The 57,671-nt window shown below is 57.3% G+C and carries 46 protein-coding genes (1 of these 46 cut by a window edge); 41 read left to right on the forward strand and 5 right to left on the reverse strand.

Going from position 1 to position 57,671, the window contains the following annotated elements; translation table 11 throughout:
• Positions 1–403: 403 nt before the first annotated feature.
• The 9 genes from G477_RS0116300 (at position 404) to G477_RS0116340 (ending at position 12,322) form a co-directional block, all read left to right on the forward strand.
• Complete coding sequence (locus G477_RS0116300; protein WP_026698823.1) at positions 404–1,585, forward strand: acetyl-CoA C-acetyltransferase; 1,182 nt, start codon at positions 404–406, stop codon at positions 1,583–1,585.
• 63 nt (positions 1,586–1,648) lie between these two features.
• Positions 1,649–2,500 (forward strand): 3-hydroxybutyryl-CoA dehydrogenase, encoded by an 852-nt coding sequence (locus G477_RS0116305; RefSeq protein WP_026698824.1) that lies wholly within the window; start codon positions 1,649–1,651, stop codon positions 2,498–2,500.
• A gap of 11 nt (positions 2,501–2,511) precedes the next feature.
• Complete coding sequence (locus G477_RS0116310; protein WP_026698825.1) at positions 2,512–3,654, forward strand: acyl-CoA dehydrogenase; 1,143 nt, start codon at positions 2,512–2,514, stop codon at positions 3,652–3,654.
• A gap of 80 nt (positions 3,655–3,734) precedes the next feature.
• Positions 3,735–4,877: an acyl-CoA dehydrogenase gene (locus G477_RS0116315; protein ID WP_026698826.1), complete on the forward strand. Its 1,143-nt coding sequence runs from the start codon at positions 3,735–3,737 to the stop codon at positions 4,875–4,877.
• A 12-nt stretch (positions 4,878–4,889) separates the two neighbouring features.
• Positions 4,890–5,825, forward strand: coding sequence for a methylmalonyl Co-A mutase-associated GTPase MeaB (meaB, locus tag G477_RS20010; RefSeq protein ID WP_035212225.1), 936 nt, complete (start codon positions 4,890–4,892; stop codon positions 5,823–5,825).
• Positions 5,826–5,870: 45 nt separating this feature from the next.
• On the forward strand, positions 5,871–6,518 hold the full coding sequence (locus tag G477_RS20015; protein ID WP_051288168.1) for a TetR/AcrR family transcriptional regulator: 648 nt from the start codon (positions 5,871–5,873) through the stop codon (positions 6,516–6,518).
• Entirely contained in the window at positions 6,515–9,781 is a 3,267-nt protein-coding gene (gene icmF / locus G477_RS0116330; RefSeq protein WP_051288140.1) for a fused isobutyryl-CoA mutase/GTPase IcmF, read from the forward strand. The genes G477_RS20015 and icmF overlap by 4 nt, the downstream gene beginning before the upstream one ends.
• Positions 9,782–9,918: 137 nt before the next feature.
• Positions 9,919–10,437: a DNA-directed RNA polymerase subunit delta gene (gene rpoE, locus G477_RS0116335; RefSeq protein ID WP_026698828.1), complete on the forward strand. Its 519-nt coding sequence runs from the start codon at positions 9,919–9,921 to the stop codon at positions 10,435–10,437.
• 277 nt (positions 10,438–10,714) lie between these two features.
• Positions 10,715–12,322, forward strand: coding sequence for a CTP synthase (locus G477_RS0116340; protein WP_026698829.1), 1,608 nt, complete (start codon positions 10,715–10,717; stop codon positions 12,320–12,322).
• A 429-nt stretch (positions 12,323–12,751) separates the two neighbouring features.
• Here G477_RS0116340 and G477_RS0116350 read toward each other — a convergent pair whose 3' ends face one another.
• Entirely contained in the window at positions 12,752–13,264 is a 513-nt protein-coding gene (locus G477_RS0116350; RefSeq protein WP_026698830.1) for a DUF2529 family protein, read from the reverse strand.
• 189 nt (positions 13,265–13,453) lie between these two features.
• Between G477_RS0116350 and G477_RS0116355 the strand changes: the two genes are divergently transcribed.
• The 8 genes from G477_RS0116355 (at position 13,454) to G477_RS20025 (ending at position 21,281) form a co-directional block, all read left to right on the forward strand.
• Positions 13,454–13,828, forward strand: coding sequence for a response regulator (locus G477_RS0116355; RefSeq protein ID WP_026698831.1), 375 nt, complete (start codon positions 13,454–13,456; stop codon positions 13,826–13,828).
• Between the two features lie 220 nt (positions 13,829–14,048).
• The gene (gene fba / locus G477_RS0116360; protein WP_026698832.1) at positions 14,049–14,915 is read left to right on the forward strand and encodes a class II fructose-1,6-bisphosphate aldolase; all 867 of its coding nucleotides are present in this window, start codon (positions 14,049–14,051) and stop codon (positions 14,913–14,915) included.
• Positions 14,916–15,024: 109 nt separating this feature from the next.
• Positions 15,025–15,672 carry a fructose-6-phosphate aldolase gene (gene fsa / locus G477_RS0116365; protein WP_026698833.1) on the forward strand — a complete coding sequence of 216 codons (648 nt, stop codon included), beginning with the start codon at positions 15,025–15,027 and terminating at the stop codon, positions 15,670–15,672.
• A gap of 160 nt (positions 15,673–15,832) precedes the next feature.
• Complete coding sequence (locus G477_RS0116370; RefSeq protein WP_026698834.1) at positions 15,833–17,119, forward strand: UDP-N-acetylglucosamine 1-carboxyvinyltransferase; 1,287 nt, start codon at positions 15,833–15,835, stop codon at positions 17,117–17,119.
• A 465-nt stretch (positions 17,120–17,584) separates the two neighbouring features.
• Positions 17,585–18,868 carry a transcription termination factor Rho gene (gene rho / locus G477_RS0116380; protein ID WP_026698836.1) on the forward strand — a complete coding sequence of 428 codons (1,284 nt, stop codon included), beginning with the start codon at positions 17,585–17,587 and terminating at the stop codon, positions 18,866–18,868.
• A gap of 107 nt (positions 18,869–18,975) precedes the next feature.
• A complete protein-coding gene (locus G477_RS0116385) occupies positions 18,976–19,218 on the forward strand; it encodes a type B 50S ribosomal protein L31 (protein WP_026698837.1) in 243 nt (80 codons plus the stop codon).
• Positions 19,219–19,376: 158 nt separating this feature from the next.
• Entirely contained in the window at positions 19,377–20,006 is a 630-nt protein-coding gene (locus tag G477_RS20020; RefSeq protein ID WP_051288142.1) for a thymidine kinase, read from the forward strand.
• Between the two features lie 159 nt (positions 20,007–20,165).
• Positions 20,166–21,281: an MFS transporter gene (locus G477_RS20025; protein ID WP_035212226.1), complete on the forward strand. Its 1,116-nt coding sequence runs from the start codon at positions 20,166–20,168 to the stop codon at positions 21,279–21,281.
• A 461-nt stretch (positions 21,282–21,742) separates the two neighbouring features.
• Here the strand turns inward: G477_RS20025 and G477_RS0116405 are convergent, their stop codons facing one another.
• Positions 21,743–23,071 carry an FAD-dependent oxidoreductase gene (locus G477_RS0116405; RefSeq protein ID WP_026698838.1) on the reverse strand — a complete coding sequence of 443 codons (1,329 nt, stop codon included), beginning with the start codon at positions 23,069–23,071 and terminating at the stop codon, positions 21,743–21,745.
• 206 nt (positions 23,072–23,277) lie between these two features.
• Between G477_RS0116405 and G477_RS0116410 the strand changes: the two genes are divergently transcribed.
• Genes G477_RS0116410 through G477_RS0116420 form a run of 3 tightly spaced genes read left to right on the forward strand, consistent with a single transcriptional unit; the run spans position 23,278 to position 26,248 of the window.
• Positions 23,278–24,045 (forward strand): hypothetical protein, encoded by a 768-nt coding sequence (locus G477_RS0116410; protein ID WP_026698839.1) that lies wholly within the window; start codon positions 23,278–23,280, stop codon positions 24,043–24,045.
• The gene (locus G477_RS0116415; protein WP_026698840.1) at positions 24,042–25,286 is read left to right on the forward strand and encodes a glycosyltransferase family 2 protein; all 1,245 of its coding nucleotides are present in this window, start codon (positions 24,042–24,044) and stop codon (positions 25,284–25,286) included. Before G477_RS0116410 ends, G477_RS0116415 begins: the two co-directional genes overlap by 4 nt.
• Positions 25,283–26,248 (forward strand): hypothetical protein, encoded by a 966-nt coding sequence (locus G477_RS0116420; protein ID WP_026698841.1) that lies wholly within the window; start codon positions 25,283–25,285, stop codon positions 26,246–26,248. The genes G477_RS0116415 and G477_RS0116420 overlap by 4 nt, the downstream gene beginning before the upstream one ends.
• A gap of 391 nt (positions 26,249–26,639) precedes the next feature.
• Here G477_RS0116420 and G477_RS0116425 read toward each other — a convergent pair whose 3' ends face one another.
• Positions 26,640–27,065, reverse strand: coding sequence for a VanZ family protein (locus G477_RS0116425; RefSeq protein WP_026698842.1), 426 nt, complete (start codon positions 27,063–27,065; stop codon positions 26,640–26,642).
• Between the two features lie 225 nt (positions 27,066–27,290).
• Here G477_RS0116425 and prfA point away from each other — a divergent pair, with 225 nt between their 5' ends.
• The 11 genes from prfA to G477_RS0116480 all read left to right on the forward strand — a co-directional run bounded on the left by prfA (position 27,291) and on the right by G477_RS0116480 (position 39,431).
• Positions 27,291–28,361 (forward strand): peptide chain release factor 1, encoded by a 1,071-nt coding sequence (prfA, locus tag G477_RS0116430; RefSeq protein WP_026698843.1) that lies wholly within the window; start codon positions 27,291–27,293, stop codon positions 28,359–28,361.
• Positions 28,358–29,206: a peptide chain release factor N(5)-glutamine methyltransferase gene (gene prmC, locus G477_RS0116435; RefSeq protein ID WP_026698844.1), complete on the forward strand. Its 849-nt coding sequence runs from the start codon at positions 28,358–28,360 to the stop codon at positions 29,204–29,206. The genes prfA and prmC overlap by 4 nt, the downstream gene beginning before the upstream one ends.
• Before the next feature lie 143 nt (positions 29,207–29,349).
• The gene (locus tag G477_RS0116440) at positions 29,350–30,411 is read left to right on the forward strand and encodes an L-threonylcarbamoyladenylate synthase (RefSeq protein WP_026698845.1); all 1,062 of its coding nucleotides are present in this window, start codon (positions 29,350–29,352) and stop codon (positions 30,409–30,411) included.
• Positions 30,412–31,506: 1,095 nt separating this feature from the next.
• The gene (locus tag G477_RS0116445; RefSeq protein WP_026698846.1) at positions 31,507–32,541 is read left to right on the forward strand and encodes an ABC transporter ATP-binding protein; all 1,035 of its coding nucleotides are present in this window, start codon (positions 31,507–31,509) and stop codon (positions 32,539–32,541) included.
• Entirely contained in the window at positions 32,510–33,535 is a 1,026-nt protein-coding gene (locus G477_RS20030; protein WP_051288144.1) for an ABC transporter ATP-binding protein, read from the forward strand. Before G477_RS0116445 ends, G477_RS20030 begins: the two co-directional genes overlap by 32 nt.
• Complete coding sequence (locus G477_RS0116455) at positions 33,532–35,241, forward strand: ABC transporter substrate-binding protein (protein WP_026698847.1); 1,710 nt, start codon at positions 33,532–33,534, stop codon at positions 35,239–35,241. The genes G477_RS20030 and G477_RS0116455 overlap by 4 nt, the downstream gene beginning before the upstream one ends.
• 92 nt (positions 35,242–35,333) lie before the next feature.
• Positions 35,334–36,335, forward strand: coding sequence for an ABC transporter permease (locus G477_RS0116460; RefSeq protein WP_026698848.1), 1,002 nt, complete (start codon positions 35,334–35,336; stop codon positions 36,333–36,335).
• A 12-nt stretch (positions 36,336–36,347) separates the two neighbouring features.
• Positions 36,348–37,262: a nickel transporter permease gene (gene nikC / locus G477_RS0116465; RefSeq protein WP_026698849.1), complete on the forward strand. Its 915-nt coding sequence runs from the start codon at positions 36,348–36,350 to the stop codon at positions 37,260–37,262.
• 486 nt (positions 37,263–37,748) lie between these two features.
• A complete protein-coding gene (locus G477_RS0116470; protein ID WP_026698850.1) occupies positions 37,749–38,414 on the forward strand; it encodes a low molecular weight protein arginine phosphatase in 666 nt (221 codons plus the stop codon).
• 6 nt (positions 38,415–38,420) lie between these two features.
• Entirely contained in the window at positions 38,421–38,873 is a 453-nt protein-coding gene (gene rpiB / locus G477_RS0116475; protein WP_026698851.1) for a ribose 5-phosphate isomerase B, read from the forward strand.
• A gap of 21 nt (positions 38,874–38,894) precedes the next feature.
• A complete protein-coding gene (locus G477_RS0116480; protein ID WP_026698852.1) occupies positions 38,895–39,431 on the forward strand; it encodes a TIGR01440 family protein in 537 nt (178 codons plus the stop codon).
• 861 nt (positions 39,432–40,292) lie between these two features.
• Here G477_RS0116480 and G477_RS0116485 read toward each other — a convergent pair.
• Positions 40,293–41,735 (reverse strand): NADP-dependent isocitrate dehydrogenase, encoded by a 1,443-nt coding sequence (locus G477_RS0116485; RefSeq protein ID WP_026698853.1) that lies wholly within the window; start codon positions 41,733–41,735, stop codon positions 40,293–40,295.
• Between the two features lie 303 nt (positions 41,736–42,038).
• Between G477_RS0116485 and G477_RS0116490 the strand changes: the two genes are divergently transcribed.
• Both G477_RS0116490 and G477_RS0116495 read left to right on the forward strand, forming a co-directional pair.
• A complete protein-coding gene (locus tag G477_RS0116490; protein WP_026698854.1) occupies positions 42,039–43,223 on the forward strand; it encodes an acetyl-CoA C-acetyltransferase in 1,185 nt (394 codons plus the stop codon).
• A gap of 19 nt (positions 43,224–43,242) precedes the next feature.
• Positions 43,243–45,243, forward strand: coding sequence for a sigma-54-dependent Fis family transcriptional regulator (locus G477_RS0116495; RefSeq protein WP_084406306.1), 2,001 nt, complete (start codon positions 43,243–43,245; stop codon positions 45,241–45,243).
• A 157-nt stretch (positions 45,244–45,400) separates the two neighbouring features.
• Here the strand turns inward: G477_RS0116495 and G477_RS0116500 are convergent, their stop codons facing one another.
• Positions 45,401–45,940: a hypothetical protein gene (locus tag G477_RS0116500; protein WP_026698856.1), complete on the reverse strand. Its 540-nt coding sequence runs from the start codon at positions 45,938–45,940 to the stop codon at positions 45,401–45,403.
• Between the two features lie 194 nt (positions 45,941–46,134).
• Here G477_RS0116500 and G477_RS0116505 point away from each other — a divergent pair, with 194 nt between their 5' ends.
• From G477_RS0116505 to wecB, 8 genes are all read left to right on the forward strand, one after another.
• Complete coding sequence (locus tag G477_RS0116505; protein ID WP_026698857.1) at positions 46,135–47,694, forward strand: acyl CoA:acetate/3-ketoacid CoA transferase; 1,560 nt, start codon at positions 46,135–46,137, stop codon at positions 47,692–47,694.
• A 69-nt stretch (positions 47,695–47,763) separates the two neighbouring features.
• Positions 47,764–49,062, forward strand: a complete 1,299-nt coding sequence (locus tag G477_RS0116510) for a GntP family permease (protein ID WP_026698858.1) — start codon at positions 47,764–47,766, stop codon at positions 49,060–49,062.
• Positions 49,063–49,193: 131 nt separating this feature from the next.
• Positions 49,194–49,934: a 3-oxoacyl-ACP reductase FabG gene (gene fabG / locus G477_RS0116515; RefSeq protein WP_026698859.1), complete on the forward strand. Its 741-nt coding sequence runs from the start codon at positions 49,194–49,196 to the stop codon at positions 49,932–49,934.
• 1,441 nt (positions 49,935–51,375) lie between these two features.
• On the forward strand, positions 51,376–52,641 hold the full coding sequence (glyA, locus tag G477_RS0116520) for a serine hydroxymethyltransferase (RefSeq protein ID WP_026698860.1): 1,266 nt from the start codon (positions 51,376–51,378) through the stop codon (positions 52,639–52,641).
• A gap of 124 nt (positions 52,642–52,765) precedes the next feature.
• Positions 52,766–53,395, forward strand: a complete 630-nt coding sequence (gene upp, locus G477_RS0116525; protein ID WP_026698861.1) for a uracil phosphoribosyltransferase — start codon at positions 52,766–52,768, stop codon at positions 53,393–53,395.
• A 684-nt stretch (positions 53,396–54,079) separates the two neighbouring features.
• Positions 54,080–55,129, forward strand: a complete 1,050-nt coding sequence (locus G477_RS21055; RefSeq protein ID WP_170203899.1) for an IS3 family transposase — start codon at positions 54,080–54,082, stop codon at positions 55,127–55,129.
• Positions 55,130–55,458: 329 nt separating this feature from the next.
• The gene (locus G477_RS0116535; protein ID WP_026698863.1) at positions 55,459–57,027 is read left to right on the forward strand and encodes a BCCT family transporter; all 1,569 of its coding nucleotides are present in this window, start codon (positions 55,459–55,461) and stop codon (positions 57,025–57,027) included.
• A 90-nt stretch (positions 57,028–57,117) separates the two neighbouring features.
• Positions 57,118–57,671: the start of a non-hydrolyzing UDP-N-acetylglucosamine 2-epimerase gene (wecB, locus tag G477_RS0116540; RefSeq protein WP_035212298.1), read on the forward strand. 583 nt of this gene lie beyond the right edge of the window; 554 of the gene's 1,137 nt are visible here — the first part of the coding sequence; it begins with the start codon at positions 57,118–57,120; the stop codon falls past the right edge of the window.

The following is a 57,671-nucleotide window of genomic DNA, read 5'->3' on the forward strand; positions in this document are numbered from 1 at the left end:
AAAAACAGCCACGTGGCTCAAAAAAATCGGCAGGCGACCCGCCGGCGCTTCCGGGCCGCCCGCTCTGCCAGCAGGACCGTCCCAAATTTGCGGCGGAGCGACCCGCTTCAACCGCTGCAGGCAGTCGGCCGGCAGAAAGAGAGAGGCGGCTGCTCGTACTGGGCCGCGGCGCGTCCGTCTGGAGCCGTTCCGACGTTTTTTTTCAAAAACCGGCAGACAAACGGCGCAGATTGTTTTAAAATAGAGAGTATGAAAGCGCTTCAATTGTCTGCGGCCGGGAGGGCCGGTTTCTTTTACCCTGCTGCTGAACGAACGTTCAGTCGCCGTCCGCCGCTGCACGGCTGCGGGCCCCGGAAGCCATCTGCAGACCCAGCGCTCGAACTACTTCAGAGGAGGAATACATATGGAACGGACCGCGATTATCGGAGGTGCACGAACGCCATTCGGAAAACTCGGAGGCGCGCTCGCCGGTTTCAGTGCTGCACAGCTCGGCGGCAGCGCACTGACTGCTGCGATGGAACGAAGCGGCGTACAGCCGGAAGAGATCCAGCACGTCCTGATGGGGAACGTGCTGCAGGGAGGACAGGGGCAGCTGCCTTCCCGCCAGGCGATGGCAGCTGCAGGCATTCCTTGGGAGACAGAGACAGAGACCATCAACAAAGTGTGTGCGTCCGGCATGCGGAGCGTCACGCTGGCTGATATCCTCATCCGCGCGGGCGAGCAGCAGGTCATCGCTGCCGGCGGCATGGAGAGCATGAGCCAGGCTCCCTTTTTCGTCAAAGGGGCACGCTTCGGGCTGAAAATGGGGGAGCAGACGTTCCACGACATGATGGTCCACGACGGGCTGACGTGTTCGTTCACCGGCAGTCACATGGGCGGCTACGGCAACAAGACCGCTGCAGAGCTGAACCTGTCCCGCGAAGCGCAGGACCAGTGGTCGGTGCGGAGCCATCAGAAGGCAGTGGCGGCAAGGGAAGCCGGCCGCACAGAGGAAATTACGGCCGTTAACGTTCCACAGCGAAAAGGAGATCCGCTGCGCGTCGAACAGGATGAGGCGCCGCGCGGGGACACGTCCCTGGAGAAGCTCGCCGGGTTGAAGCCGGTGTTCGGCAAGGATGGAACCATCACGGCGGGCAATGCGCCCGGCGTCAATGACGGTGCAGCGGCGATGGTGCTGATGCCCGAATCGAAAGCAGAAGCAGAAGGCAAAGACGTGCTTGCCGTCATCACGGCGCACACGCAGCTGGCAGTGGAGCCGGAAAACTTCCCGAAAACGCCGGGACTGGTCATCAACAAGCTTCTCGAGAAAACGGGGAAGCAGGCGGCAGATATCGATCTCGTTGAAATCAACGAAGCGTTCGCCGCCGTCTCCCTTGCCGGAGAGCAGCTTGCTGGTCTCGATCCGGACAAAATCAACGTGAACGGCGGGGCCGTCGCCATCGGCCATCCGATCGGGGCAAGCGGAGCACGTATCATTCTTGCGCTCGCCTATGAATTGAAGCGCCGCGGTGGCGGAACCGGCATTGCAGCTATCTGTTCGGGCGGCGGACAGGGCGATGCGGTGATGATCGAGGTTACACCGTAAAAGAACGAGAGTCGTACGGCGCGGCACCAGCTCCGCCGTAGGAATATAGAGGAGGAAACAGCAATGGATATCCAGCAGATAATGGTGATCGGCGCGGGGCAGATGGGCGCGGGCATTGCCCAGGTCTGTGCCTCGCACGGCCTCGACGTGTATCTGCACGACGTGTCGGAAGAGCAGGCGGAAAACGGGCGGGCAGGTATTGGAAAACGGCTCGACCGCGAGGTACAGAAGGAGCGGATCAATGATGCAGATAAAGAGCGCATCCTGCGAAAAATCCACCCGTCGAGCGACCTGAAAAACGCAGAAGAAGTCGACATGGTAATAGAAGCGGCCGTCGAAAACATGGAAGTGAAGAAAAACATCTTCCAGCAGCTTGATGACCGGACGCCGGCGCACGCGATTCTGGCGACCAATACATCGTCGCTTCCGATTACGGAAATCGCCGCAGTCACCCGGCGGCCCGAGCAGGTGATCGGCATGCACTTCATGAATCCGGTGCCTGTGATGAAACTCGTCGAAGTGATCCGCGGACTGCAGACGTCCGACGCAACGCACGAGGCGACAGCGGCGCTCGCATCCCGGCTGAACAAAACCGCCGTCGAGGTTCGCGACTTCCCTGGCTTCGTCTCGAACCGGATCCTTATGCCGATGATCAACGAAGCCATCTTCACCGTCTACGAAGGCGTCTCCTCACCGGAAGACGTCGACGAAGTCATGAAGCTCGGCATGAACCACCCGATGGGACCGATCACGCTCGCCGACTTCATCGGCCTCGACACGTGCCTCTACATCATGGAGACACTCCACGACGGCTTCGGCGACGATAAATACCGTCCCTGCCCTTTGCTGCGCCAGTACGTCAAAGCCGGCTGGCTCGGGAAGAAAAGCGGACGCGGATTCTACCTCTACAACTAAGGAGCACACCTATGAATTTCACCTTTACAGAAGAACAGCAGATGATGCAGCGTATGGTACGCCAGTTTGCCCAGGAGAGGGCGGCTCCGGCCGTGGCCTCTATGGAAGAAGAAGACCGTTTTCCAGAGGAGGTGCTCCGGCAGATGGGAGAACTCGGCCTCATGGGCATCCCGATTCCGGAAGCTTACGGCGGTGCCGGGATGGACGTGACTTCCTACATTTCCGCCATCCATGAACTGTCGAAAGTCAGTGCGGCGCTCGGCGTGATCCTCTCCGTCCACACGTCCGTCGGCACGTACCCGATTCTCTATTTCGGGACGGAGGAACAGAAGCAGCGCTGGGTGCCGAAGCTGGCTTCCGGCGAGTACCTCGGGGCCTTCGCATTGTCGGAGTCCGGCTCCGGAAGCGATGCGGCTGCGATGAAGACGACGGCCGTCCGGGACGGGGACGACTACATCCTTAATGGCAGCAAAATGTGGATCACCAACGGCGGCTATGCCGACACGTATATCGTGTTTGCAAAAACCGACCAGGAGAAAGGCAGCCGCGGCATCAGCGCCTTTGTTGTCGAAAAAGACACCCCGGGATTCCACGTGCTGGCGCGGGAGAAGAAGATGGGCCTGCACGGCTCGGTGACGACGCCGCTGTCGTTTGAAGACTGCCGTGTGCCCGCGGCCAACCGCCTCGGCGAAGAAGGACAGGGCTTCAAAATTGCGATGGCCAATCTCGACGCCGGCAGGATCGGTATCGCCGCCCAGGCGCTCGGCATTGCCGAAGGCGCGCTGGAAGCGGCGACAGCGTATGCGAAAGAGCGGAAGCAGTTCGGAAAGCCGATCGGAGAAATGCAGGGGATCGCGTTCAAACTCGCAGATATGGCTTCGCAGGTCGAGGCGGCAAAGCTGCTTACGTATTCGGCAGCCGACATGCACGAGCGCGGCACGGGCAGTGGACAGCAGACGTCCATGGCGAAGCTGCACGCTTCCGAAACGGCGATGAAGACAGCGATCGAAGCCGTGCAGATTTTCGGCGGCTACGGCTATACGAAGGACTATCCGGTCGAGCGCTTCATGCGCGATGCGAAAGTGACGCAGATTTACGAAGGGACGAGCGAGATCCAGCGCATCGTCATCAGCAAAAAGCTCCTGTCCCGATAGCGTTCACGGGCGCAGCGGAGAACGGATGCATGACAGGATAAAGGCGACTATTTTTTCAGCATAGAAGGGATGAGTGAAGCATGTATTTTCAATTGACGGATGAGCAGGACATGATTCGAAAGACGGTGCGGGATTTTGCGCAGAAGGACGTGGAGCCGACTGCGGCGGAGCGGGATGAAGAGGAGCGGTTCGACCGCGGCATTTTTGATCAGATGGCAGAGCTCGGGCTGACGGGGATTCCGTGGCCGGAGGAGTACGGCGGGATCGGGGCGGACTATTTGAGCTACGTGATTGCGGTGGAGGAGCTGTCCCGCGTCTGTGCATCGACCGGGGTGACGCTGTCTGCACATATTTCGCTTGCGGGCTGGCCGATCTATTCGTTCGGCACCGAAGACCAGAAGCAGCATTTCCTCCGGAATCTCGCGGAAGGGAAGAAGCTCGGTGCCTATGCGCTGTCAGAACCCGGATCCGGGAGTGATGCGGCGGGCATGAAGACGACGGCCGTCCGGGACGGGGACGACTACATCCTGAACGGGTCGAAAGTGTGGATCACGAACGGCGGCGAAGCGGACTACTACATCGTGTTTGCGCTGACGGAGCCGGAGAAGCGGCATAAAGGAATTACGGCGTTCATTGTCGAAAAGGGGATGGAAGGCTTTTCGATGGGGAAAAAGGAGAAGAAACTCGGGATCCGCTCCTCTCCGACGCTCGAGATCATCATGGAGGATGTGCGCGTGCCTGCATTCAATCGTCTCGGCGACGAAGGGCAGGGCTTCAAAATTGCCATGATGACGCTCGACGGCGGACGGAACGGCATTGCCGCCCAGGCGGTAGGCATCGCCCAGGGAGCGCTCGATGCAGCGACGGCGTACGCGAAGGAGCGGAAGCAGTTCGGCAAGCCGATCGGCGAAATGCAGGGGATTGCGTTTAAGCTGGCGGACATGGCGACGAAGATCGAGGCTTCCCGGCTGCTCACGTATCAGGCGGCCTGGAGAGAATCGGAAGGGGTGCCGTACGGGAAGGCGTCCGCGATGTCGAAGCTCTTCGCCGGGGATTCGGCGATGGAAGTGACGACGGAAGCGGTCCAGGTGTTCGGCGGCTACGGTTACACGAAGGATTATCCCGTGGAGCGGTACATGCGCGATGCGAAAATTACGCAGATTTATGAAGGCACGAATGAAATTCAGCGTGTCGTGATTTCGAAGATGCTGATGAACGAATAGGAGGGACGCTTCATGGAAGAAGAGCAGCTGGAGCGGCTGCTGCGCGGACAGGAACGGGCGCTCGGCCGCGCGATTTCGCTGGTCGAGGACCGGGCGGACGGCCAGCGCGAGCTGATGCAGCAGGTGCATCCCTACACGGGCCGGGCGCAGGTGATCGGGATCACCGGCTCCCCCGGGGCAGGGAAAAGCTCGCTCGTCAACCGGCTCGTGCGCGTCTGGCGCGGAGCTGGAGAAAAAGTCGCCGTCGTCGCGGTCGATCCGACGAGCCCGTTTTCCGGCGGTGCGCTCCTCGGTGATCGGATCCGGATGCACGATCATGATGCCGATCAAGGCGTATTTATCCGCAGCATGGGGACGCGCGGCAGTCTCGGCGGACTCTCCGAAGCCTGCCAGGATACCGTCCGCCTGCTCGACGCGGGCGGCTTTGACCGGATCATCATTGAAACGGTCGGGGTCGGTCAGTCCGAGCTAGATATCATGAAGGCGGCAGATACCGTCGCCCTCGTGCTGTATCCATCCGGCGGCGACATCATCCAGGCGTTTAAAGCCGGCATCATGGAGATTGCCGATGTGTTCATCATCAATAAAGCGGATCTCCCCGGCGTTCCGCAGCTGCGGCGCGAACTGGAGGATCTGCTTCATTTAACCAACGCCCCCGTGACAAGGCGGATCGTCGAAACGATTTCCACCGATGGGACCGGTGCCGGGGAAGCCGTCGAAGCACTGGAGGCCCATCATGCAGCCATCCGTGACAGCGGGGAAAAAGAAGCACGGCGCCTGCGCCGGCTCGATGCCGACGTCCGCCGCCGCGTCATGGAACAAGTGGAAGCAGATATTGAGCCGCTGCTGCAGGAACAGCTGCAGCAGAAGCAGAGCGGCGATCCGTACGACATCAGTGAGGCGGTGTACCGTGCCTATCAGGCGCGCACGTCGGGCAGAAGCACGTAAGGAGAGGGGGGAAGGCAGGCGGTTGTAAAAATGCCTGCCGACGGGATGAAGAAAAAAGAAGTCCAGACGATTGTCAAAGACCAGCGGCTCGTCGATCAGCGCCGCGCGGAAATTGTGAAAGCGGCGGTGCGGGCGTTTCATGAAAAAGGGTACCATAAAGCGACAACGCGGGAGGTGGCTGCCTATGCTGGATTCAGCATCGGCACGCTGTACGAATACATCGGTTCCAAAGAAGATATCCTCTACCTCGTCTGTGATGCGGTGTATGACGAAGTGACGGCCCGCTGGAATGAGCTGCTCGACAGCAGCCTGACAGGAAAGGAGCGTCTCGATCAAGTGATTCGTGCCTATTTCCGCGTCGTCGACGATCTGCAGGACGAAGTACTCGTCATGTATCAGGAGACGAAATCCCTCTCCGGTGATGCGCTGCATTACGTGCTGGAAAAGGAAATCCGCATGCAGGAAGTGTTTGAACAGGAGCTGATCCGGGCAGCCGCAGAACGGTGGATTGCGCTGACGCCGGAAGAAATGCCGCTTGCCGCGCATAACATTCTTGTTGCCGGACAGATGTGGACGTTCAGGCGCTGGGCTGTCCAAAAGCATTACACGATTGACGACTACACGACCTTCCAGCTCCGCCAGCTGCTCTACGGCTTCGGTGCTGACAGAAGGCAGGAGGAGGAAACACGATGAAAACTGCATCTGAAGTGACCCGCACCGGCAGCGAACGCTACGAACCGGTGCATGCGGTCCGATTCGTCACGGCGTCCAGCCTGTTCGACGGCCACGACGCCTCCATCAACATCATGCGCCGGATGCTCCAGTCCAGCGGTGCCGAAGTGATTCACCTCGGGCATAACCGTTCTGTTGGAGAGATCGTCCAGGCGGCGATTCAGGAGGATGTCCAGGGGATTGCCATTTCATCCTATCAGGGAGGTCACGTCGACTATTTCCAGTACCTGTATGACGAGCTGCAGCGGCTGGGGGCGGGACACATCCAGCTCTTCGGCGGCGGTGGCGGCGTCATCATTCCGGCGGAGATCCGCCAGCTGCACGACTACGGCATCCGTCGTATTTTCTCGCCTGACGACGGACGGGAGCTCGGCCTGCAGGGGATGATCGATTTCATGGTGGAGTCGTGTGATTTTGAGACCCCGCTCGAGGCAGTAGACCCCGGCCGGCTGCAGGAGAAGGACGACCGGACACTCGCGAAGCTGATTTCCACAGCGGAGAAAAAAGCGTTCGGCCTGCCGCTCCCGGATGCGGAGGCATCGCTGCTCGGACAGCTGCCACCAGCCGGAGAAGCACCGGTGCTCGGCATTACCGGTACCGGCGGCGCCGGGAAAAGCTCGTTGACCGATGAGCTCATCCGCCGCTGGCTGCGGGCGTTTCCCGAGAAAACGGCGGCGATTCTCTCCGTCGATCCGACGAAGAAAAAGACCGGCGGGGCGCTGCTCGGCGACCGCATCCGGATGAATGCGATTCACGACAGCCGCATCTACATGCGCTCGCTTGCGACGCGCGACAGCCGGCTGGAGCTTTCCAAAGCCGTGGAAGAAGCGATTCCTGTTCTCCGCTCGGCCGGCTTCGACTTGATTATCGTCGAGACGAGCGGCATCGGTCAGGGAGATGCGGCCGTCACCGAGGTGGCGGACGTGTCGATGTACGTCATGACGAGTGAATTCGGAGCGCCGTCCCAGCTGGAAAAGATCGACATGATTGATTTCGCCGATATCATCGCCATCAACAAGTTCGACCGCAAAGGATCCGAAGATGCCCGGCGCGAAGTGCGCAAACAGTTCCAGCGCAGCCGCGAACGGTTCCACGACGATCCAGCGGTGATGCCGGTATACGGGACGGTTGCGAGCCAGTTCAACGACCCGGGGATGAACCGGCTGTTTTATGAACTGATCGGCACCGTCAACCGCATCTGCGGCACGGAGTGGGACACGACGCTTGGGCAGGGCGAGGAAATTCAGCTGCGCAACGCCGTCATCCCTTCGGAGCGGATCCACTATCTCCGCGACATCGCGTCGACAATCCGCCGCTACCATGAAGAGACAGAGACACAGTCCGAGCAGGCCCGGCGCCTGTTCCAGGTGGAAGGAACGATGGAGCTGCTGGAGAAGGACGGCACGCCCGTCGACCGCCTCCACAGCATCAAAGAAGAGCTGGAAGCATCCCTGCTGCCGGAAGTACAGGAGACGATCCGGACGTGGGAAGAGCTGAAGGCGTCCTACAAGCAGGATACATTCACGACAACGATCCGCGGGAAAGACATGACGACCGAGCTGCAGACAACGACGCTGTCCGGCCTGCGCATCCCGAAGGTGGCTCTGCCGTCGTTCCGCGACTACGGCGAGATCGTCCGCTGGGTGCGGAGCGAAAACGTGCCGGGGCGCTTCCCGTACACGGCCGGCGTGTTTCCATTCAAACGGAAAGGGGAAGATCCGAAGCGGCAGTTTGCCGGAGAGGGGACTCCTGCCCGGACGAACCGGCGCTTCCACTACTTGTCGGAAGGAGACGACGCGAAGCGGCTCAGTACTGCTTTCGACTCCGTCACGCTCTACGGTGAAGATCCGGACCGACGCCCGGACATTTACGGGAAAATCGGCGAGTCCGGCGTCAGCATCTGCACGCTCGATGACATGAAAAAACTGTACGAAGGCTTCGATTTGACCGCGCCGTCCACGTCGGTGTCGATGACGATCAACGGCCCGGCGCCGATCATTCTCGCCATGTTTATGAATACGGCGATTGATCAGCAGGTCGATCGTTTCCGGGAAGAACACGGCAGAGAGCCGGAGGAGAAAGAACGTCTCGAGATCGCGGAACAGACCCAGCAGGTCGTCCGCGGCACCGTCCAGGCGGACATCTTAAAAGAAGATCAGGGGCAGAATACGTGCATCTTCTCCACCGAATTCGCCCTCCGCATGATGGGCGACATCCAGCAGTACTTCATCGACCATCACGTGCGCAATTATTACTCCGTGTCGATCAGCGGCTACCACATCGCGGAAGCCGGGGCGAATCCGATCAGCCAGCTGGCGTTTACGCTCGCCAACGGATTCACGTACGTGGAGTATTATTTGAGCCGGGGGATGGACATCGATGACTTCGCCGGGAACCTCTCGTTTTTCTTCAGCAACGGGCTCGATCCGGAATATGCCGTTATCGGGCGCGTCGCCCGCCGCATCTGGGCAGCAGCGATGCGGGAGAAATACGGGGCCGGCGAACGCAGCCAAAAGCTGAAGTATCACATTCAGACGTCCGGCCGCTCCCTGCACGCGCAGGAAGTCGATTTCAATGACATCCGGACGACGCTCCAGGCGCTGATGGCGATCTACGACAACTGCAACTCGCTGCACACGAACGCCTACGACGAAGCCGTCACGACGCCGACCGAGGAAAGCGTCCGTCGGGCGATGGCGATCCAGATGATCATCACGAAGGAGATGGGCCTCGCGAAAAACGAGAATTCCCAGCAGGGCGCCTTCATTATCGAAGAGCTCACCGATCTGGTCGAAGAAGCTGTGCTGCTTGAAATGGAGCGGATGAGCGACCGCGGCGGCGTGCTCGGCGCGATGGAGACCCAGTATCAGCGCGGACGCATCCAGGAAGAGTCGCTGCTGTATGAGACGAAAAAGCATAACGGAGAGCTGCCGATCGTCGGAGTCAACACGTACCTCAACCCGAATCCGCCGTCCGAAGACGATTTCGACATGGAACTCGCCCGGGCATCGGAAGAGGAGAAAGACAGCCAGATCGACGGACTCCGCCGTTTTCAGGAACGCCATGCAGCCGAAGCCGAAGACGCGCTCCAGCAGTTGAAGCAGACCGCGCTTTCCGGGGGCAACATTTTTGAAGAGCTGATGCACACCGTCCGCGCCGCGAGTCTCGGCCAGATTACCGGCGCGCTTTACGAAGTCGGAGGGCAGTACCGGCGCAACTTGTAAAACGGCAGCTGAAATTTGCGTTTCATGCTGGAAAAATGACGGCCTGTGTGTTTATAATGGAAGGTATGATTTTACCCGTATCTTACGCTGACTCGGCGTAATGAAATAGAGGATGAACAAGAAAGGGTGTGCCGGACATGGGTCTGAAGGATTTAACGCAGGAGCAGCTGCAGGAAGCGGCCATGATTGATATTACATTTGAACTGCTGAGAGAGCATGATCAGCCGGAGGATTACAAGGTCCTGATCAACCGCGTGGCGGAAATGCAGGGACTCTCGGACAAACGTACAGAAGAACGGATCGCGCACCTGTACACGCAGATGTCGCTCGATGGGCGTTTCGTCAACCTCGGGGACAACCGCTGGGCGCTTCGCTCCTGGTACCCGTTTGAACAGACAGAAGAAGAACTCTCCCAGACAATGCCGAAGAAACGCCGGGCAGCGAAAGCAGAGAACGCGGAAGGCTTCGACGATGAGCTGGAAGAGTACGATGAGTTTGAAGACATCGAGGATGAACTCGATGAACTCGCCAACGAAGAAGACACGGACTTTGACGAGCTCGACGAAGAAGCAATCGACGGGGAAGAGAAAGAAACAACCGACGAAGACGAGGACGAAGACAGCGACGAAGACGAAGACAGCAGTAAGTCAACATAACAGTTCTTGACTTTTTCCGAGGGCGCTTATAAAATCTAGTCTGGGCTCCCTAAAAAACGGAGCAGCAGAATGGATGAATCCAGCGCCCCCTCAGAACCGAGGGGGCGCTTTTTTTATTGGAGCAGCATCAGCGCCCAATGGGACGGACGACTTATACCTCCTTCCCGCCAGCCGGAGCCACCGTCTTGATCGATGACATCGCACGGCTTCACATCCTGTTAAAAAACCTACGACCGGCGGGGACTCCCGGCCGCCGGCCCAAAAAGGAGCGGTATACATGACTAAATATATTTTCGTAACCGGCGGTGTCGTTTCGTCGCTTGGAAAAGGAATTACAGCAGCCTCGCTCGGGCGCCTGCTGAAAAACCGAGGCAAAAAAGTAACCATCCAGAAGTTCGACCCGTACATCAACGTCGACCCTGGCACGATGAGCCCATATCAGCACGGCGAAGTGTTCGTCACCAACGACGGGGCGGAAACCGACCTCGACCTCGGGCACTACGAGCGTTTCATCGACATCAATCTCGGCAAATACAGCAACGTGACGACAGGGAAAGTGTATTCCTCCGTGCTGAAAAAAGAGCGCCGTGGCGACTACCTCGGCGGCACCGTGCAGGTGATTCCGCATATCACGAATGAAATCAAGGACCGCATCAAGCAGGCGGCTTCCGACGGCAATCCGGATGTCGTTATCACGGAAATCGGCGGGACCGTCGGCGATATCGAGAGCCTGCCTTTTCTGGAAGCGATCCGTCAGATGAAAAGCGACGTCGGCCCAGACAACGTGCTCTACATCCACTGTACGCTCATCCCGTTCCTCGGCGCCGCCGGCGAAATGAAATCCAAGCCGACCCAGCACAGCGTTAAAGAGCTGCGCAGCCTCGGCATCCAGCCGAACGTCATCGTCGTCCGTACCGAGCGTCCGGTGCCGGAGGACATGAAGGACAAAATTGCCCTCTTCTGTGACATCGATAAGCGTGCCGTCATTGAAGCGCGCGACGCCGATACGCTCTATCAGGTGCCGCTCGACCTGCAGAAGCAGAAGCTGGACCAGTTCGTCTGCAACCACTTGAACCTCGACTGCAGGGAAGCAGATATGGAAGAATGGCTCGCGCTCGTCGACCGGGTGCAGAACCTGTCCAAGACGATCACGATCGCCCTTGTCGGAAAATACGTTGAGCTTCCGGACGCGTATCTCTCCGTAGCAGAGGCGTTGAAGCACGCCGGTTTTCCGGTCGATGCCGACGTCAATATCAAGTGGGTCAGCTCCGAGGAAGCCGGCCGCAGCAACATTGCGGAACTCGTCAAGGACGCCGATGGAATTCTCGTGCCGGGAGGATTCGGCGACCGCGGCATCGAAGGGAAAATTGCCGCCATCGAATACGCCCGTGAAAACAACGTGCCGTTCCTCGGCATCTGCCTCGGCATGCAGCTGGCGTCCGTGGAATTTGCCCGTAACGTGCTCGGCTACAAGGACGCCCACTCCGCTGAACTGAATCCGTCCACGACCGCACCGGTGATCGACCTGCTCCCGGAGCAGAAAGACGTCGAAGACCTCGGCGGCACGCTCCGTCTCGGGGTCTACCCATGCCGCCTGAAAGAAGGCACCCGGGCCTACGCTGCGTACGACGAGCAGCCGGTGATCTACGAGCGTCACCGGCACCGGTACGAATTCAACAACAAATACCGAGAGGAAATGGAAGCGAAAGGATTCACGTTCTCGGGCTTGAGTCCGGACGGCCGCCTGGTCGAAATCATCGAACTGAGCGATCATCCGTTCTTCATTGCCTCCCAGTTCCATCCGGAATTCGTTTCCCGCCCGACACGCCCGCAGCCGCTGTTTGAAGCATTCATCCAGGCTGTGGACGAACAGATGCAGCAGTAAATCTACGGGAACCGCCGCACAAAATAGAGGAGGCGTGCCGTAGGAGAAGCGCAGAGCACGATGCTTCCTACCCGTTTCAACAAGCAAAACCTCGGTGCCGGATGGCATCAGGGTTTCAGGCTGGGAAAAACCAAAATAGAAAGAAGCCCTTACCATGTCGGTGAGGGCTTTCTGTATGAGAAGAGTTACAATCGCCTGCCGCGGGCACGGCTTCCGCTGAGCGTCTCAAAAAACGGTTCTATAATTAAAGCTCTGTTAAAGGCTGGTGTTGATAGAAAAAGGACGCCTGCGGCTCCTTTTTCACCGCTTGCCGCGGAGAAACCCTTCCGCTGTCCCTTCCTTTCGTCCTGGATGATCTTCACGCTGCCTTCCTATGCCCAGCAGGAAGGCAGCGTGACCCAAATGCTGACCGGGATTATTTTTTCGTTGTTACTCTTCATCAAACTCCTCCTGGAACTCATCCATGAGGAAGAACAGGTCGTAGTAGACATGGAGCGCGGCGAGGAGGTGCGGTTCGCCGAAGCGGCTGCCGTCTTCTTTCGGAATCAGCGGCCGGGTCACTTTCGTTTCCAGCAGGGCCGACGCGCGGCTGCAGAGAGGATCGTCCGTTTTTTCCGGAATGACCAGGATGATGCCGGCGCCGGCATCTGCGGCGCGCAGCAGTTCGTCGTGGACGTGCGCAGGCGATTCAGCGAATATCCACACGGCGTCCTGCGCGGTCAGCTCCGTATCGTCCATCAGTCGTTCGCATCCGTCCAAGGCATCGGCTCCGTGGACGGCCTGGGAGACGATGCCGCCGAGAGCCGGGGAGGCTGCCACGTACAGGCTGCCTGCGCCGAACAGGCACATCGACGTGATGCGCGCTGCGTCTTCGAGTACATCGTCCTGTCCTTCCTGCTGCTTCAGCACGTTGGAAAACTGGGTATTGAATATTTTTTTCATGACTGTCACCGTCCTTCACGCCTATTGAAGCAGAATTTCTGCCTGTCGGCAAGGCAGAGTGGAGAAAGGTGTCGAACAAAAATCGTTGAAAAAGCACAAAATTTTCCTTATGATGGTAGGAACAGGACGTCTCTGCAGGACCGGCGGCACACTGCCGGTAATACAAACGGGACAAAGGAAGGACACGTGATGGGTGAAAAACTGCTTGTAGTCGATGATCAGTTCGGGATCCGGGTACTGCTCAAAGAAGTGTTCGAAAAAGATGGATACGTCACGCACGAGGCGGCGAACGGCTGGACGGCGCTGGAGATTCTCGAGTCCGAGCATCCGGATCTGGTGCTGCTTGATATGAAAATCCCCGGCATGGACGGCATTGAAATTCTGCGGGAGATGCGGCGGCGTCAGATGCAGACGGACGTCTTTCTGATGACGGCCTATGGGGAAATGGAGTTGATCAAGGAAGCGAAATCGCTCGGGGCGGTGGAGCACTTTTCCAAACCGTTTGATATCGATACGGTGCGCAGCCGTATCCGCACATTTTTTGATGAAAAAGAGGAAATGTAAGCGCTGCCGCTGGAATTTCTCATGAAAATGCCCGTGAAACAGCAGGCGAGTATGCTATAATGGCGATGTGAGTTCACCTGACGAAGGCGCTCCACCAACGTCCGAAACATACAAACGGGCGCGTGATGACATCATCATGGGCGTTTGTATGTTTTTGTGTGGACGGCAGGTCGGTGAACGAATCTTGTACGCATACATTTTTGAAGGGGGATCTTACAGAATGCCTTTAGTATCAATGAAAGAAATGTTGGAGACCGCAAAAGCCAATTCCTACGGGGTGGGCCAGTTTAACCTGAACAACATGGAGTTCACGCAGGCCATCCTGCAGGCAGCGGAGGAAGAAAAGTCTCCGGTCATCCTCGGTGTCTCTGAAGGGGCAGCGAAATACATGGGCGGATTCAAATCCGTTGTGGCTATTGTGAAAGGCCTGATGGAAAGCTACGGCACGACGGTACCGGTAGCAATCCACCTCGACCACGGCTCCAGCTTCGAAAAATGCATGGAAGCGATCTACGCTGGATTCACTTCTGTCATGATCGACGGCTCGCACTACCCGCTCGAGCAGAACATCGCTCTTACCAGCAAAGTCGTTGAAGTCGCTCATCTGAACGGTGTTTCTGTGGAAGCAGAGCTCGGCCGTATCGGCGGACAGGAAGATGACATCATCGTGGATGACGCTGAAGCAGCATACGCGATCCCGGCTGAATGTGACCAGCTTATCCGCGAGACGCAGGTAGACTGCTTCGCACCGGCGCTCGGTTCTGTTCACGGTCCTTACAAAGGCGAACCGAACCTCGGCTTTGACCGCATGGAAGAGATCTCGAAAATGACGGAAGTACCGCTCGTTCTTCACGGTGGTACCGGCATCCCGACGAAGGATATCAAGAAGGCGATCTCCTTCGGCACAGCGAAGATCAACGTGAACACAGAAAACCAGATTGCTTCCGCTGCGAAAGTACGCGAAGTGCTCAACGACAACCCGGATATGATCGACCCTCGTAAATATCTCGGACCTGCTCGTGAAGCGATCAAAGAAACCGTTATCGGCAAAATGCGCGAGTTCGGCTCTTCCGGACAAGCAAAGTAAGCAGCAGCCGCAGCGGAGGAACAGCCGGTGCCTACCAGTACCGGCTCTCTCTGCCACTTGTTTCGAAAGCGTTAACAAATCTGACAACGGTAGGAGGCCTGAATACACGATGAAGTTTTTCATTGATTCAGCCAGTGTAGATGAAATTAAGCAGGTACAGGAACTCGGGATTCTCGGCGGAGTGACGACGAACCCGTCGCTCGTCGCAAAAGAAGGCGTGGATTTCCACACCAGACTCCGTGAGATCACGGCGGTAGTCCAGGAAGAATCGGTCAGCGCCGAAGTCATCGCCACGGACGCCGAAGGGATGATCAAAGAAGGAAAAGAACTCGCTGCGATTGCTCCCAACATTACGGTCAAAGTACCGATGACGATGGAAGGACTCAAAGCGGTGCGGGTGTTCAGCGAATCCGGCATTGCCACGAACGTCACGCTCGTCTTCTCCACCAACCAGGCGCTGCTTGCTGCAAGAGCCGGCGCGTCCTATGTGTCTCCGTTCCTCGGCAGACTGGATGACATTGGACAGGACGGGCTCGATCTGATCAGCAGCATTTCCGAGCTCTTCGACATCCACGGGATTGACACAGAGATCATTGCAGCGTCGATCCGCCACCCGATTCACGTCACAGAGGCTGCTCTGCGCGGCGCACACATTGCAACGATCCCTTGGAAAGTCATCGGACAGCTCGCGTCCCACCCGCTTACAGATATCGGACTGGAGAAATTCCTCGCCGACTGGAAGAAGACACAGTCCTGATACAATCATGCCGCTTCACGACCATCAACAAGACTTCCGCAGGGCAGCTGCATGACGTCGGTACCTGCCCCACTCCCCGGGAGCAGCTGGATCACCGGGATCCGGCTGCCCCAGCGCTCCACTCATATCAACATTCTCATGCAAGGAAGGGAAGCAGCCTATGGAAAAACTGATCATCGAAGGCGGACATCCGCTCGAAGGAGAGATTGCCGTCAGCGGGGCCAAAAACAGCGCAGTAGCGCTGATTCCAGCCGCTGTCCTTGCGTCTTCTCCCGTAACAATTGAAAATCTTCCCGATATCTCTGATGTCGAAATCCTTGCTGACCTGCTGGAAGAAGCAGGAGCTGTGACGACAGCCGGAGAAGGGGAGCTGACCGTCGACCCGGGGGAGATGTTTGCCATGCCCCTTCCGAACGGGAAAGTGAAAAAGCTGCGCGCTTCGTATTACATGATGGGAGCGATGCTCGGAAGGTTCAAGAAGGCCGTGATCGGTCTGCCGGGCGGCTGCAGCCTCGGCCCTCGCCCGATTGACCAGCACATCAAAGGCTTTCAGGCGCTCGGGGCGAAAGTCACGAACGAGCAGGGGGCCATTTATCTGCAGGCGGAAAAGCTGACCGGCGCACGGATCTACCTCGATGTGGTCAGCGTCGGCGCCACGATCAACATCATGTTTGCCGCTGTCATGGCGGAAGGGAAAACCGTCATAGAGAACGCAGCGAAAGAACCGGAAATCATTGATGCTGCGACGCTGTTATCCAACATGGGTGCAGACATCAAAGGAGCGGGAACGAACGTCATCCGGATCGAAGGCGTGGAGAAGCTGCACGGCTGCCGCCACGCGATCATACCGGACCGGATCGAAGCCGGATCCTACATGATTTTTGCAGGAGCAGCCGGAGGAGACGTCACGATCCGGCCGGTGATTCCGCTCCATCTCGAATCGCTCAGTTCGAAGCTGAGGGAGGCAGGCCTGCAGGTAGACACCGGCGATGAATCGGTGCGTGTCCGACGCGGAGGTCCGCTGCGCCCGGTGGACATCAAAACGCTTGTCTACCCCGGCTTTGCCACCGACCTGCAGCAGCCGATAACGACGCTGCTGACCCAGGCGGAAGGAACGAGCATGATCACCGACACGATCTACCATGCCCGTTTCAAACATACCGATGAACTGCGCCGGATGGGGGCCGACATCAAGGTGGATGGACGTTCTGCCATGGTGAACGGGCCGACGGTACTGCAGGGCGCAAGAGTACGCGCGACCGATCTGCGCGCGGGAGCAGCCCTCGTAGCCGCCGGCCTCACCGCCTCCGGAACGACGGAGATCACGGATATTTATCACATCGACCGCGGCTACGCTGCGCTCGAAGAGAAAATCACCTCGCTCGGCGGTGTCATCCGACGCGAACCGCTCACCGAAGAAGAGGCCGCAGAAATCGAAAATGCGTAACATCACCTCGATAAGAAGCTGGATCTCGTCATCCGGTCGTCACCGGCGCCGGCCTTAGACGGCGCGGCGCTTCTACCTGCCCGTGCGTACAGGAGCAGAGCAAAAGCTCTACACAGGGACGCTGCTCTGCTCCAAAACAGAAGCGGAGAACGCTCTCCCACCGGCATGCGCGCGGAGGCGAGCTTCGATCCGGGCAGCAGGCAGCACCGGCGTTCTCGTCCTGCGAGAAACGGCCGTGCCGGAAAACCCTTGCGCCTCCGAGCGGAATATGCTTGAATAAAACGGGTTTCCATCCGCTGCATGCCGCATCCAGCAGCCGCCCCGGAAACCTCACATCCATTATCCCAGCAAGCATCAGTATATCAACGGCCGTGTCCTTGTGCGGCGCAGATCCGCAGCTTCCTGCAGCTCTGCGCCGTACAAGGACGTCTGCGTGCCACCAATCTATAAAGGTAAGGTGACAACATGGGGAAAACATTAATCGAGCTCGAACAAATGAAGCTCAAGGAGCTCTATGACCTGGCAAAAGAGCACAAAGTGCAGTACTACAGCCAGTTGACGAAAAAAGAACTTGTCTTTGCTATCTTTAAAAAACAGGCCGAAAACGAAGACTTGATGTTCATGGAAGGCGTGCTGGAAATCATTCAGTCGGAAGGATTCGGCTTCCTCCGCTCCAACACGTACAAGCCGAGTCCGCAGGATATTTACATCTCGGCCTCCCAGATCCGCCGCTTCCGCCTCCGGAACGGCGACCGCGTGTCCGGCAAAGTGCGTAAGCCGAAAGAGAATGAGCGCTACTACGGACTTCTCCAGGTAGCAGCCGTCAACGGGGAGGACCCGGAAAAAGCGAGCGAACGCCCGCACTTTCCGCAGCTGACCCCGCTCTACCCGGACCGGAAAATGACGCTCGAGCACAAGCCCGGCATGATTGCTTCGCGCCTGCTCGACATGATCTCGCCGGTCGGTTTCGGCCAGCGGGGGCTGATCGTCGCACCGCCGAAAGCCGGGAAAACGCTGCTCTTAAAAGAAGTCGCCAACAGCATTGCTGAGAACCATCCGGAGATGCAGATCATCGTGCTTCTGATCGACGAACGGCCCGAGGAAGTCACGGACATGGAACGCTCGATCAAAGGCGAAGTCGTCAGCTCCACCTTTGATGAAGTGCCGGAGAATCACATCAAAGTCGCCGAGCTCGTCCTGGACCGTGCGATGCGTCTCGTGGAGGCGAGAAAAGACGTCGTCATCCTCATGGACAGCATCACCCGGCTGGCCCGTGCCTACAACCTCGTCGTTCCACCGAGCGGACGAACCCTTTCCGGCGGGATCGACCCGGCCAGCTTTCACCGTCCGAAGCGCTTCTTCGGCGCAGCAAGAAACATGGAAGAGGGAGGCAGCCTCACCATTCTGGCGACGGCGCTTGTCGAAACCGGCTCCCGCATGGACGATGTGATTTATGAAGAATTCAAAGGGACCGGCAACATGGAGCTCCATCTCGACCGCAAGCTTGCGGAGCGCCGGGTCTATCCGGCCATCGACATCCGCCGGTCCAGCACACGCCGGGAGGATCTGCTGCTGCCGAAAGATCAGATCGAGAACCTCTGGGCGATGCGCCGCACCCTCAATGAACAGCCGGATTACATGGAGAAGTTCATAAAGAAAGTCAAAGATACGAAGACAAACGAGGAGTTCTTCGAGTCCTTCGAAAAAGGAAAGCAGAACCGCCGTCCGTCCAACGGGAAAGAATCGTAATACGTATTGCAATCTCCGGATGAAGTTGATATACTCTTTCTATGTGTGAAGATGACACAGAGCTTACTCTGTTTCGAGAGATTCAGGGCGGAAGGAGATGAACAGACATGAAGCAGGGAATTCACCCGGAATACCGAAAAGTTGTATTCAAGGATACTAGTTCAGGCTTCTCTTTTCTGAGCGGATCAACCGTATCGACTGAGAACACGATTGAGTGGGAAGACGGAAACACGTACCCACTGATCAACGTGGAAGTATCTTCGGACTCGCACCCATTCTATACTGGGAAGCAGAAGTTCGCAGATGCAGGCGGACGTGTGGACCGTTTTAAAAAGAAATACGGCATGTAAGGATCCTGTCAAACAGGGCCGTTCCGGCTTCGGCCGGGGCGGCCCTGTTCTTTGCCTCCTTACGCAGTAACTGCGACGTTGTGCGGTTGCATCCTCCGGGACAGCCCACTATCATAGACAACAGAGACATCATCACTGAACGAAGAGGAGCGACTGCTATGCACGTGACACGTCAGGAAGGCTGGATTGAAGTCGTCTGCGGAAGCATGTTTTCCGGGAAATCAGAAGAATTGATCCGCCGGGTGCGCCGTGCCAGTTTCGGCCGGCAGAAGATCCAGGTGTTCAAGCCTCAGCTGGATGACCGCTACAGTAAACAGGAAGTCGTTTCCCATAACGGGACGAATGTTTTTGCCTATCCCTGCACCGATGCAGAGGATATTTACACGATGCTGGATGACGGCATCCAGGTTGTTGCCATTGATGAAATCCAGTTTTTTGATCCCGCTGTCGTCGACGTCGTGCAGACGCTGGCGGACGACAACGTGCGCGTGATTTGTGCCGGTCTCGACCAGGACTTCCGGGGAGAGCCGTTCGGCTGCATGCCGGTGCTGCTGTCGCTCGCCGAATCGGTGACGAAGCTGCAGGCCATCTGTCTCTCCTGCGGTTCGCCGGCGAGCCGGACACAGCGGCTGATCGACGGAAGGCCCGCCTCCTACGACGATCCGATTATCCTCGTCGGCGCGGAGGAATCGTACGAACCGCGCTGCCGGCACTGCCATGAAGTACCCGGCCGCCCGAAAACGACCCACGTGCCGGCCGTCAACCTCGCCCGCCCCCGAGAGGAATAACTCCTTTTGTGCGGCGGGTTTTTTACGTCGAACAGAAAGCGGAAGGATCTCCGCCGTCCGATCGCAGACGACCCGGGCGGTTCCTCCACAGCGTTCCGCCTGCAGACGGAACGCTGTGGTACGATAGAGACAGCCATCCTGCGTTGAAGGAGCATGCTTGTGTCCAGATTGCTGTACGTCCTTATTTTCGTCGTGTTTCTTGATACGTTCATCCAGCTGCCGATCATGACGCCGTATGCCGTCAGCCTCGGGGCCTCGGCGGCGCTCGCCGGAGTGGTCGTCTCGATGTACTCCTTGACCAACATTGCGGGCAATATTGCCGGGGGCATGTGGATTGACCGGGCCGGCCGCCGGCGCGTCCTGTTGACAGGAATGGCCGCGGTCGCTGCTATTCTGCTGCTCTATCCGCTCGCCGAGAACGGCTGGCAGCTGCTCGGCGTCCGCTTCCTCCACGGCGCAGCCGGCGGGCTGATGATTCCCGCCGCCTTTGCCCTCGTCGGCGACCGGAGTACAGACGGAACCCGGCCGGTCATGGCCTATGCCGGTGCTGCCATCGGCCTGTCTGCGATTACCGGACCGGCAATCGGCGGCATCCTTGCCTCGCGCGGCGAATACGAGCTCGTCTTTTACGTGACATCTTTGTTGTTCGCTGCCGGGTTTCTGCTTGCCTCCGCGTTTGTGCAGGACGGAACCGTCAGCCGGCGCGGGCGGGATGTCGGCTTTTACGGCCTGTTCCGGAACCGGGCACTGGTGCAGGCATGCGTGACGGCCTTTGCTCTCATGGTCAGCAACGGGGTGCTCGCGTTTGCCCTGCCGCTGCGCACAGAAGATGCCGGCCTGTCGACGGCGGTCACCGGTGCGCTTCTGAGCACCTACGGCATCACGGCGCTGCTCTTTTTTGTGACGCCGCTCAACCGCATGTATCAGCGGTGGAGTCCGTTCCATCTGGTCACCTCCGGGCTCGGCATCATTGCGCTTTCCATGGTTGTACTGAACGCCGCACCGCCCACGCTCCTGTATGCGGCCATGATTATCTACGGCATCGGTTTTGCCTTCATCTTTCCTTCCATGAATCAAATGGTAGCCGCCGCCTCGTCCGGAGCGGACCGGGGAAGAGCCTACGGCCTGTTTTACGCCTGCTTTTCCCTCGGAGTCGTCAGTGGTTCGGCAGGAGCCGGCCTCGTGACCGAAGGCCTCGGTCTCCCGTTTCTGACGACAGCGCTTTTTCTTACCGGAGCTGCGGCCGTGCTGCTGCTGACGCGCAGGCAGGCCTGACATGTGCGCCGGCCATGCAGGAAGCCTTTGTGTTCAAGCCGGAATAAGCGTTGTCAGCGGCCGGTTGACCGTACGCTGTTCTAAAAAAAGAGAAAGGTATACGGTTTTTCGGCGTGCCCGAGCAGAAGGCGCGGCTCAGGATCAGCGAGCGGTTTTCTTGCGACGAGTAATCGCAGGAGCAAACGGGCTGCCATGCGACGAGTAATCGCAGGAGCAAACGGGCTGCCATGCGACGAGTAATCGCAGGAGCAGCGTCTGAAAATCCCTTCTTCCCCGGGAGAGGGGAAGAAGGAGTTGAAGACAAGCCCTGCGGAAAGCCCGGTGCGGCAGGCACAGCGCCTGATTTCCGTACGTATTCTTTGACGCTTACACAAAAATCAAAGCCTGCCAGGGAGAAACCTGGCAGGCTTTGAAACGTTGCTGCAGCATGGGAGCGGGGCCCCGCTGTCGTGCTGCGGGCTTTACATACGCCGCGCTCCTTTTTGAATCGGGTCCCAGGTGGAATTGTACGGCGGAGCGTAGCTGATGTCTAGATTCTGGATGTCGGCTACGGTCATGTTGTTGTAGATCATCACCGAAGACGTATCAATCCGCTTGTCGACACCGTTCACACCGACGGCCTGCACCCCGAGCAGCCGCCCGCTTTCGTTGTCTTTGATCATCTGCAGACGGAAGGCTTTGCTGCCGGGGAAATAGCCGGCATACGGCGACGGCTCGAACGTTTCGCACGAATAATCAAAGCCGGCTTCATCCGCCTCTTTCGTACTGAGGCCTGTTCTGCCGGCCGTCAGCGTGAAGAAACGGAAAATGGCTGTGCCGAGCATGCCCTGGAACGTCATCCGTTCGCCGGCAATGTTGGAGCCTGCTATGCGGCCCTGTTTGTTCGCATGCGTTCCGAGCGGCACGTAGTCATGCACTTCTTTCACCCGGTGGTACTGCGTTGCACAGTCGCCGGCGGCCCAGATGCTGTCCACGTTCGTCCGCATGTACGGATCGACATACACGGCGCCGGACGGGTGGAGCTGGATGCCGGTTCCCTCCAGAAAGTGGGTGTTCGGCTTAATGCCGATGGCCACGATGACGCCGTCGGTCTGATACGTGCCCTTGTTCGTCTGGACCGCCCGGACACGTCCGCTGCCGTCATCGACAAACCCTTCAATCTCTTCTTCCAATGTCAGTTCCACTCCGTGTTCTTCTGCTTCTACACGCAGCGCTTCCACAATATACTGATCGAAGTTACTGCCAAGCTTCGCCGAGCGGTTGATAAGCCGCACGCTTTTCCCGGCTTCGATCAGATTTTCTGCTGCTTCAAGCCCGATATAGCCGCTGCCGATCACGGTAATATGCTCTTTGTCTTTAAAATCCTCGATGATGCCTTCTGCGTCGGGGATTGTCTTCAGCACGTGAATCCCTTTCAAGTCGGCTCCACCTGCGGGAATACGGTTCGGACTGCCGCCGCTTGCAACAAGGAGGGTGTTGTAGTCGACAGTGAAACGTTCGCCGCTGTCGAGATTCGTCCCGTGCACTTGTTTTTTCTCGGCATCCACCTGCGTCACTTCATGATGCACGCGGGCATCGATGCCTTTTTCGCGGAAAAACGAAACCGGACGCGCAATCAGATCCTCGCGTTCCGGTACAATGCCGCCGACATAGTACGGCAGCCCGCACTGGGCGTAGGAATAGACAGGGCCCCGCTCGAGCACTGTAATCTCTGCCTCCTCATGTTTAAACAACACTTGCATCGCGGCACTCATCCCTGCTGCATCGCCGCCGATAACCACAAACTTCATCCAACTCCTCCTTCATCTTTATAGGTAAAAAGGTACTACTCTTTGTATACCCTTTTGGGTACTGTGGGAAACGGACGCCGGATATGGAGAAAAGATGAAAGATATCGGAAGAAGTACCACAATTCTCTTTTTCTTCTGAATATCGAGTATGATATCAACAGGAAAAGGCGTCACAATTTTCTGGAAAAGGATAAGGAGGAGAGAAGATGAATCGTCTGCAGCGCATACTATTTTTATCGATGTTGTTGACCGGGGCAGCAGCTGTCCATTCATTCGCCGGAGAAGGAGTAGAGCTGCTGCATGCGGGACTCGTATCTCTGGCTGTCGTGTCTATGGTGTTTTTAAAAGGAAGGCTGCCGTTCGCGGTGGTGCTCACGCTTATTTTAGGCTATGGCTTCAGCCTGGCCGGTTATGCTTTTGTACAGGGATGGTCCGGACCGGAACAGTACACGATGATCCTGCATCACCTCCTGCTTACCATCACGCTGCTGACGGTATGGCTGCTCTACAGTGACATCCGCTATATCCTGGAGGAGAACACTTTTTTAAAGCAGGAGCTGAAGCATTGGAAGAAGTATGAAGACGATTCGTTTCTCTTAACACGGGAAGAGTTTTTGTATCAGGCGGGAGCCCTTGATACAGCCGCTGTCCGAAAAGGTGAGCAGAATGCACTTGTCACGCTGAAGCAGCGTGCGCGGATCCCGAAGGACATCCGTTCCTCTCTGCAGAAAGAAACCGCCCAGCAGGCGCTGGAAACGGTGCGGAACCGGTTTGACCTCGTAACAGCAGAGGGCGGCACGATTTATCTGCTGCTCCCGGGAACGAAAGAGCAAGGTGTGGAGGCTGTCTGGAGCCGACTGTCGGAAAAAATCCGCAGCACCTCGGCGTATCGGGAGATCCCGTTCACCATCGAAGCCGACTACACGACGGACACGCAAGGGTTGATGAAGAAGGAGGAGGAGAACGTCTCATGACGCTTTTATTGATCATCATCTTTTCGTTCTTCTGGCTCCTCCTGCTGTTTTATTCCATCTTAACCATTGCCGGCGTCTACTACCGCTTGAAAAAAAGGCCGGCTCCGATAATCGAATCATGGCCGTCGGTATCGATTCTCATACCGGCGCATAATGAAGGGCTCGTGTTGGAAGATACGTTGAAGGCCATGCAGCGGCTGACCTATCCAGGGCGGCTGGAAGTGTTCGTACTGAACGACAATTCAACAGATACGACAGCAGAGACAGCGCAGCAGTTTGCGGATGCCTTCCAGCGGATGCACCACATCCCGGTTCCGGCTGCCGTGCATGAACCGAAAGGGAAATCGCGCGTACTTAATTATGGGCTGCGTCTCATTGATACGGACTACTTTCTCGTCTACGATGCGGATAATCAGCCGGAGGAGCACGCGGTGACCAGGCTGATGGAACAGGCACTCGCGCACCCGGATGCCGCCGGTGCTGTCGGTTATGTCCGCACCGCGAACGCGGGACAGAACTGGCTTACCCGCATGATCGCCCTGGAATTTCAAGTCTTCCAGCTGCTCATGCAGTGCGGCCGGTGGCAGCTGTTCCGCATCGGATCGCTGGCGGGAACCAACATGCTCCTGAAAAAAGACGTCCTGGATGCTGCCGGCGGCTACGATCTGTACGCACTGGCCGAAGATGCCGAGCTCACGATCCGCCTCACCTCCGCCGGATGGACGCTTCCGGTTGTGCCGGAGGCGGTAACGTGGGAACAGGAGCCGGAGACGCTCAAAGCCTTGATCAAGCAGCGGACGCGCTGGCTGATCGGGAACCTCTATCTGCTGGAGAAGATTTTCAGAGACAAAGCTATGTGGAAATCCCGGTCCTTCCATCACGCGTTCCAGCATGTGAGCATGTATTTTGCTTTTGCCGTGCTGCTGCTCGTCTCGCATGTCTGTTTCATCATCAGCCTGACAGGACTGGCAGCGCCGATGTTCGCCGCTCCGATCCTCATGTTCTGGTTTATGAGCTACATGGTGTACACCATGCAGCTGTTGAGTACCGTTGTACTCGACCAGAACGTCAGTCCGAAAAAAGTCATCACCGTCGCCGTCATGTATTTTACGTACGCGCAGCTGTTTATCCTTCTCCTGCTCCGCAGCGGCGGCATCTATCTCTGGAAACGGATGCTTCTCCGTCAGACAATTGGATGGGATAAAACCGCCCGCTACAAAGGGAGGTCCCGCGCCGTATGAGAACCGCAGCAGCAGGGATTTTCGCCGTCGCAGCGATCGTTATACTGGTGTGGTTCATGAATAGGGAGGAGGACTGGTTCAGCCGCACATCATTTTTGTCCTATATTCAGGAGAGCTATGCGCCGGAAGGGCTCGTCCAGGCATATCCCGGCGAAGATGACACGTTCCTGTCAGAATCAGAAGGGCTATATCTGCTCTGGCTGGCAGAACAGGGCGAAGAAGACGTCTTCCGCGCGCAGGTCGAGCGGATGGAGGAAGCCTATATCGAACGGAGCGGCGGGGAAACGTTCCTCCGCTGGAAGCTCGGTGCTGATGCTGTCAACGCCTTGATCGACGATGAACGGATGATCGAAGCCCTGCGGAGAGGGGCCGAAGCCTTCGATGAACCAGCGTATACGGATCTGGCAGAGGAGCTGGAGGCTTCGCTCGAGCGCCATCTAAAAAACGGAGACGTACTGCTCGATTTTTATGACTGGGAGCTCGAGGCACAATCCGAAACGTTCCATTTGAAATACGGCCGGTATGAAACATGGGAAGCCCTCGGCATGGAGGGATCTTTTCAACTGCTGTACAACCAGGAGAACCTATTCTGGGATGAAGTGTACGACACAGAAAAGGAAGAGCTGGCCCCGGCCTCCGATGAAGCAGACATGATCGATCAGCTTCTCATTGCCTCTGCAGCAGAAGAGGCCGGCGTGGATACGAGCGCTTTTGCTGCATTCGTTCAGGAGGAATGGGAGGAGCGCGGGCTGCTTTACGGAAGATACGACCGGCAGGAGCACACCCCTTCCGTCGACTATGAATCGATGGCCGTCTACGGCATCGGTGCGGCCTACATGGAACAACGCGGCGACAGTCGGACGGCGGAGGCGTTTATCGAGAGAGGGCAGGAGCTGTTTGAACAGGCAGACAAGGACGACGTTCATTTCTTCGACCTCATCTGGTACGCGCCTTCTTCTTAAGTACACAAAAGCAGCTCCCATCTCAGCTGAGGGGAGCTGCTTTTTCTATAGTAAGTGAAGCACTCGGGACGCTGTGTGGGAAGGGGTTGGGTGGATGAAGGGCTGACGACGTCGCGGCGCAAAACCCTGGCGGAGCGTCGACATTGCCGATCGGAGCGGCTCAAAACTGTCGCGAAGTGGCTCAAAACCAGCCATGTGGCTCAAAACATCCGTCGGGCGACCCGACGGCGGTGTCAGACCGCCCGCTCCGCAGGCCGAAGCGACTCAAATCTGCGGCGGACCGACCTGCTTTTGCCTCCAGCCTCATGAAAATCCTTTCCGCTGGCTGATCAAAAGGAAGGATTCTAGGTTTCTGCTCTCAGCGGAACACGAAGGGGCGGACTCGTTCCTGCTACGTGACGACGCTCCCCCGGTGGCGCCAGTACCAGTACAAAAAAGCACCGATCGTGAGGCCGAGCAGGTTGAAGCCGATGTCGATCAGCCAGGCGGTCCGGCCGAAAAACGGCTGCAGCAGCTCGACGGACGTGACGAAGAGCGCCAGGGTGACGACGGTCCAGGCACGCAGCCCGAGCCAATGAAAAAACAGAAAGCCGAGCACCGACGTGCCGAGGATATGGCTCATCATGTTCACGCTCGCCATCGCCTCATAGACGCGGATTTGTTCCGGTTCCAGGAACGTCGTCCACGTCGGATCCGGGTTGAACCGGTAGATGATGTCCTGATAATGAAGCAGCTCTTCCGGACTTGCGTGCCACATGGCCGCCGTATAGAAAAAAGCTGCCGCTGCAAACAGCAGGGCACGTACAATTGCCGGCATCGTCATGCCTCCTCTCCATCGTTTCGATTCCAAGCTGGGGGCTGCAAAAGGGGGCGGCGGCACGCTGCTTTTTTCTAGTATGCATGAGGGAGGAGAGAAAAGCGAGCGGCTGGGAAAAAATACGTGCGCACCGCGGCCTCCCATTGCAAAACAGCGCTGTTCAGCCTATACTATAGACAGGTATGTGCCTGCGTACAGCAGGCCGTGAAGGAGAGGTGTTCCACGGTGTTTGACCGATTACAATCAGTAGAAGACCGCTATGATCAGCTGACAGAGCTGCTCATGGACCCGGAAGTTATTAACGATACGAAAAAACTGCGTGACTACTCCAAGGAGCAGTCCGATATTCAGGAAACGGTAGAAACGTACCGTCACTACAAAGAAGTGAAGCAGCAGTACGATGAAGCGAAAGAAATGCTTCGGGAGAACCTCGACGATGAGATGCAGGAGATGGTGAAAGCCGAAGTCGACGAGCTCAGCGATCAAATTCCGGAAATGGAAGAGAAGCTCCGTGTGCTCCTCATTCCAAAGGACCCGAACGACGATAAGAACGTGATTGTCGAAGTCCGAGGCGCAGCCGGCGGGGATGAAGCGGCCCTTTTTGCCGGAGATTTGTACCGGATGTATTCCCGCTATGCCGAGAAGCATGGCTGGAAGCTGGATGTGATCGAGGCGAACGAGACGGGCCTCGGCGGGTTCAAGGAAGTGATTTTCTCGATCAATGGCAAGGGGGCGTTCTCCCGGATGAAGTATGAGAACGGGGCGCACCGTGTGCAGCGGGTGCCGTCGACGGAATCGGGCGGTCGAATCCACACGTCCACAGCGACGGTCGCGGTGCTGCCGGAAGCGGAAGAAGTGGAAGTGGATATCCACGAGAAGGACATCCGCGTGGATACGTTTGCTTCCAGTGGTCCCGGCGGGCAGAGTGTCAATACGACGATGTCTGCGGTGCGTCTGACGCATGTGCCGACGGGAGTTGTTGTTTCGTGTCAGGATGAGAAATCGCAGATCAAGAACAAGGATAAGGCGATGAAGGTGCTCCGGGCCCGTATTTATGACATGTTTCAGCGGGAAGCCCAGGCAGAGTACGATGAGCACCGGAAGTCCGCGGTTGGTTCCGGCGACCGGTCTGAGCGGATCCGCACGTACAATTTTCCGCAGAGCCGGGTGACGGACCATCGGATTGGTCTGACCCTGCAGAAGCTGGATCAGATTCTCGAAGGCTCCCTCGATGAGATCATCGATCCGTTGATTGTCGAGGAACAGTCGCGTCTGATGGAGAACGCGGACGCATGACGACCGCAGCAGAAGCCCTGACCCGGGCTTCTTCTTTTTTGGAAGAAGCCGGCCGGGAAGGGCGGATCGCCGAGGTTCTGCTGCTGCATCATACCGGCTGGAGCCGGGCACGGCTCTTGGCGGAGAAGCGCGCGGAGCTGCCGGTGGAGATCGTCGAGCTGCTGTGGTCGGACGTGCAGCGTGCCGCCGACGGCATGCCGGTGCAGCACCTGACCGGAGAAGAGACGTTCTACGGCCGGACGTTTAGTGTCAACCGCCACGTGCTCATCCCGCGTCCGGAAACGGAAGAAGTCGTGCAGTATCTGCTCGAGCGTCTGCCGGAAAATGCATCGGTCCTCGATGTCGGCACAGGCTCCGGGATCCTGGCGGTGACAATCAAAAAAGAGCGCCCGGACGTCTCGGTGACAGCTGTAGATATTTCGAGGAACGCGCTCGAAACCGCAGCCGCGAATGCAGCAGCACTGGAGGCGGATGTGACGTTTCTCGAGAGTGATCTGCTGGACGTGCCGATCCGAAGCGGAAGCCGGTTCGACGCGGTCATCTCCAACCCTCCGTATGTACCGGAAACGGACCGCCTCTCGATGGCAGAACATGTGACGAGTCATGAACCGGAACTCGCGCTTTTTGCTGGGGAAGACGGGCTGGAACTTTACCGCCGACTCTGTGGACAACTGCCCTGCGTCCTCCGGCGGCCGGGGCTGGTCGTCTTTGAAATCGGCTGGAATCAGGGAGATTCGGTCGCAGCGCTGCTTCAGAAGGCGTTCACCAGCGCACAGGTGGATGTGGTCCGCGATATCAATCAAAATGAGCGGATTGCCGCTGCTGCTGTTCCCCTCCGTGGATAACTCTGTTGCTTCTTCCACAGAGTTATCCACCGTTTCCACCATAGTTATCCCCTGTTTTTGTGTATAAGTATCACTTATACACAGGCTTGCGACAAATCAAAAGGGGAACAGGGATTTAAATGGGAAAGGAGTCTGGATAAGTCATGAGTTACGCACAGACGAAGGTGTGGACTGTGGATGAACATGTGGATAACCTTGTTGACAGCCCGGCCATTCAAGAAGCGGCCTCGCTCCTCCGCCGTGGAGAAGTTGTCGCTTTTCCGACGGAAACGGTCTATGGCCTCGGGGCATCCGCCCGTATGGACGAAGCGGTGGAAGCTGTCTTCACGGCAAAAGGAAGACCGGTGGATAACCCGCTCATCGTTCATCTTGCTGAAGCGGAGGATGTGGATACGTGGACAACATCGGTCTCCGAGGAGGCCCGGCAGCTGATCCGGATGTTCTGGCCCGGCCCGTTAACCTTGATTCTTCCCCATAACGGCCTGTTTTCGGAAAATGTCACAGCCGGGTTATCCACCGTGGGTCTGCGCATGCCCGATCATCCTTCGGCTCTGGCGCTGATCCGGGCTTCGGGGGAACCGCTGGCAGCGCCGAGCGCCAACCGGTCCGGCCGGCCGTCGCCGACAACCGCCCAGCACGTATACGATGACCTGCACGGCCGTATTGCCGGGATTGTGGACGGCGGCGCGACAGGAGTCGGACTGGAATCCACGGTGCTGGACTGTTCCGGACCGGTGCCGGTCCTGCTCCGGCCCGGCGGGGTCACGCAGGCGGAGCTGGAATCGGTGGTTGGTCCGATCGACGTCGACCCGTCTTTGTTTGTGACGGGGGACGTGCAGGATCCGAAGTCGCCCGGGATGAAATATCGTCACTATGCACCAGAATCGCCGCTGACCCTCGTCGAAGGCAGCGCAGCTTTTTTCCACAGCTGCATCCGGGCCCACCAGCGCGCGGGAGAGCGGGTCGGTGTCATCGTCCCGGCTTCCATGGCAGCAACCCCGGCCGATGAGGTGTACGTGCTGGACGGCGACGAGCCGGAAGATACGGCCCGCGGCCTGTACAGCGCACTCCGGACGTTCAAACAGGATCGCATTGATCATATTTTCATGCGGACCCTCGACCCTGAAGACATCGGTTCCGCCGTCATGAACCGGCTGATCAAAGCCTCCGGCGGCAGAATCCGACGCGAAACAGAAGAACAATAAGCGGAAGCCCGTCCTGGCGACGGGCTTTTTTAAATGATAGGAATGTATAAGTTTTCATACAGTGTGACGGCGGCTCCATGCGCTGCTCGGGAAGAAACAAAGAACGTTTTCTTCCCTCAAAAAGCTTGCAGCGCTTCCGCACGCCGTTCCGACCAAAAGGCGCTTTGCGCTTTTGTTCCATGATAGGAATGTATAAGTTTTCATACAGTGTGACGGCGGCTCCATGCGCTGCTCGGGAAGAAACAAAGAACGTTTTCTTCCCTCAAAAAGCTTGCAGCGCTTCCGCACGCCGTTCCGACCAAAAGGCGCTTTGCGCTTTTGTTCATTGGCAAAGGGTGGAGCTGACGGCAAGTGTGGACAATTCTTCAGGATTGTGACCAAGCGGCGGGCAAGTGTGGACAATTGATGGCAATTGTGACCAAGCCGGCCGAAAGTGCGGCCAAAGCAAATCTGGAATGCAGAAATCAGCTGACACCGAGAGAAGCCGCAGCAGGCCAAGCGTCTCAACCGAGAGATTAATGAGCTCTCCGCGCCTCACGGCTTGGTAAAAGCAAGCGAAGCGCGCAGGGTTCATTCAAGGGGGTTGAAAGAAGAGGGCCTGGGCCGGCCAGGGAAGTGTGGACAATTCGTCAGGATTGTGACCAAGCGGCGGGCAAGTGTGGACAATTGATGGCAATTGGGACCAAGCCGGCCGAAAGTGCGGCCAATCTCTTTTCTGCAGAAGCAAGCTGGTGCCCCTGCGGCGGTACAACCTCCGGCCGCACACCCGTATTTTGTTATATTCCGATATTAAGCCGAAGAAAAAATCAAAAAGAATGCCGTTAGAAGTTCAGTCCTGAGCATAAAGGCATAACCTTGTCGTTACAGCGTTTATTAAAATCCAAGTATTGCAATAAAAAAACATATTTTTGAATGAAATATCAAAATATTGAAAAATAGTCGTTGCTATTTCGCAGAGGCTGGTGTAAATTATTTTTAGATAAAGAATTCTGAAAAAACGTAAAATTCTAACCGCCGTTTACATACTACTTGGGACCTGCTGTCTCTAGGTGAACATTCGTTCAGACAGGATGCACAGCAGAAGGGGGAGAGACCATGACAGAGCCGGTGCTGAACGTAGAGGGGCTGCGGACACACTTTTTCACGGATGCAGGGGAGATCCCGGCCGTGGATGATGTCAGCTTCTATATTAACGAAGGGGAAGTGCTCGGTATTGTCGGCGAGTCCGGCTGCGGGAAAAGCGTGACATCCCTGTCGGTCATGGGGCTCGTGCCGAATCCGCCGGGAAAAATCATCGGGGGTACGATCGACTTCCGTCACAGCGGCGGCAAAGTGGAAGATCTGAGGCGTGTATCCGGAAGGAGAATGCGGCAGATCCGGGGGAATCAGATGGCCATGATTTTTCAGGAGCCGATGACCTCGCTGGATCCGCTTTATAAAATCGGCTATCAAATTACCGAAGGACTCCGCCGTCACACGAAAATGAACAAAAAAGAAGCCCACCGCAAAGCTGTCGACATGCTCAAGATCGTCGGTATTCCACGGGCAGAGCAGGTTGCTACCGAATATCCGCACCAGCTTTCCGGCGGCATGCGCCAGCGGGTCATGATTGCGATGGCGATGGCATGCGATCCGGAGCTGCTCATTGCGGATGAACCGACGACGGCGCTCGACGTTACCATTCAGGCGCAGATTCTCGAATTGATGAAAAAGTTGAACAAAGAGAAAGGAACGGCGCTCATGCTGATCACCCATGACCTCGGTGTGGTCGCGGAAATGTGCGACCGCGTTGTCGTCATGTACGCCGGCAAAGTTGTGGAAGAAGGGGACGTTCGGACGATCCTGAAACACCCGAAACATCCGTATACCCAGGGGCTGATCCGTTCGCTTCCGAAAATGTCGGAACGGGAAGAACGGCTTTATTCCATCCCAGGCACGGTTCCGAAGCCGGGATCGATAAAGGATGGCTGCCGGTTTGCAGCGAGGTGCCCGCATACGTTTGACCGCTGCGTCGAGGAGACACCGGAGCTCCTGCCGCTGGCGGAAGGACACGCCTGCCGCTGCTTCCTGTATGACAGTCTGGAAGGGGGCGGCGCGCATGACAGATCAACCACTGCTGAAGGTCACTAACCTGAAAAAATATTTTCCGATCAAAGGTGGCATCCTCGGCCGGCCCGTCGGGGAAGTGAAAGCCGTCGATGATGTGTCCTTTGACGTATTTGAAGGCGAAGTCCTCGGCATCGTAGGGGAATCCGGCTGCGGAAAGTCGACCACCGGCAAAGCCCTGCTGCGGCTCATCGAACCGACTGCCGGAGGGGTCCATTTTCAAGGGAAGGACATCACGACCCTCGGGACCGATGAGATGAGAAAAGTCCGGCGGGACATGCAGATCATCTTCCAGGACCCGTACGCATCGCTGAACCCGCGTCACAATATCGGAAAAATTCTCAGTGAACCGCTGCTCGTCCACGGCCTCGCCGAAAAAAAGGAGCGCACGGAGAAGGTGCATGAAATCCTCCGAATCGTCGGCCTGCCGCCGGAAGCAGCCGACCGGTACCCGCACCAGTTCAGCGGGGGACAGCGGCAGCGCATCGGCATTGCCAGGGCGCTGATCGTCCGGCCGAAGCTGATTATATGCGACGAGCCGGTGTCGGCACTCGATGTCTCAATCCAGTCGCAGATTTTGAACCTGATGGAGGATCTGCAGGAAGAATTCGGACTGACGTACGTGTTCATCGCACACGACCTCAGCGTCGTGAAGCATATCAGTGACCGGATCGCCGTCATGTACCTCGGAAAAATTGTCGAACTCGCGGACCGGGATGACCTCTATGACCGGCCGCTTCATCCTTATACAGAATCGCTGATGTCCGCCGTTCCGGAACCGGATCCGGATGTAAAAAAAGAACGTATTGTACTGGAAGGGGATGTTCCAAGCCCATCGGATCCACCACCGGGCTGTCCTTTTCATAATCGATGTCCGTATGTCATGGACGTCTGCCGGGAGAAAGTGCCGGCACTCGAAGCGGTTCACGTTAACCACTATGCGGCCTGTCATCTTCATACAGAAGAAGGCGGAGACGCAGATGCAAGCATAAATCATCTTAAGGGGGAAAAAGCATGAAAAAGGCATGGCTGTTAACCAGTATTGCAGCAGGGACCCTGTTCGTCACGGCATGCGGTGGAGACAACAATGAAGATGCAGAGGCAGACAACAACGACGTGAATACCAATGATACGGAAGCCGACAATGACAATGACAATGCCGAGGCAGACGATGCCGACGACGGAAATGATGAAGCCGGAGAAGCTGCGGAAGACCAGACGCTGATTTTTGCCCGTGGAGGAGATTCGGTCAGCCTGGACTACGCGAGCGTCACCGACGGGGAATCGTCGCGCGTGACCCAGCAGATCTACGAGTCGCTTCTCTTCTTCGATGAAGATTCTTTTGAAATTGGTCCTGGACTGGCAGAAGATTGGGAGATGCATGATGACGGAACGCGCTATACGTTCCAGCTCCGAGAAGGGGTCACGTTCCACGATGGGACGGACTTCAATGCAGATGCCGTTAAGCTGAACTTCGAACGCTGGGCGGACCCGGACCACGAATTCCACTTTGCGGATGAAGGCTATGCCTACAGCGTATACGGAACCCAGTTCGGTGGATTTGTCGGTGATGACGGCCACGTGATTGACGAAATCAACGTCATTGATGATTATGAAGTTGAATTTGTCCTGAACAGCCCGCTCGGATCCTTCCTGCAGAACATGGGGATGAGTTATTTTGCCATGACGTCGCCGGCCGCATTTGAAGAGTACGGCGCGGAGATCAACGAAAATCCAGTCGGAACCGGACCGTTCGAGTTCGTCAGCTGGGACCGCGATGACAGCATCGTCCTCGAGCGTTACGATGATTACTGGATGGAAGACGGACCACACCTCGAATCGGTGATTTTCCAGGTCATTCCGGATAACTCTGCACGACTGACGGCCCTTCAGTCCGGTGAAATTGATATTATGGACGGACTGAACCCGGACGATATCGATGTACTGGAAGGAGAAGAAGGCATTCAGACGTGGGAACGGGCGACCAACAACATCGGCTACCTCGGCTTTAATGAAGACAAGGAGCCGTTCGATGATCCGGAGCTGCGCCGTGCGCTGAACCATGCGATTGATAAAGAAACCCTGATTACCACGCTCTATGCCGGCATGGCAGAGCCGGCGAAGAACCTGATTCCGCCGGACTACCTCGGCTACAACGACGAGATTGAAGCGTACGAGTACGACCCGGATCTGGCTAGAGAAATGCTGGAAGATGCGGGCTATGAAGATCTGGAAATCGACCTTTGGACGATGCCGGTAGCACGTCCGTACATGCCGGACCCTGAGCGGGCCGCTGAAGTCATGCAGGCGAACCTGGATGAAGTCGGCGTCACAGCCAACATTGTCAGCATGGAATGGGCCACGTACCTGGAGCAGACAGAAGCGGGCGAACATGACCTGTTCATGCTCGGCTGGTCCGGCGTTAACGGGGATCCGGACTACTTCTTCGGCAACCTGCTGCACTCGGATGCCATCCCAGGCGGGAACCGCAACTTCTACCGCAACGAGGAAGTAGACGGACTGCTCGACGAGGCAAAAGTGAGCATCGACGAAGGCGAGCGGGAAGAGCTTTACATGGAAGCGCAGGAAATCATTCATGAGGATGCACCGATGATTCCACTCGTTCACTCGATTCCGGTTCTTGCCGGCAGTGACCGCGTTGAGGGCTATGTGCCGCATCCACAGACAAGTGAACCTCTGACCAACGTACGACTGACGGAATAGAACAACAGAGAGAAGCTGCGGACCGGGGCGCCGGTCTGCAGCGATACATAAACTGAGACAGTGCGCTGTCCAGAGGAGCGGGGGGACAAACGATGCTCGCTTATACGATCCGCCGGGTGCTGATGCTGATACCGGTGCTGATTGGTATGTCATTGATCACTTTTTCCATCATCCATCTCATACCCGGAAACCCTGCTCAGACGATATTGGGGGAGCAGGCGACCCCGCAGGCGATTGAGCAGCTGGAGGAACAGCTCGGGCTGAATGAACCGTATTTCGTTCAGTATGGCGAATATATGATGAGTCTGCTGCAAGGTGACTTGGGGCAGTCGCTGCGGACGAATGCGGATATCACGAACGAAATGTGGCCGTTTCTCGCTGCGACGATAGAGTTGACGCTGTTTGCGATGATTTTTGCGGTCGTCGTCGGGGTCAACGCCGGCATCATCAGCGCCTGGAAACAGAATTCTATTTTTGACTATACGAGCATGCTGATCGCGCTGATCGGGGTCTCGATGCCGATCTTCTGGCTCGGGCTCATGCAGCAGTGGATCTTCGCGCAGGAGCTCGGCTGGTTCCCGGCTTTCGGAAGAGGCAATCCGCGGGATCCTGTCGAGACGGTCACGTATTTTTACCTGGTGGATACACTGCTCGCCGGGAGACCGGATCAGTTCTTTACTTCCCTCGGGCACCTCGTGCTGCCGGGTGTAGCCCTCGGTACCATCCCGATGGCTATCATTGCGAGAATGACGCGTTCGAGCATGCTCGAAGTGCTCCGCTCCGATTACATCCGTACCGTGGAAGCGAAGGGGATCCACCATCTGTCCGTCGTTTACCGGCACGGGTTTAAAAACGCGGTCATCCCTGTCCTGACGGTCGTTGGCCTGCAGACGGGCACCCTACTCGGCGGGGCGATCCTGACGGAGACGATTTTCAGCTGGCCGGGCATCGGCCGCTACGTGTACGAAGCCATCGGCACACGGGATTATCCGGTTATTCAGTCAGGTATTCTCGTCATTGCGTTCATGTTCGTCATGATCAACCTGATCGTCGACCTGCTGTACAGCTATATCGATCCAAGGATTAAATATTAAGGAGGCTGTGATATGGAAACGGTTCGACCGGATAAACAAACGCCGATCCCGTCTCCGGAACAGGAAGCCCACACGGTTCCTGCCCCAGCCTCTCCATGGAAAGAGGCTTTCCGGCAGTTACGACGGAACAAACTTGCTGTTGTCGGGATGTTCATCATCAGCTTCTTTATTCTTATCGCGGTATTTGCCCCACTGCTGACGCCGCATCAAGTGTCGACAATGAACGCTGCGGACCGGCTGCAGGGGCCATCTGCCGACTATTGGTTCGGCACAGATGATCTGGGGCGGGATATTTTCACCCGGATTGTCTACGGAGCCCGTATCTCGCTGATGGTCGGATTCTTCGCCGTAACAGGGGCGCTCATCTTTGGTTCCATGCTCGGGATTCTGGCCGGCTACTTCGGCCGCTGGGTGGACATGCTGATCTCGCGCGTGTTCGACATCATGCTCGCCTTTCCGAGTATTCTGCTGGCGATTGCGATCGTAGCTATTCTCGGTCCATCCCTGCAGAACGCACTGATTGCCATTGCCATCATCAACATTCCGATTTTCGGCCGCCTCGTCCGCTCGAAGGTAATCTCAATCCGGGAAGAGGAATACATCATGGCTGCAAAAGCGCAGGGGATGAAGAGCGGAAGAATCCTGGTGCACCACGTGCTGCCGAACAGCATGGCACCGATTATCGTGCAGGCCACGCTCGGATTCGGCACCGCGATCCTGGAAGCGGCGGCTCTCGGCTTCCTTGGTCTCGGCGCCCAGCCGCCGACACCGGAATGGGGGCGCATGCTCTCGGACGCCCGTCAGTACATTACGAGCGCGCCGTGGACCGTGCTCTTTCCCGGCCTCTCGATCATGCTCGTCGTCCTCGGCTTCAACATGATCGGCGACGGCCTGCGGGATGCGCTTGATCCAAAAATGAAGCACTAATCGAAAACATACGTTACGAAAACCCCTGTCAGCGCTTGCGCTGACAGGGGTTTTGCTGCGGTGTGGGAAAAGCCGGAGCAGGGAAGTGCGGACAATTCGCGGGAATTGTGACCAAGCGGCGTCAAAGTGTGGACAATTCACGACAATTGTGACCGAGCCGGCTGACATTGCGGCCAAAGTCAATCTGAGCTGCAGAAAAATCACCTGACACCAAGAGAAACGGCGAGCGGGCCAAGCGTCCAACCAGAGAGAAGGATGAGCCCTCCGCGCCTGCGGCTTGGTTTCCCTCCTGCGTGCGCCGGAGCTGGTGGCAGGTGCCGTGGGTTCGTCTCGGTTGCGTCAGGCGCTTCTGCATCTTCGACCAAGCCGCGACCGGTCGAGAAAGGGAGATTTTCTCGTCCCTTCATGATAAAATAGAGGAAAGAAGGTTGATTTCTACGGGCACGGGGTACGGGAAGGGTAAGACAAATTAAAGGAAGTGACACAATGGAGAGAGTGTTGTTTGTGTGCACCGGAAATACATGCCGAAGCCCGATGGCGGAGGCCATTTTTCATGCCAGAAGACCGAAAGAGAATTTTACCGCGAAATCTGCCGGCGTGCATGCGCAGGACGGCATGCCGATGTCGGAAGGATCCCGTCAGGCCATCGCCCGCCACGGGATGATGGAAAGCCACCAGTCGCAGCCGCTCACCGAAGAACTGCTGCAGTGGTCAGACCTTATTCTTACGATGACAGAAGCACATAAACAGGCGGTCATTGAGCAGTTCCCGGACCGTGCTGCGCTCGTTCATACATTGAAAGAGTACGTCAACGATGATCAGGAGACGCTCGACAAGATGGAAGAACTCAAGCACAACATGGCCCAGATGGAAATGAAACGGGCTCAGTTCATCGCCGAAAACCAGAACAAAGTAGACAAATACAACGAAGAACAGGACATTGGTGATGCCTCCGGACTCGAGCAGGAGCTGCTCAGCCAGATTGAACCGCATCAGCGCGCGATCGACCGCCTCGAGTGGGACCTTCCGTCCTTCGACATCCGTGACCCGTTCGGTGGAGACGACTCCATTTATGAAGCAACCTTCCAGGAGATTGAAGAAGCAGTGGACCAGCTTCTGAAGAAAATGAACACTGAGAATGAAGGAGAGTAGGATAGCATGAAAATCGTTATTGGTTCCGACCACGCGGGCTATGCCCTCAAAAAAGAAATCCGGCCGCTTCTCGACGACATGGGCCATGAAGTCGTCGATGTCGGTACAGAATCCGGCGACTCCGCCGACTATGCAGATTACGGCATTCCCGCTGCGGAAATGGTCGCACGCGGCGAAGCGGACCGTGGGATCATCATCTGCGGCACGGGTATCGGCATGTCCATTTCTGCCAACAAAGTGAAAGGCATCCGCTGCGCCCTCGTCCACGACATGTTCACGGCGAAAGCGACCCGCGAACACAACAATACGAATGTGCTCGCCATGGGTGAGCGGATTGTCGGCCCGGGCGTTGCGCAGGAAATCGTACGTATCTGGCTCGAGACGGAGTTTGAAGGCGGACGCCACGAGCGCCGTGTCAACAAAATGATGGAGTACGAGAAACAGCAGGCGTCAACCTGAAGAAAAAAGGAGGGGACGGCGATGACGACCTGGACAGAGGACCTCCTCCAGGGGCTTCGTGAACTGCAGGAACAGGCTGCCCTGAAAGAGGGAGACATTCTTATTATCGGAACGAGCACAAGTGAAGTCCGCGGCGAACACATCGGCAAAGCCGGTACGCTGGATACGGCCGCGCATCTATGGGAAGGATTTACGGCCTTTCAACAGGAAACCGGCGTCCGTCTTGCGTTTCAAGGATGTGAGCACATTAACCGTGCGGTGCTCGTCGAAAGAGAGACAGCGGAAGCGTATCACCTGGAACCGGTCAATGTGGTGCCCATCGCTTCCGCCGGCGGCTCGATGGCCGAGCACGCCTACAAGCAGATGCAGGATCCTGTCGTGGTGGAAGAAATCCGCGCGCACGCCGGCATCGATATCGGTGATACGTTCATCGGCATGCATTTGAAAAAGGTAGCCGTCCCGGTACGCACGTCCGTCAAGCAGATCGGCGAAGCACACGTCACCTATGCGCGCACCCGCCCGAAACTGATCGGCGGCGCCCGCGCGCAGTATCAATAAAACAGGGAAAACCGCCCGTGGCCTGATTCTGGTCCGGGCGGTTTTTTTCGTAGTATAGGAATGTATAAGTTTTCATACAAGGTGACGGCGGCTTCGTGCGCTGCGCGGGAAGAAAGCAAACCCCATTCTTCCCTTGAAAAGCATGCAGCGACGCCGCACGCCGTTCCGATCAAAAGGCGCTCCGCGCTTTTGTTCTATAGGAATGTATAAGTTTTCATTAAGGGTGACGTCGCAGCCAGCTGCTCGGGAAGCACGAAGAACCCATGCTTCTCTAAAAGAAACTGCGGTACACGCAGTTTCGACCAAAAGGAGCTTTGCGCTTTTGATCCGGCCCCCTTGCTTTTCCGTTAGTTTTCATATACCCTTGTAGGTATAAAAGAGCGCAGAGGAGGCGGAAAGATGGCAGCAGAGAAAAAATCATGCGCCCAAGGAACCTGACAAGCAGGAGGTGCCGGCCGGAAGCGGTTCCGGCTCCCCGGCATATGACCGGGTATGTACCTCTGGGGCCTGGCAGGTCTCTATTTATTGTTCACACAGCTTTGGTAAAAGAGAAGAGCAGGAAATAGAAGAAACAAGACAGAAACCAAGGCGTGCGCTGGCGGCAGCGATGCAGTCGACCGTTAACGCGGCAAAAAGCTTCCGAAAGAGCCAAAATGGATCTTTCGGAAGCTTTTTATATTACCTCTCGGCCCTGATCGCACGTCATCCTCGGTTTCTTTTGGATCTCGTCTCGAACGCTTCTCCAGGGAATGTGGAATACCCGATCCTGTTTCATATGGTCCCGTCACACCGCAAAAAACGGGGATGACTCTTGTTCGTCATCCCCGTTTTGTCATCAGCGCCGAGGCGCTGCTCGTCGACTTATTTCTTCGCTTCGGAATACCCAGGGATGCCGTCGAAGTCGTACAGGTTGTCGACCTTGATCCAGTCGAGCCCGGCCGCCTCTACGACTTCCAGCAGGCGGCGGATATCTCCGTTGGTCAGCACGTCGTCTCCCGACGGATAGAAGCGGCAGCGCCAGTGGTCTGTCGTAAACACTTTATCCCCGCTCTGCGGATACGCATTCGCCCCGCGGTTCGTAATGACACTCAGCGACCAGCCGGCACCGGCTGCCGCTTCGAGCTGCTGGCCGAGGTCTTCCGCTTCGATGTCATCCGCGCACACATGCACATCCACGCCGGTGAGTTCCCGCTTCACGTCGTTCGGACGATCGAACACCTGCGGCGGCACGTAGTTTTTGCTCTTCCGCTCCTGCTTCGCGTAGCGGACCGGCTCGATCTGGCCCGGCTCCTGTCCGAGACGGTCCGCAACCGCCCGTGCGAAGTCCATCGTAGAAACTCCTTCTCCCTGCGCGATATCCGGCGTGCCGACACCATCTTCGAGCGTTTTGAACCACGCATTGTGAATCCGCTCCGCTGTCTCCGGCTCCCCGATGTGCTGCAGCATCTGCACCGCGCCGTGCAGCAGTCCGGATGGATTGGCAATGCCTTTGCCCGTAATATCCGGCGCACTGCCGTGGATCGCTTCAAACATCGCATGCTGATCGCCGATGTTGGAAGAACCGGCCAGGCCGACACCGCCGGAAATCTGCGCCGCGATATCCGACGCAATGTCCCCGTAAAGATTCGGCAGCACGACGACGTCAAAATGCTGCGGCCGGTCGGCAATGTTCGCCAGACCGATATCCACGATCTGATGCTCCGTTTCGATCTCCGGATATTCTTCCGCCACTTCCTCAAAGACCTGGTGGAACAGCCCGTCCGATAGCTTCATGATGTTATCCTTCGTAATGCACGTCACCTTTTTCCGGTCATTCTCCCGCGCATAATCAAACGCATGCCGGATCACCCGCTCCGAGCCCGGCCGCGAAATCAGCTTCACACTCTGCACCACCTCAGGCGTCTGCCGGTGCTCGATCCCCGTATAGAGATCCTCCTCGTTTTCCCGCACAACGACAAGATCCATGTCCGGATGCTTCGTCGAAATAAACGGATGATACGACATCGACGGGCGGATATTCGCATACAGCCCGAGCGTCGTCCGGATCGTCACATTTAGACTCTTATAGCCGCCACCCTGCGGCGTCGTGATCGGCGCCTTCAAAAACACGCCCGTGCGGCGCAGCGACTCCCACGCCTCATCCGGAATCCCACTCGTCCAGCCGGCCTCAAACTGCTCCTTGCCGATCTGAATCGTCTCCGGATCCACCGGCGCCTCCGCACGCTCCATCACGTGCAGCACCGCCTCCATGATCTCCGGACCAATCCCATCACCATATGCCACTGTAATCGGCGTTCTGCCCATGCTCATCATCCTCCTTCAATCGTCTGTAAAAAAACATGCCTGCACCGTCCCCAATGTGCGCCGCCCTATGCTTCTTCCGCTGGAATGCGTGCTGTCCAGCCTTCGCTCTGCCTGCTTCGCGCAGCCAAAAGCAGCGCCGGGCCCGTGCGTACATGCTCCGCTGTTTGTCCCATACCCTGGAAGACCTTTCCGTAATCATCAGCAGGTGTAAGGAAATCCGTACACGCGCAGCAGAAGGGACTGGCATTTATTTTGCATAAGAAGTAAGATGAAGAAAGCGAATTCATAAGGAGGACGATCAAGATGAGAAACGTTGTAATCGCAAGTGCAGCAAGAACCCCGGTAGGCAGCTTCGGCGGCACGCTCGCCTCGCAGTCCGCCGTCGAACTGGGCGCGGCGGCAGCGAAAGAAGCGATCTCCCGTGCCGGCATTCAGCCGGAGCAGGTGGAGGATGTGTATATCGGGAACATTCTCTCCGCCGGTCTCGGGCAGAACGTCGCCCGCCAGACCGCGATTCAAGCCGGACTTCCGGACACGGTTCCTGCGACAGCGATCAACAAGCTCTGCGGATCCGGCCTGCGTACCGTCAGCATGGCCGCACAGTTCATCGCCCTCGGGGATGCCGACGTCATTCTCGCCGGCGGCACAGAAAGCATGAGCAACGCGCCGTACGTCATGCCAAACGCCCGCTGGGGCCAGCGCATGGGCGATGGCAAGCTGGTCGATACGATGCTCAAAGACGGCCTCATGGATGCGTTCCAGCCGATCCACATGGGCAACACGGCCGAAAACATCGCCTCCCGTTGGAACATCACGAGAGAAGAGCAGGACGCTTTCGCCCTGCAGAGCCAGCAGCGCGCGGAATCGGCACAGAAGGACGGCCGCTTCGATGAAGAGATCGTGCCCGTTACGATCCCGCAGCGGAAAGGCGAAGACGTCGTCGTCGATACGGATGAATATCCGAAGCACGGCATGACGGCGGAGAAGCTGGCGAAGCTGAAGCCGGCGTTCCAGAAAGAAGGCGGCAGCGTCACGGCCGGCAACGCGTCCGGCATCAACGACGGGGCAGCCATGCTCGTCGTCATGTCAGAAGAAAAAGCACAGGAACTCGGCGTCGAGCCGCTTGCTGTAATAAAAGCGTACGGCAACGCCGCCCTCGACCCGTCCATCATGGGCTACGGCCCGGTGCCGGCCACCGAGCAGGCGCTGGAGCGGGCCGGCTGGACGACGGAAGACCTCGATCTGATCGAGGCAAACGAAGCCTTTGCGGCACAGGCACTGTCCGTAACGAAGGATTTACACCTGGATGCCGACAAGGTGAACGTCAACGGCGGCGCAATTGCCCTCGGACATCCGATCGGAGCATCCGGGGCGCGGGTTCTGACAACACTGCTGTATGAAATGAAACGCCGCGGCAGCGAGAAAGGCCTCGCCACACTCTGCATTGGCGGAGGACAGGGCACCGCACTGCTGGTCGAGCGGAAGTAGAAAGAAGGGAGCGGATCCGATGTTTGCGGCGATGAAAGCAGGGACGATCATGCGGCGTCCGCGTCTGACGCTCGAGGCGGAGGACACCATTCAGGCAGCGGCTGCGAAGCTGTATCACGTGCAGCAGGATGCCGTGCCGGTGCTGGATGCGGACGGGTGTGTGCTCGGGACGGTGACGACGGACTCGTTGATGACAGCGATGATGAAGGGCCTGGCGCCGGATACGGCGGTCCGGGATATGATGGAGCGTACGCCGGTGCTGGCCGAATCCGAAGCGCCGCACGGGTGGCGCTGGGATCCGCCCTGCCTGCCGGTGACGGCGGGGGACGGGTCTTTGTCGGGCATGCTGTATGCCGAGGACTGGCTGCAGGCGGTCGAGCGCGCCTTTCAGCAGCAGGAGGAGCTCCTGCTGGAATCGCTCCGCAGTGAATCGGATCACGTCTGGCTTCTCGATGCGAAAGGCGAGGTGCGTAAGGAGACGGGCGTGTTTGCCGGGCGCTGGCAGCGCTCGTCGGACATGCCGGCGATCGAAGCGCTGACGACAGGGACGGGAACGGAGGAGACGGTCGTCTTCGATGAGACGACGTACCACGTCTCCTGCAGCAGCATGCGGACGGCGGCCGGAACCTTCACGCTCGTGCGGCTGCGCACGGCAGGTGGGGAGGAGTCCGGCGAATGGAAGGAAAAGGCCGAGCAGATGGAAATGGTGCTCGAACTCTCTCATGACGGCATCATCATGGTCGACCGGGAGGGCATCATTACGATGGTCAACCAGGAGTACGCCGACTTTATCGGTCAGCCGCAGGATGCGCTCGTCGGCCGTCACGTGACCGACGTCATTGAAAACACGCGCATGCACCTCGTTGCGGAAAGCGGCCGCCCGGAGATTGCTGATATTCAGCGCATCAAAGGCGACTACATGGTCGCCAACCGGCTGCCGCTCTACAAGGACGGGCACCTCGTCGGAGCGGTCGGCAAGGTGATGTTCAAAAACCTCGGCGGCTTCAAAGCCTTGAAGCGGCGTATCGAAAAACTCGAGAAGGAGCTGGATACGTACCGCGGCGAATGGCAGGAGTCCAACCGCGCGAAGTACCAGTTCCATCAGCTGATCGGGGAAAGCCCGGCCTGGCAGCAGACGAAACGGCTCGCGCAGCAGGCTTCGGAAACCGATTCGAGCGTGCTGCTGCTCGGGGAGAGCGGGACGGGGAAAGAACTGTTTGCCCACGCGATCCATCATGCGAGCAGCCGGGCGCCGGGGCCGTTTGTCAAAGTGAACTGTGCCGCGATCCCGGGGGACTTAATTGAATCCGAACTGTTCGGCTACGTGGAAGGGTCATTCACCGGCGCCAAGCGCGGCGGTAAGAAGGGACGGTTCGAAGCAGCAGAGGGCGGCACGATTTTCCTCGATGAAATTGGAGAACTGCCGATCCACATGCAGGTGAAGCTGCTCCGCGTTCTCCAGGAACGGGAAGTCGAGCCGATCGGCAGCAACGCCTCCAAGCAGGTGGACATCCGCGTGATTGCCGCGACGAACCGCGATTTGGATGCGATGATCGAGGACGGCCACTTCCGCCTCGACCTGTTCTACCGGCTGAACGTGTTTACGCTGGAGATCCCGCCGCTCCGGGATCGGCCGGACGATCTGCACGTACTCGTTCCGCACTTTCTCGAAAAAATCAGCACCCGCCTCGGCAGTCGCACGCCGGAGCTGGAAGACAGCGCCTGGCAGCAGCTGCGGCGCTACCACTGGCCGGGCAACACGCGGGAGCTGGAAAACGTCATCGAACGCATGGTTAACGTGGTCCCCGACGGCCGCGTCCTGACAGCAGCCCACCTGCCCGCCGCCCTGAGCGGCGGCCGGCTCGATCCCCCGAGGCCGCTCGCCGACGTCCTGGCAGAAGCCGAACAGCAGGCGATCGAGCAGGCGCTCGCCTACACCGAAGGAAACAAAGCGCAGGCCGCCCGCCTGCTCGGGATCAGCCGCACCTCCTTTTACGAAAAGCAGGCCCGCCTTCCATGAGGAAGGCGGGTTTTTCTGCAGGTGCGTGGGGGGCTGGGGCACGTTCGTCCAGGTGCCGTGGCAACTTTGGACAATTGGCAGCGATTGTGACCAAGTGCGGCAAAACTCCGGACAATTGGCGACGATTGTGACCAAGTGCCGTCAAACTTCGACCATTTCACCAGCTCCGCGCCTTCCGGCTTGGTTTTCCTCCGGCGTTCGCCGGAGCGGGAAGCAGGTACTGTGTGGGCTTATCGATGTCGGCCCAAGCCGCGGCACGTTCGTCCAGGTGCCGCGGAAACTTTGGACAATTGGCGACGATTGTGACCAAGCGCGGCGAAACTCCGGCCAATTGGCGGCGATTGTGACCAAGCGCGGCGAAACTCCGGCCAATTGGCGACGATTGTGACCAAGTGCCGTCAAACTTCGGCCATTTCACCAGCTCCGCGCCTCCCGGCTTGGTTTTCCTCCGGCGTTCGCCGGAGCGGGAAGCAGGTACCATGGGCTTGGGGTCGGTTTCGGCCATGGCTGCCCATGTTCGACCAAGCGCGGCGAAACTCCGGCCAATTGGCGACGATTGTGACCAAGTGCCGTCAAACTTCGACCATTTCCCTATTTCCCGCCAAACTTTTTTTTCGAAAAACAGCAGCCGCTGCTGCTGTGTTCCGTAAAACGCTGAAAAATGTACGGATAATTGGACACCATCGTCTTTTTCCATGAATCACGTAAGCGTTTCCGGACACCCGTCAAGAAACCGCTGTCATAAACGTCCGTTTTCACGGACAGACATACAGAATAAAAATGAAAGCGCTTGCCTGAAGAAGCCCGCCACCCGAAAATGGAGCCGGAAGGAAGTTGGCATATTCTTTGCATATATAAAGCGGCAGAACCGAAAAAGTGGAGGGAGCCATCATGAATAAAGTAATGTCCGCACAAGAAGCAGTGAAAAACATCAAGGACGGCGATATGATCGCGACCGGCGGATTTGTCGGCTGCGGTGTGCCGGAAGAACTCGCGAAAGCAGTGGAAGCCCGATATCTCGAAGAAGGATCGCCGAACAACGTCGGCCTCGTCTATGCTGCAGGGCAGGGGGACGGCAAAGAAAAAGGATTGAACCATTTTGGGCACGACGGCCTCATCAAACGCGTGGTCGGCGGGCACTGGGGACTCGCGCCGCAGATGGCGAGGCTCGCGATGGAAAACAAAGTCGAAGCCTACAACCTTCCCCAAGGCGTCATTACACACATGTTCCGCGACACGGCCGCCGGCAGACCCGGTACGCTGTCGCATGTCGGGCTGCATACGTTTGTCGACCCTCGGAAAGATGGAGGGAAAATCAACGAAGTCACGACAGAGGACATCGTAGAATTAACAGAAGTAAAAGGAAAAGAATACTTATTTTATCAGACCTTTCCGATCAACGTGGCGCTGATCCGTGCTACGTATGCCGATGCGTTCGGCAACGCGGTTATGACAAAAGAAGCCGGCTCGCTCGAAGTGCTCTCCATGGCCCAGGCAGCGAAGAACAGCGGCGGCATCGTCATCGTGCAAGTGGAAAAAGTCGTCGAGCACGGCACGCTGGATCCAAAGCTTGTCAAAGTGCCCGGCATTCTCGTCGATGCGATTGTGGAATCGACGCCGGACAATCACATGCAGACCTTCGCCGAAGACTATAACCCGGCCTACTCCGGCGAAGTCAAAGCATCGCTCGGCTCCTTAAAGCCGCTGCCGCTGAACGAGCGGAAAGTCATCGCCCGCAGAGCCGCCATGGAACTCGTGCCGAATGCCATCACGAACCTCGGCATCGGCGTACCGGAAGGCGTAGCCGCCGTCGCCAGTGAAGAAGGCGTCCTCGGCAGCATGCGCCTGACCGTGGAATCCGGCCCGATCGGCGGCATGCCCGCAGGCGGCCTCAGCTTCGGCGCGGCGACGAATCCGGATGCCATCATCGATCAGCCGTACCAGTTTGACTTTTACGACGGGGGCGGGCTCGACATGACGTTCCTCGGCCTGGCACAGCTCGATCAGCACGGCAACGTCAACGTCAGCAAATTCGGGACGAAAGTGACCGGCGCAGGGGGCTTCATCAACATTTCCCAGAATGCCCAGAAAGTGATCTTCTGCGGAACGTTCACGGCCGGCGGTCTGAAAGTAGACGTCGGTGACGGTCAGCTTACCGTCACCGAAGAAGGCCGCTTCAAAAAATTCATCAACCAAGTCGAGCAGACGACGTTCAGCGGTCCGTATGCCGCCGAACTCGGCCGGCCGATCATGTACGTCACCGAACGAGCGGTGTTCGAGCTCAACGAAAACGGCCTCGTTCTAACCGAGACCGCGCCTGGAATCGATCCGGAAAAAGACATCTTCCCGCAGATGGATTTCCGCCCGCAGGTCGCAGATGAGCTGAAGACGATGGATGCACGCATTTTCACCGAAGCGCCGATGGGACTCGACGACATCTTCGGTCAGTAAATCACACCCCGGCGGCGGACCAGTCGTGCGCTGCCGGTATTTCGATAAGAAGGAAGGGAGAGAGACGTTATGCTCGGTATCTTTTTAGGACTCATGCTTATTATGGGACTGGCTTACGCAGGCTGGTCCATCATCTGGGTAGCACCGATCGCAGCAGGGGTGGTTGCCCTGACCGGCGGCCTCGATCTGCTCGATGCCTACACCAATACGTACATGGACGGATTCGTCGGATTTGCGAGGGACTGGTTCCCCGTATTTATGCTCGGGGCGATCTTTGGTAAACTAATGGAAGATACAGGAATGGCCCGCGCCGTAGCCCAGGCCATCACTACCGTCATCGGAACGAAACGCGCCATCCTTGGTGTCGTCGTCTCCGCAGCCGTTCTTACTTACGGCGGTGTCAGCCTGTTCGTCGTCGTCTTTGCGGTTTATCCACTAGCCCTCGCGATGTTCCGCGATGCCGATATCCCGCGCCGGATGATTCCACCAACCGTCGCACTCGGGGCGTTCACGTTCACGATGACAGCCATTCCGGGAACCCCGCAGATCCAGAATCTGATCCCGATGGATTATTACCAGACCGGTGCTGCAGCAGCCCCGATCATGGGTATCTCCGCAGCGATCGTCATGGCCGTCGGCGGGTACCTGTACCTGCGCTGGAGAGAACATAAACTGCGCGCAGCCGGAGAAGTGTACACGGAACCGAAAGATAAAAAAGTCGTGCAGGAAGACTACGAAGACAAGATCCCCGTCAAAGTATTCACTGCAATGTCCATCATTCCACTCATCGTCGTGGTCGGTACCCTCAACCTGCTCAACTGGGATATCGTCGTAGCCCTCTTAGCCGGTATTTTTACGATCATGATCTTTAATATCCATAAATTCCGCGGCTTTTCCCAGGCGATCAACGGCGGCGCCAGCGGTTCCGTCATCGCCATCGTCAACACGAGTGCGGCCGTCGGCTTCGGTGCCGTCGTTCAGGCAGTACCCGGCTTTGCCCGGCTCACCGAACTCGTCCTGAGCGTTCCCGGGAACCCGCTCTTTTCCCAGGCCGTCGCCATCAACGTGCTGGCCGGGGCAACAGGCTCCGCATCCGGCGGCATGACCATCGCCCTGAACGCGCTCGGGGACCGGTATTATGAAATTGCGATCGCCACCAACATGGAGCCCGAAGCCTTTCACCGGATCGCCTCCATCGCATCCGGCGGGCTCGACGTGCTGCCGCACAACGGCGCCGTGCTTACTCTGCTCGCCATCACCGGCATGACGCACAAAGATTCCTATAAAGACATCTTCGTCGTCGGCGCCCTCATCCCGGTATTCTCCGCGGTCGTTGCCATCGGCGTATACGCCATCGGTCTTTTGTAAAAATTCGGCGGCCCGCAGTCCCGGCTGGAGGGTGCCTTCCCTCCGCCCGGCAGATGAATGGAGACGAGCTTATATAATAGAAGAAACACATTCAATAGAAACGAAACTTCAAAGAAGGAGAGTGGCACATCATGAGATTGAAGAATCAGACAGCATGGATCACAGGAGCAGGACGCGGTATTGGAGCAGAAACGGCCAAAACATTTGCGAGAGAAGGAGCGACCGTCGTTGTTTCCGACATGAATCAGGCAGACGTGGATATTATTTCCCGGGAAATAAACGAAGCAGGCGGCACCTCTATGGCGGTTGCCGTCAACGTAACCGACCGCCATGCGATTGACGCGGCGTTGAAGCAGATCGTGGAGACGTACGAGCGGGTCGACATCGTCGTCAACAATGCCGGCATCACGAACGACGCGCAGCTGCTGAAAATGGAAGAGGACCAGTGGGACAGCGTCATCGACGTGAACCTCAAAGGCATTTTCAACATCTCCCAGGCAGCCGCGAAGCAGATGAAAGAACAGGAAGGCGGCGTCATTTTGAACGCCTCTTCCGTCGTCGGCACGTACGGCAACTTCGGCCAGACAAACTACGCCGCAGCAAAATGGGGCGTAAACGGCATGACGAAAACATGGGCAAAAGAACTCGGCCGCTTCGGCATCCGTGTCAACGCCGTAGCCCCAGGCTTCGTCCAAACCCCGATGACCGAAAAAATGCCGCAGAAAGTGCTCGACGCCATGACAGACAAATCGGTCCTGAAAGACCTGGCCACCACCGAAGACATCGCCAACGCCTATCTCTTCCTCGCCTCCAAAGAAGCCCGCTTCATCACAGGCGAAATCCTCGCCGTCGACGGCGGCGTTGTCATCTAACACCCACAAGACCGCCGGAAGCGATGCTTCCGGCGGTTTTTCTCGTGTGCCCGGCATGTCTGACAGCTTGGTGGTGAAAGTCCACTACGGGCTTGGTAATGGGAACCGTTAGCAAATGGCAAGGGTGTCCGGGGCGACCCGGAATCTGAAGGAAGCCGGACGCAAACACACGCGGTAACGAACAGGAACAGGATACAAGGCTGGACAGGGATGGATGAGTCTGCTAGACAAGACGAAATCCGACATTACCCGAGTCCCGTTCAGTAAATCCTGTGCCGACGGGTGGAAAGCGGTCAGACTTACCCGGGGAGGTCTGTGTGATACGCTCGGACGAGTAACGATTGCCGTAAGGCAATCCTGAACACACAGAAGTCAGTTCAAGTCATAGTACCAGCGACGATCCCTGAAAAGGGAAACGAGGGAAGGACTTGACGGTTGGTATCTTCATGTCCGTGGACGTGTGAAGGTGCGATCATCACAGACAACGGAATGCCCGGCTACTCCCGAGAGGATAGAGTGGAACTCGAACGTATTGGGAGAGCGTGTAGCAACCTTTGCGGGGAAACGACAATGAAGGAAGATGCCACCGAACCGCCGTGTACGAGATCCGTATGCACGGTGGTGTGAGAGGACGGGGGTTAGCCACCCCCTCCTACTCGATTGCTTGGCCGCAGCAGTGACAGAGATAAAGGCAATTGTCCGGACTTTGACGGCACTTGGTCACAATGTCTTCGAATTGTCCGGAGTTGCGCGGCACTTGGTCGAACATGCGGCTGCTTTGGTCGAAACCGAAAAGCCCCCATGGTACCTTTTCCCGCTCCGGCGGACGCCGGAGGAAAACCTAGCCGGAGGCGCGGAGCAGGTGACATGGTCGAAGTTTGGCGGCACTTGGTCACAATCGCCGCGAATGGTCCGGAGTTGGGTGGCACTTGGACGAATGTGCGGCTGCCTTGGTCGAAACCGAAAAGCCCCACGGCACCTGCTACCAGCTCCGGCGACGCCGGAGGAAAACCAAGCCGGAAGGCGCGGAGCAGGTGACATGGTCGGAGTTTGACGGCACTTGGTCACAATGGCCGCGAATTGTCCAGAGTTGCGCGGCGCTTGGTCGAATGTGCGGCTGCTTTGGTCGAAATCAGAAACCTGCGAGATACCCCGGCTGAGCGGGCCGCTGCACTTGAAGTGCTGACTGTCCCGGCTGCTTCTCCTGCATGCTGGGGGTAGACGGCCGTACATTCAGCCGAAAAGCATGTGCCATCATTCGTATTTCGAAGGTCGAAGTGCCGCAAATATGGGTAGTGGGGCATCCCATTTTCAGAAAAAACGAAAAGAATTCGCTTACATTGGTCTGATTTGTGCGAATTCCTTTGCGTATTGATGCTCGAAGCGTTAGAATATATGACATGTGATGAATACCGATTGAATCCAGGGAGGGTCCTAACGAATGACAACGATCGATAAGCGTAACCTCGGCAGTGTGCGGTCTCAGGATGCAGATGTTTTTGCGGCAATGGAAGCGGAACTTCACCGGCAGCAGGACAGCATTGAGCTGATTGCGTCGGAGAACTTCGTAACGAAAGCGGTCATGGAGGCGCAGGGATCTGTGCTGACGAACAAGTATGCAGAAGGCTACCCCGCGAAGCGCTACTACGGCGGCTGTGAGCATGTGGATACGGTGGAGAATATTGCGCGCGAGCGTGCGAAGCAGATTTTCGGCGCGGAGTATGCCAACGTGCAGCCGCATTCCGGTGCGCAGGCGAACATGGCGGTCTACTTTGCGTTCCTCGAACAAGGGGACACGGTGCTCGGCATGGATCTCGACCACGGCGGCCACTTGACGCACGGCAGCCCGGTGAACTTCAGCGGGAAGCAGTATACGTTTGCCGGCTACGGGGTGGACGCGGAGTCCGGCCGCATCGACTATGAGAAGGTGCGTGAGATGGCGCAGGAGCACAAGCCGAAGATGATCGTGGCCGGTGCGAGTGCGTATCCACGGGAAATCGACTTCGCGAAGTTCAAAGAAATCGCGGACGAAGTGAACGCCTACCTCATGGTGGACATGGCGCACATCGCCGGCCTGGTTGCTGCGGGCGAGCACATGAACCCGGTGCCGTACGCTGATTTCGTGACGACCACGACGCATAAAACGCTCCGCGGACCACGCGGCGGGATGATCCTGACGAAAGAAGCGTACGGCAAGAAGATCGACAAAGCGATCTTCCCGGGACTCCAGGGCGGACCGCTCATGCACGTCATTGCGGCGAAAGCTGTTTCCTTCGGGGAAGTCCTGCAGGAAGAGTTCACGACGTACTCGAAACAGGTGCGCAAAAACGCGGCAGCGATGGGCAAAGCGCTGCTGGAGCGTGACATCGATCTTGTCTCCCACGGAACGGACAACCACCTGCTGCTGCTGGACCTGCGCCGCCACGGCCTGACAGGGAAAGCGGTCGAGCAGGCACTGGATGCCGTCGGGATTACGACGAACAAAAACGCCGTTCCGTTCGATCCGGAAAGCCCGTTTGTGACAAGCGGTATCCGTATTGGTACAGCAGCTGTCACGTCCCGAGGCTTTGACGAACAGGACGCAGCCGAAGTCGGCCGCATCATGGCGGAAGTCATCCACAACCTCGACAACGAAACTGTCCTGAAGCAGGCGGCAAAAGACGCAGCTGCCCTGACAGCAAAGCATCCGATGTACCAGGACCTGTAAGTCCCTGATAAGAAGAAAGAAGAGGCCGACGCATGCCGGCCTCTTTTTTTTCGGAGAACCCTTGATTCACGGCTGGCATTCGGGTAGAATACGTCAAGGAAATGAGACGAGGAGGCGTGATCCAATGGGAAAAGTATACGTGTTTGATCATCCGTTAATTCAGCATAAACTGTCCTATATCCGCAACAAGGAAACGGGGACGAAAGAATTCCGCGAGCTGACGAACGAAGTAGCCGGGCTCATGGCCTTCGAAATCACGCGGGAGCTGCCGTTGCAGGACGTGAAGGTCCAGACGCCGGTGGCCGAGTCGACGTGCCAGATGATTGCTGGAAAGAAGCTCGGCATCGTACCGATCCTCCGTGCCGGCCTCGGCATGGTCGACGGCATGCTGGAACTGATTCCAGCCGCGAAAGTCGGTCACGTCGGTCTGTACCGGGATCCGGAGACGCTGGAGCCGGTCGAGTACTACGTGAAGCTGCCGAAAGATACGAGCGAGCGTGACTTTATTGTTGTCGATCCGATGCTGGCCACAGGCGGGTCTGCGATCGAAGCGATCAACGTGATGAAAAACCGCGGAGCGAAAAACATCCGGCTCATGTGCCTCGTCGCAGCGCCGGAAGGGGTCGAAAAAATGCAGGAAGCGCATCCCGACGTGGATATCTACCTGGCTGCTCTGGACGAGAAGCTCAACGAAAAAGGCTACATCGTACCAGGCCTCGGCGATGCCGGCGACCGCCTCTTCGGAACAAAATAAAACACGAACGGATCGAGAAGCTTCCCTCCGGGGGAGCTTCTTTTTTGATGTAAAGCCGGCCGGCTGCAGTCAGCGGGGCGGCGATCGGCATGCCGGGCGGGAGCCAAGTCTGGACAATTCACCGGAATTGTGACCAAGCTGCGGCCAAGTCTGGACAATTGCCGACGATTGTGACCAAGCGCCGCCAAATTCCGGCCAAAGCCCACAGCTCCCCTTCCGCGCCTGCGGCTTGGTTGTCCTCCGGCCTGAGCCGGAGCATAGAGCAAGCGAAGCGCGCAGCGGGATATAGCGATCGTGGCTGCCCGACAGTATGCCGGCGTGGCGGCGAAGTCTGGACAATTCGCGGGAATTGTGACCAAGCTGCGGCGAAGTCTGGACAATTCCTCTCAGGCCCCCTAAATACCTTGGACACATTTCGCCTCTCTATATATACTAAAACCAATACGAGGAGGTGACCTGGGATGGAGGACAAACGTAGTGCATTGGTTGAGATGAAGAAGAAGTATGTCCGGATGGCTTTTGAAACCAACAATAAGTTCAAGACAGCCAAAGCGGCCGGGATTTCCCGAACGACCTTTAACGAGTGGATCCGGAGGTACGGAGATGAGGTAGCGGAGGAACTGGAAAACGAAGAGATCCCCATTCATGAAGGACCGATCTCTCGCAGCGAGCTGGAAAAGCGTTATGAGAAGGCGCTCAAACTGTTGGGAGAGAAGGAATTGGAGGTGGCTGTTCTTCGGGAAGCCATCGAAAAAAAGAGCTTCCTTAGCCGATCGGCTCGTTCTGGCCCATCGATGGATAGAAGCCGGGTTTCGAGTCCGAGCCATCACCGAGATCCTTCATGTCGCTCCCTCGACCTACTATGCCGCCTATCCCAGACCTTTCATGACCACATCCCATCTTTCAACGAAACGGCCGCGCGGCCGTCCGACTCCTGGCTTTTCGATGACAAGAGAGGGGAGAAGAATCCCCGACGAGCTGATCAAAGAGCGGCTGATGGAGCTTTCCTGCGACGAGTGGACGAGCACAAGTGGGTATAAAAAATGGGGGGCTTACCTTCGGAGCGAACTTGATCTTGTCATTAATAAAAAGAAGGTCTACCGGTTGTGTCAGGAGCTCGGCATTCTCAAGGAGCAGCGACGGGGGAAGCCGAACTACCCCCGTCATGTCGCACGTAAGCGTCCGATCCATGCTCCAAATCAATTGTGGCAGATGGATATTAAGTACGGCACCATCGAAAAGTCTGGACGATTCTTCTTCATCTGTAACGTGATTGATGTGTATGACCGGACAATTGTCGGTTACTATCGAGGACCCCAGTGCCGTTGGCACGAAATCCAGCAGATGCTTGTCAAAGCCTTCCTGATTCGAGGTATTCACCGTTCCGTCGATACGTACGAAGAAAAACTGATTATCCGAACGGATAATGGCCCCCAGTTTGTCAGCAACAAGTGCGGCGCATTCATGCAGCGACATCGCATTTATCACGAGCGTATCCCTCCGAAGACGCCAAACATGAACGCCTATGTCGAGTCGTTTCACAGCCAGCTTCAGCTGGAATGTTTCAACAACCGAGTCTTCACTTTTTTTGATGAAGCCTATCTGGAGGTCGATGAATATTACGAGTTCTACAATGCCCGTCGTCCGCATGGCAGCTTAAAGTACATGACGCCGGCAGCGTTTCATGAAGCAAGCACAAAGGGGCAATTAGTCCCGGAAGAAATACGAGTATAAGCAAAAAAGAAAAAGGCAGAATGAAACAGCATGAGGCAGAAAGTGTCCAGAATTAGGGGGCCAGAACGATTCGCGGGAATTGTGACCAAGCTGCGGCGAAGTCTGGACAATTGCTGACGATTGTGACCAAGTGCCGCCAAACTCCGGCCAAAGCCTGCACCGGCGCCCACCACCCTCATCCCCGCCTTTCCTTCTCTCTTCTTTAAATGAAAGCCTTCCCGGTTATCAAAATAGGCTGAATTTACGTTAGGATGTTTTAAATACCATAAATAAGGAAAATGATTAGGTGTAATGAACATTCGAATGAATAGAGAACAGGAGGATAGAAGATGGAGGAAGAACACGACAAGACCCCGGCCCGCAAACTCATTGATTACCGCATTTTTGTCCCATCGATTATGATCGTGCTGGCCATGAGCGTCCCACTCGCGATGTACGAAGAAACCGCGCTCGGGATGCTGGAGCAGACGTTCGACATCATTGTCGCCGTCTTCAACTGGGGCTACATCTGGTACGCCATCATTCTGGTGGCAGCAGGACTGTACTTATCCTTTTCCAAATACGGAAACGTTGTGCTCGGCGATCCGATGGAAAAGCCGCGATTTTCGTTATTTGAATATGCCTCGATTCTCATCGCGATGGGGCTCGGGTCGACCATCATGCGGACCGGGATGGTCGAGTGGGCGAACGTGGCGGATGATCCGCCGTTCGGCATGGAGGCCGGGTCCAGCGAAGCACTGCTCATGGGCAACGCGTACGGCATGTTCATGTGGAGCTTCCAGGTTTTCGCCATCTTCGTCATGGCTGCACCGGCGCTCGGCTACATTCTCCACGTGCGCAAGCGGCCCCTCATGCGCATATCCGAAGCCTGCCGTGTCATCTTCGGCGACCGCTTTACGGACGGGGCTGGGGGAAGGCTGCTGGACATCATCTTTCTCGTCAGCATCCTTTCCGGCGCAGCCGTGACGCTCGGTCTCGGAACCCCGATCGTCACCTACAACCTCGCGCACCTGCTCGACATCGACGTGACGTTCGGCGTGACGCTGTTTATCACCGTCCTCTGGGTCATCTTTTTCTCGATCAGTGCATACGTCGGGATCGACCGCGGCATCAAGCGGCTGAGTACGTTCAACATGTACCTTGCCGGCGGTTTTGCCGTATTCATCATGCTCGTCGGCCCGGGCGTATTTATCATCAACTACTTTACCGATACGCTCAGCACGCTCCTCACGAGCTACGTCGGCATCTCGCTCTACACCGACTCGCTGAACGGGGGCGACGCGAGCTACATGATGAGCAACACCGTTTTCTGGTTCGCCTACAGCGCGACGTGGGCGATGCTCCACAGCGTCTTTGCAGCGAAAATTTCGCAGGGCCGCACGATCCGGGAGATGATTCTCACCTACCTGCTTGCCCCGACCGCCTTGTCCTGGCTTGCCACCGGCGTGCTCGGAGGCCTCGGCGTGCACCGCCACGTGACCGGAGACTTGGACGTGCTGTCGATGATGGGGGACATGGATCAAATGGCCGTCATACCGGAGATTCTGTCTACACTGCCGTTTGCCGCCATTGGTATCGTCGTGTTCGCGGTCGTTGCGATGATCTTTTTGATCACGACGCTCGACTCGACCACGTACACGATTGCCGCCTACACGACGACGCAGGACATGAGTAAACAGGAGCCGTCCCGCATGCTCCGCATCGTCGTTGCCGGCATCATCGCAGCAGTCGCCCTCGTCATGATGCGCGTAGGTGGACTGCCGCCGCTCGAAGTCGTCTCCGGCTTGATGGGACTGCCGATCATCGTCATCCAGTTTCTTACCATCTACGCTGCGATCAAAATGATGAAAAACGACAAAGCCTGGAAATACAACGTCCGCCCGCCGAAAGAAGAGTAACATTTTCTCCGCAGCTCCCGGCTTTTTTGATAGAATGCAGGGGAGAGTGCAAACACAAAAGGAGAGATTCTCTTGGCGAAGAAAAAAATCATGACGATTTTCGGCACCAGACCGGAAGCAATCAAAATGTGTCCGCTCGTGCTCGAGCTGGAAAAATACGATGAATTCGAATCGATCGTGGCGGTAACCGGCCAGCACCGGGAAATGCTCGATCAGGTGCTCGATATTTTCGGCGTCACGCCGGATGAAGACCTCAACATCATGCAGGCACGCCAGACGCTCACCGATGTCACGACCCGTGCCCTCGAAGGTCTGGACGAAGCGATGAAGCGGCTGCAGCCGGACATGGTGCTCGTGCACGGCGACACCACGACGACGTTCGTCGCGAGCCTCGCCGCCTTCTATAACCAGATCGCCGTCGGTCACGTCGAAGCCGGCCTGCGCACCTGGAACAAATACTCCCCGTTTCCCGAGGAGATGAACCGCCAGCTCACCGGCGTGATCAGCGACCTGCATTTTGCCCCGACGAACCAGGCCGAAGCGAGCCTGCTCGCCGAAGGCAAGAAAGAAGAGAGCATTTTTGTCACGGGCAACACCGCCATCGACGCGCTCAATACGACCGTCCGGGACGACTACACGAGCGA

Source organism: Alkalicoccus chagannorensis DSM 18086, assembly GCF_000429725.1.
Classification (GTDB): domain Bacteria; phylum Bacillota; class Bacilli; order Bacillales; family Salisediminibacteriaceae; genus Alkalicoccus; species Alkalicoccus chagannorensis.

Excerpts from the sequence above, each read along its gene's own strand:
- G477_RS0116485 (WP_026698853.1), bottom strand. The coding sequence starts at position 41,735 with ATGGGCAGAACGCCGATTACAGTGGCATATGGTGATGGGATTGGTCCG.
- G477_RS0116460 (WP_026698848.1), top strand. The coding sequence starts at position 35,334 with ATGCTCGCTTATACGATCCGCCGGGTGCTGATGCTGATACCGGTGCTG.
- G477_RS0116420 (WP_026698841.1), top strand. The coding sequence starts at position 25,283 with ATGAGAACCGCAGCAGCAGGGATTTTCGCCGTCGCAGCGATCGTTATA.
- G477_RS0116535 (WP_026698863.1), top strand. The coding sequence starts at position 55,459 with ATGGAGGAAGAACACGACAAGACCCCGGCCCGCAAACTCATTGATTAC.
- fba (WP_026698832.1), top strand. The coding sequence starts at position 14,049 with ATGCCTTTAGTATCAATGAAAGAAATGTTGGAGACCGCAAAAGCCAAT.
- G477_RS0116425 (WP_026698842.1), bottom strand. The coding sequence starts at position 27,065 with ATGCCGGCAATTGTACGTGCCCTGCTGTTTGCAGCGGCAGCTTTTTTC.
- nikC (WP_026698849.1), top strand. The coding sequence starts at position 36,348 with ATGGAAACGGTTCGACCGGATAAACAAACGCCGATCCCGTCTCCGGAA.
- glyA (WP_026698860.1), top strand. The coding sequence starts at position 51,376 with ATGACAACGATCGATAAGCGTAACCTCGGCAGTGTGCGGTCTCAGGAT.
- G477_RS0116410 (WP_026698839.1), top strand. The coding sequence starts at position 23,278 with ATGAATCGTCTGCAGCGCATACTATTTTTATCGATGTTGTTGACCGGG.
- G477_RS20015 (WP_051288168.1), top strand. The coding sequence starts at position 5,871 with ATGAAGAAAAAAGAAGTCCAGACGATTGTCAAAGACCAGCGGCTCGTC.
- G477_RS21055 (WP_170203899.1), top strand. The coding sequence starts at position 54,080 with ATGAGAAGGCGCTCAAACTGTTGGGAGAGAAGGAATTGGAGGTGGCTG.
- G477_RS0116315 (WP_026698826.1), top strand. The coding sequence starts at position 3,735 with ATGTATTTTCAATTGACGGATGAGCAGGACATGATTCGAAAGACGGTG.
- G477_RS0116340 (WP_026698829.1), top strand. The coding sequence starts at position 10,715 with ATGACTAAATATATTTTCGTAACCGGCGGTGTCGTTTCGTCGCTTGGA.
- G477_RS0116440 (WP_026698845.1), top strand. The coding sequence starts at position 29,350 with ATGAGTTACGCACAGACGAAGGTGTGGACTGTGGATGAACATGTGGAT.
- rho (WP_026698836.1), top strand. The coding sequence starts at position 17,585 with ATGGGGAAAACATTAATCGAGCTCGAACAAATGAAGCTCAAGGAGCTC.
- G477_RS0116480 (WP_026698852.1), top strand. The coding sequence starts at position 38,895 with ATGACGACCTGGACAGAGGACCTCCTCCAGGGGCTTCGTGAACTGCAG.
- rpoE (WP_026698828.1), top strand. The coding sequence starts at position 9,919 with ATGGGTCTGAAGGATTTAACGCAGGAGCAGCTGCAGGAAGCGGCCATG.
- fabG (WP_026698859.1), top strand. The coding sequence starts at position 49,194 with ATGAGATTGAAGAATCAGACAGCATGGATCACAGGAGCAGGACGCGGT.
- G477_RS0116370 (WP_026698834.1), top strand. The coding sequence starts at position 15,833 with ATGGAAAAACTGATCATCGAAGGCGGACATCCGCTCGAAGGAGAGATT.
- G477_RS0116385 (WP_026698837.1), top strand. The coding sequence starts at position 18,976 with ATGAAGCAGGGAATTCACCCGGAATACCGAAAAGTTGTATTCAAGGAT.
- G477_RS0116310 (WP_026698825.1), top strand. The coding sequence starts at position 2,512 with ATGAATTTCACCTTTACAGAAGAACAGCAGATGATGCAGCGTATGGTA.
- G477_RS0116355 (WP_026698831.1), top strand. The coding sequence starts at position 13,454 with ATGGGTGAAAAACTGCTTGTAGTCGATGATCAGTTCGGGATCCGGGTA.
- G477_RS20020 (WP_051288142.1), top strand. The coding sequence starts at position 19,377 with ATGCACGTGACACGTCAGGAAGGCTGGATTGAAGTCGTCTGCGGAAGC.
- upp (WP_026698861.1), top strand. The coding sequence starts at position 52,766 with ATGGGAAAAGTATACGTGTTTGATCATCCGTTAATTCAGCATAAACTG.
- prmC (WP_026698844.1), top strand. The coding sequence starts at position 28,358 with ATGACGACCGCAGCAGAAGCCCTGACCCGGGCTTCTTCTTTTTTGGAA.
- icmF (WP_051288140.1), top strand. The coding sequence starts at position 6,515 with ATGAAAACTGCATCTGAAGTGACCCGCACCGGCAGCGAACGCTACGAA.
- G477_RS0116470 (WP_026698850.1), top strand. The coding sequence starts at position 37,749 with ATGGAGAGAGTGTTGTTTGTGTGCACCGGAAATACATGCCGAAGCCCG.
- G477_RS0116455 (WP_026698847.1), top strand. The coding sequence starts at position 33,532 with ATGAAAAAGGCATGGCTGTTAACCAGTATTGCAGCAGGGACCCTGTTC.
- G477_RS0116500 (WP_026698856.1), bottom strand. The coding sequence starts at position 45,940 with ATGGAAAAAGACGATGGTGTCCAATTATCCGTACATTTTTCAGCGTTT.
- G477_RS0116350 (WP_026698830.1), bottom strand. The coding sequence starts at position 13,264 with ATGAAAAAAATATTCAATACCCAGTTTTCCAACGTGCTGAAGCAGCAG.
- G477_RS0116445 (WP_026698846.1), top strand. The coding sequence starts at position 31,507 with ATGACAGAGCCGGTGCTGAACGTAGAGGGGCTGCGGACACACTTTTTC.
- G477_RS20030 (WP_051288144.1), top strand. The coding sequence starts at position 32,510 with ATGACAGATCAACCACTGCTGAAGGTCACTAACCTGAAAAAATATTTT.
- G477_RS0116490 (WP_026698854.1), top strand. The coding sequence starts at position 42,039 with ATGAGAAACGTTGTAATCGCAAGTGCAGCAAGAACCCCGGTAGGCAGC.
- G477_RS0116415 (WP_026698840.1), top strand. The coding sequence starts at position 24,042 with ATGACGCTTTTATTGATCATCATCTTTTCGTTCTTCTGGCTCCTCCTG.
- fsa (WP_026698833.1), top strand. The coding sequence starts at position 15,025 with ATGAAGTTTTTCATTGATTCAGCCAGTGTAGATGAAATTAAGCAGGTA.
- G477_RS0116510 (WP_026698858.1), top strand. The coding sequence starts at position 47,764 with ATGCTCGGTATCTTTTTAGGACTCATGCTTATTATGGGACTGGCTTAC.
- G477_RS0116300 (WP_026698823.1), top strand. The coding sequence starts at position 404 with ATGGAACGGACCGCGATTATCGGAGGTGCACGAACGCCATTCGGAAAA.
- G477_RS0116405 (WP_026698838.1), bottom strand. The coding sequence starts at position 23,071 with ATGAAGTTTGTGGTTATCGGCGGCGATGCAGCAGGGATGAGTGCCGCG.
- G477_RS0116495 (WP_084406306.1), top strand. The coding sequence starts at position 43,243 with ATGTTTGCGGCGATGAAAGCAGGGACGATCATGCGGCGTCCGCGTCTG.
- rpiB (WP_026698851.1), top strand. The coding sequence starts at position 38,421 with ATGAAAATCGTTATTGGTTCCGACCACGCGGGCTATGCCCTCAAAAAA.
- G477_RS0116305 (WP_026698824.1), top strand. The coding sequence starts at position 1,649 with ATGGATATCCAGCAGATAATGGTGATCGGCGCGGGGCAGATGGGCGCG.
- meaB (WP_035212225.1), top strand. The coding sequence starts at position 4,890 with ATGGAAGAAGAGCAGCTGGAGCGGCTGCTGCGCGGACAGGAACGGGCG.
- G477_RS0116505 (WP_026698857.1), top strand. The coding sequence starts at position 46,135 with ATGAATAAAGTAATGTCCGCACAAGAAGCAGTGAAAAACATCAAGGAC.